This window comes from Micromonospora sp. NPDC051300, assembly GCF_044455315.1.
Classification (GTDB): Bacteria; Actinomycetota; Actinomycetes; order Mycobacteriales; family Micromonosporaceae; genus Micromonospora; species Micromonospora robiginosa.
The window spans coordinates 1-56227 of the sequence record NZ_JBITEP010000035.1 but is presented as its reverse complement, the minus strand read 5'-3'; the positions used below and the strand labels follow the sequence as shown (position 1 = coordinate 56227).

Annotated in this window: 53 protein-coding genes (1 of these 53 cut by a window edge); 29 read left to right on the top strand and 24 right to left on the bottom strand. The window is 74.4% G+C overall.

Features of this window, described 5'->3' with window-relative positions:
- Window positions 1–373, top strand: the final stretch of a protein-coding gene (locus ACIA5A_RS27430) for a LacI family DNA-binding transcriptional regulator (protein WP_396767318.1). The gene continues 683 nt to the left of window position 1, outside the view; only the last 373 of its 1056 coding nucleotides appear in the window; the start codon falls outside the window, past its left edge; it ends in the stop codon at window positions 371–373.
- 30 nt (window positions 374–403) lie between these two features.
- Here ACIA5A_RS27430 and ACIA5A_RS27425 read toward each other — a convergent pair whose 3' ends face one another.
- Window positions 404–1072, bottom strand: a complete 669-nt coding sequence (locus ACIA5A_RS27425) for a lysophospholipid acyltransferase family protein (RefSeq protein ID WP_396767317.1) — start codon at window positions 1070–1072, stop codon at window positions 404–406.
- A gap of 15 nt (window positions 1073–1087) precedes the next feature.
- Window positions 1088–1690, bottom strand: a complete 603-nt coding sequence (locus ACIA5A_RS27420; protein WP_396767316.1) for a TetR/AcrR family transcriptional regulator — start codon at window positions 1688–1690, stop codon at window positions 1088–1090.
- 145 nt (window positions 1691–1835) lie between these two features.
- Between ACIA5A_RS27420 and ACIA5A_RS27415 the strand changes: the two genes are divergently transcribed.
- The gene (locus ACIA5A_RS27415) at window positions 1836–3059 is read left to right on the top strand and encodes a multidrug effflux MFS transporter (protein ID WP_396767315.1); all 1224 of its coding nucleotides are present in this window, start codon (window positions 1836–1838) and stop codon (window positions 3057–3059) included.
- Window positions 3060–3119: 60 nt separating this feature from the next.
- Here ACIA5A_RS27415 and ACIA5A_RS27410 read toward each other — a convergent pair whose 3' ends face one another.
- The 3 genes from ACIA5A_RS27410 to ACIA5A_RS27400 form a co-directional block, all read right to left on the bottom strand.
- Window positions 3120–4706 (bottom strand): beta-1,3-glucanase family protein, encoded by a 1587-nt coding sequence (locus ACIA5A_RS27410; protein WP_396767314.1) that lies wholly within the window; start codon window positions 4704–4706, stop codon window positions 3120–3122.
- Window positions 4707–4773: 67 nt separating this feature from the next.
- Window positions 4774–6831, bottom strand: coding sequence for a glycogen debranching N-terminal domain-containing protein (locus ACIA5A_RS27405; RefSeq protein WP_396767322.1), 2058 nt, complete (start codon window positions 6829–6831; stop codon window positions 4774–4776).
- 5 nt (window positions 6832–6836) lie between these two features.
- The gene (locus ACIA5A_RS27400; protein WP_396767313.1) at window positions 6837–7184 is read right to left on the bottom strand and encodes an SCP2 sterol-binding domain-containing protein; all 348 of its coding nucleotides are present in this window, start codon (window positions 7182–7184) and stop codon (window positions 6837–6839) included.
- A gap of 106 nt (window positions 7185–7290) precedes the next feature.
- Between ACIA5A_RS27400 and ACIA5A_RS27395 the strand changes: the two genes are divergently transcribed.
- Together ACIA5A_RS27395 and manD are read left to right on the top strand one after the other, a co-directional pair.
- Entirely contained in the window at window positions 7291–7461 is a 171-nt protein-coding gene (locus tag ACIA5A_RS27395; protein WP_396767312.1) for a hypothetical protein, read from the top strand.
- Between the two features lie 92 nt (window positions 7462–7553).
- A complete protein-coding gene (manD, locus tag ACIA5A_RS27390) occupies window positions 7554–8762 on the top strand; it encodes a D-mannonate dehydratase ManD (RefSeq protein WP_396767311.1) in 1209 nt (402 codons plus the stop codon).
- A gap of 13 nt (window positions 8763–8775) precedes the next feature.
- Here the strand turns inward: manD and ACIA5A_RS27385 are convergent, their stop codons facing one another.
- The 6 genes from ACIA5A_RS27385 to ACIA5A_RS27360 are packed head-to-tail and all read right to left on the bottom strand — an operon-like array spanning window position 8776 to window position 16629.
- The gene (locus tag ACIA5A_RS27385) at window positions 8776–10872 is read right to left on the bottom strand and encodes an alpha-glucuronidase (protein WP_396767310.1); all 2097 of its coding nucleotides are present in this window, start codon (window positions 10870–10872) and stop codon (window positions 8776–8778) included.
- Entirely contained in the window at window positions 10869–11558 is a 690-nt protein-coding gene (locus ACIA5A_RS27380) for a hypothetical protein (protein ID WP_396767309.1), read from the bottom strand. The genes ACIA5A_RS27385 and ACIA5A_RS27380 overlap by 4 nt, the downstream gene beginning before the upstream one ends.
- Complete coding sequence (locus ACIA5A_RS27375) at window positions 11555–13108, bottom strand: xylan 1,4-beta-xylosidase (protein ID WP_396767308.1); 1554 nt, start codon at window positions 13106–13108, stop codon at window positions 11555–11557. The genes ACIA5A_RS27380 and ACIA5A_RS27375 overlap by 4 nt, the downstream gene beginning before the upstream one ends.
- Window positions 13105–14748, bottom strand: a complete 1644-nt coding sequence (locus ACIA5A_RS27370) for an extracellular solute-binding protein (protein WP_396767307.1) — start codon at window positions 14746–14748, stop codon at window positions 13105–13107. Before ACIA5A_RS27370 ends, ACIA5A_RS27375 begins: the two co-directional genes overlap by 4 nt.
- Before the next feature lie 37 nt (window positions 14749–14785).
- Complete coding sequence (locus tag ACIA5A_RS27365; protein WP_396767306.1) at window positions 14786–15706, bottom strand: carbohydrate ABC transporter permease; 921 nt, start codon at window positions 15704–15706, stop codon at window positions 14786–14788.
- Between the two features lie 2 nt (window positions 15707–15708).
- A complete protein-coding gene (locus ACIA5A_RS27360) occupies window positions 15709–16629 on the bottom strand; it encodes an ABC transporter permease (RefSeq protein WP_396767305.1) in 921 nt (306 codons plus the stop codon).
- Window positions 16630–16697: 68 nt separating this feature from the next.
- Between ACIA5A_RS27360 and ACIA5A_RS27355 the strand changes: the two genes are divergently transcribed.
- Together ACIA5A_RS27355 and ACIA5A_RS27350 are read left to right on the top strand one after the other, a co-directional pair.
- The gene (locus ACIA5A_RS27355; RefSeq protein WP_396767304.1) at window positions 16698–17765 is read left to right on the top strand and encodes an acetylxylan esterase; all 1068 of its coding nucleotides are present in this window, start codon (window positions 16698–16700) and stop codon (window positions 17763–17765) included.
- Window positions 17766–17775: 10 nt separating this feature from the next.
- Window positions 17776–18717, top strand: a complete 942-nt coding sequence (locus ACIA5A_RS27350) for an acyltransferase domain-containing protein (RefSeq protein ID WP_396767303.1) — start codon at window positions 17776–17778, stop codon at window positions 18715–18717.
- A gap of 33 nt (window positions 18718–18750) precedes the next feature.
- Here the strand turns inward: ACIA5A_RS27350 and ACIA5A_RS27345 are convergent, their stop codons facing one another.
- Window positions 18751–19293, bottom strand: coding sequence for an adenylate kinase (locus ACIA5A_RS27345; RefSeq protein WP_396767302.1), 543 nt, complete (start codon window positions 19291–19293; stop codon window positions 18751–18753).
- On the bottom strand, window positions 19293–19634 hold the full coding sequence (locus tag ACIA5A_RS27340) for a GlsB/YeaQ/YmgE family stress response membrane protein (RefSeq protein WP_396767301.1): 342 nt from the start codon (window positions 19632–19634) through the stop codon (window positions 19293–19295). Before ACIA5A_RS27340 ends, ACIA5A_RS27345 begins: the two co-directional genes overlap by 1 nt.
- A gap of 229 nt (window positions 19635–19863) precedes the next feature.
- Here ACIA5A_RS27340 and ACIA5A_RS27335 point away from each other — a divergent pair, with 229 nt between their 5' ends.
- Window positions 19864–20682 (top strand): endonuclease/exonuclease/phosphatase family protein, encoded by an 819-nt coding sequence (locus tag ACIA5A_RS27335; RefSeq protein WP_396767300.1) that lies wholly within the window; start codon window positions 19864–19866, stop codon window positions 20680–20682.
- Between the two features lie 7 nt (window positions 20683–20689).
- Here ACIA5A_RS27335 and ACIA5A_RS27330 read toward each other — a convergent pair whose 3' ends face one another.
- A complete protein-coding gene (locus ACIA5A_RS27330; RefSeq protein ID WP_396767299.1) occupies window positions 20690–21049 on the bottom strand; it encodes an MmcQ/YjbR family DNA-binding protein in 360 nt (119 codons plus the stop codon).
- Window positions 21050–21128: 79 nt separating this feature from the next.
- On the opposite strand from ACIA5A_RS27330, the gene ACIA5A_RS27325 reads away from it, so the two are divergent.
- The 4 genes from ACIA5A_RS27325 to ACIA5A_RS27310 all read left to right on the top strand — a co-directional run bounded on the left by ACIA5A_RS27325 (window position 21129) and on the right by ACIA5A_RS27310 (window position 24595).
- Complete coding sequence (locus tag ACIA5A_RS27325; RefSeq protein ID WP_396767298.1) at window positions 21129–21701, top strand: hypothetical protein; 573 nt, start codon at window positions 21129–21131, stop codon at window positions 21699–21701.
- Between the two features lie 68 nt (window positions 21702–21769).
- Window positions 21770–23038 carry a cytochrome P450 gene (locus ACIA5A_RS27320; RefSeq protein ID WP_396767297.1) on the top strand — a complete coding sequence of 423 codons (1269 nt, stop codon included), beginning with the start codon at window positions 21770–21772 and terminating at the stop codon, window positions 23036–23038.
- Window positions 23039–23078: 40 nt separating this feature from the next.
- Window positions 23079–23339 (top strand): phosphopantetheine-binding protein, encoded by a 261-nt coding sequence (locus ACIA5A_RS27315; RefSeq protein WP_396767296.1) that lies wholly within the window; start codon window positions 23079–23081, stop codon window positions 23337–23339.
- A 14-nt stretch (window positions 23340–23353) separates the two neighbouring features.
- Window positions 23354–24595: a beta-ketoacyl-[acyl-carrier-protein] synthase family protein gene (locus tag ACIA5A_RS27310; protein WP_396767295.1), complete on the top strand. Its 1242-nt coding sequence runs from the start codon at window positions 23354–23356 to the stop codon at window positions 24593–24595.
- An 11-nt stretch (window positions 24596–24606) separates the two neighbouring features.
- Here the strand turns inward: ACIA5A_RS27310 and ACIA5A_RS27305 are convergent, their stop codons facing one another.
- Together ACIA5A_RS27305 and ACIA5A_RS27300 are read right to left on the bottom strand one after the other, a co-directional pair.
- On the bottom strand, window positions 24607–25929 hold the full coding sequence (locus tag ACIA5A_RS27305) for a glycosyltransferase family 2 protein (protein ID WP_396767294.1): 1323 nt from the start codon (window positions 25927–25929) through the stop codon (window positions 24607–24609).
- Between the two features lie 2 nt (window positions 25930–25931).
- The gene (locus ACIA5A_RS27300) at window positions 25932–26888 is read right to left on the bottom strand and encodes a 4'-phosphopantetheinyl transferase family protein (RefSeq protein WP_396767293.1); all 957 of its coding nucleotides are present in this window, start codon (window positions 26886–26888) and stop codon (window positions 25932–25934) included.
- Window positions 26889–26954: 66 nt separating this feature from the next.
- Between ACIA5A_RS27300 and ACIA5A_RS27295 the strand changes: the two genes are divergently transcribed.
- Window positions 26955–28364: a condensation domain-containing protein gene (locus ACIA5A_RS27295; RefSeq protein WP_396767292.1), complete on the top strand. Its 1410-nt coding sequence runs from the start codon at window positions 26955–26957 to the stop codon at window positions 28362–28364.
- Between the two features lie 15 nt (window positions 28365–28379).
- Here ACIA5A_RS27295 and ACIA5A_RS27290 read toward each other — a convergent pair whose 3' ends face one another.
- A complete protein-coding gene (locus ACIA5A_RS27290; RefSeq protein ID WP_396767291.1) occupies window positions 28380–29582 on the bottom strand; it encodes a cytochrome P450 in 1203 nt (400 codons plus the stop codon).
- A gap of 21 nt (window positions 29583–29603) precedes the next feature.
- Window positions 29604–30773 carry a nucleotide disphospho-sugar-binding domain-containing protein gene (locus ACIA5A_RS27285; RefSeq protein ID WP_396767290.1) on the bottom strand — a complete coding sequence of 390 codons (1170 nt, stop codon included), beginning with the start codon at window positions 30771–30773 and terminating at the stop codon, window positions 29604–29606.
- A 155-nt stretch (window positions 30774–30928) separates the two neighbouring features.
- Between ACIA5A_RS27285 and ACIA5A_RS27280 the strand changes: the two genes are divergently transcribed.
- On the top strand, window positions 30929–32101 hold the full coding sequence (locus tag ACIA5A_RS27280) for a cytochrome P450 (RefSeq protein WP_396767289.1): 1173 nt from the start codon (window positions 30929–30931) through the stop codon (window positions 32099–32101).
- 6 nt (window positions 32102–32107) lie between these two features.
- Here ACIA5A_RS27280 and ACIA5A_RS27275 read toward each other — a convergent pair whose 3' ends face one another.
- Window positions 32108–32971, bottom strand: coding sequence for a TauD/TfdA dioxygenase family protein (locus ACIA5A_RS27275; RefSeq protein WP_396767288.1), 864 nt, complete (start codon window positions 32969–32971; stop codon window positions 32108–32110).
- Between the two features lie 162 nt (window positions 32972–33133).
- Here ACIA5A_RS27275 and ACIA5A_RS27270 point away from each other — a divergent pair, with 162 nt between their 5' ends.
- Window positions 33134–34150: a methyltransferase gene (locus ACIA5A_RS27270; protein WP_396767287.1), complete on the top strand. Its 1017-nt coding sequence runs from the start codon at window positions 33134–33136 to the stop codon at window positions 34148–34150.
- Here the strand turns inward: ACIA5A_RS27270 and ACIA5A_RS27265 are convergent.
- Window positions 34119–34580 carry a DUF1801 domain-containing protein gene (locus ACIA5A_RS27265; protein WP_396767286.1) on the bottom strand — a complete coding sequence of 154 codons (462 nt, stop codon included), beginning with the start codon at window positions 34578–34580 and terminating at the stop codon, window positions 34119–34121. The genes ACIA5A_RS27270 and ACIA5A_RS27265 overlap by 32 nt on opposite strands.
- A 218-nt stretch (window positions 34581–34798) precedes the next feature.
- On the opposite strand from ACIA5A_RS27265, the gene ACIA5A_RS27260 reads away from it, so the two are divergent.
- The 7 genes from ACIA5A_RS27260 to ACIA5A_RS27230 all read left to right on the top strand — a co-directional run bounded on the left by ACIA5A_RS27260 (window position 34799) and on the right by ACIA5A_RS27230 (window position 42032).
- Window positions 34799–35818, top strand: coding sequence for a polyprenyl synthetase family protein (locus tag ACIA5A_RS27260; RefSeq protein WP_396767285.1), 1020 nt, complete (start codon window positions 34799–34801; stop codon window positions 35816–35818).
- Entirely contained in the window at window positions 35815–36834 is a 1020-nt protein-coding gene (locus ACIA5A_RS27255; RefSeq protein ID WP_396767284.1) for a UbiA family prenyltransferase, read from the top strand. The genes ACIA5A_RS27260 and ACIA5A_RS27255 overlap by 4 nt, the downstream gene beginning before the upstream one ends.
- Window positions 36831–38531 (top strand): prenyltransferase/squalene oxidase repeat-containing protein, encoded by a 1701-nt coding sequence (locus ACIA5A_RS27250; RefSeq protein WP_396767283.1) that lies wholly within the window; start codon window positions 36831–36833, stop codon window positions 38529–38531. The genes ACIA5A_RS27255 and ACIA5A_RS27250 overlap by 4 nt, the downstream gene beginning before the upstream one ends.
- Window positions 38528–39784, top strand: a complete 1257-nt coding sequence (locus ACIA5A_RS27245) for an FAD-dependent oxidoreductase (RefSeq protein WP_396767282.1) — start codon at window positions 38528–38530, stop codon at window positions 39782–39784. Before ACIA5A_RS27250 ends, ACIA5A_RS27245 begins: the two co-directional genes overlap by 4 nt.
- Before the next feature lie 6 nt (window positions 39785–39790).
- The gene (locus ACIA5A_RS27240) at window positions 39791–40807 is read left to right on the top strand and encodes a histidinol-phosphate transaminase (RefSeq protein ID WP_396767281.1); all 1017 of its coding nucleotides are present in this window, start codon (window positions 39791–39793) and stop codon (window positions 40805–40807) included.
- A 347-nt stretch (window positions 40808–41154) separates the two neighbouring features.
- The gene (locus ACIA5A_RS27235; RefSeq protein WP_396767280.1) at window positions 41155–41364 is read left to right on the top strand and encodes a helix-turn-helix transcriptional regulator; all 210 of its coding nucleotides are present in this window, start codon (window positions 41155–41157) and stop codon (window positions 41362–41364) included.
- Between the two features lie 224 nt (window positions 41365–41588).
- Entirely contained in the window at window positions 41589–42032 is a 444-nt protein-coding gene (locus ACIA5A_RS27230) for an NUDIX domain-containing protein (RefSeq protein WP_396767279.1), read from the top strand.
- A gap of 34 nt (window positions 42033–42066) precedes the next feature.
- On the opposite strand, the gene ACIA5A_RS27225 is transcribed toward ACIA5A_RS27230, so the two are convergent.
- Entirely contained in the window at window positions 42067–42408 is a 342-nt protein-coding gene (locus tag ACIA5A_RS27225; RefSeq protein ID WP_396767278.1) for an MmcQ/YjbR family DNA-binding protein, read from the bottom strand.
- 253 nt (window positions 42409–42661) lie between these two features.
- On the opposite strand from ACIA5A_RS27225, the gene ACIA5A_RS27220 reads away from it, so the two are divergent.
- Window positions 42662–43327 (top strand): hypothetical protein, encoded by a 666-nt coding sequence (locus ACIA5A_RS27220; protein ID WP_396767277.1) that lies wholly within the window; start codon window positions 42662–42664, stop codon window positions 43325–43327.
- 82 nt (window positions 43328–43409) lie between these two features.
- Here ACIA5A_RS27220 and ACIA5A_RS27215 read toward each other — a convergent pair whose 3' ends face one another.
- Together ACIA5A_RS27215 and ACIA5A_RS27210 are read right to left on the bottom strand one after the other, a co-directional pair.
- Window positions 43410–44327, bottom strand: coding sequence for a 2-hydroxy-acid oxidase (locus tag ACIA5A_RS27215; protein ID WP_396767276.1), 918 nt, complete (start codon window positions 44325–44327; stop codon window positions 43410–43412).
- A complete protein-coding gene (locus ACIA5A_RS27210; RefSeq protein ID WP_396767275.1) occupies window positions 44236–45174 on the bottom strand; it encodes a 3-oxoacyl-[acyl-carrier-protein] synthase III C-terminal domain-containing protein in 939 nt (312 codons plus the stop codon). The genes ACIA5A_RS27215 and ACIA5A_RS27210 overlap by 92 nt, the downstream gene beginning before the upstream one ends.
- Before the next feature lie 70 nt (window positions 45175–45244).
- Here ACIA5A_RS27210 and ACIA5A_RS27205 point away from each other — a divergent pair, with 70 nt between their 5' ends.
- From ACIA5A_RS27205 to ACIA5A_RS27180, 6 genes are all read left to right on the top strand, one after another.
- A complete protein-coding gene (locus tag ACIA5A_RS27205) occupies window positions 45245–46420 on the top strand; it encodes a glycosyltransferase (protein WP_396767274.1) in 1176 nt (391 codons plus the stop codon).
- Window positions 46417–47394 (top strand): ATP-binding cassette domain-containing protein, encoded by a 978-nt coding sequence (locus tag ACIA5A_RS27200; protein ID WP_396767273.1) that lies wholly within the window; start codon window positions 46417–46419, stop codon window positions 47392–47394. Before ACIA5A_RS27205 ends, ACIA5A_RS27200 begins: the two co-directional genes overlap by 4 nt.
- 1 nt (window position 47395) lies before the next feature.
- Window positions 47396–48160: an ABC transporter permease gene (locus ACIA5A_RS27195; protein ID WP_396767272.1), complete on the top strand. Its 765-nt coding sequence runs from the start codon at window positions 47396–47398 to the stop codon at window positions 48158–48160.
- 78 nt (window positions 48161–48238) lie between these two features.
- Complete coding sequence (locus tag ACIA5A_RS27190) at window positions 48239–49882, top strand: class I adenylate-forming enzyme family protein (RefSeq protein WP_396767271.1); 1644 nt, start codon at window positions 48239–48241, stop codon at window positions 49880–49882.
- Window positions 49883–49932: 50 nt separating this feature from the next.
- Window positions 49933–50418: a hypothetical protein gene (locus ACIA5A_RS27185; protein ID WP_396767270.1), complete on the top strand. Its 486-nt coding sequence runs from the start codon at window positions 49933–49935 to the stop codon at window positions 50416–50418.
- Window positions 50419–50534: 116 nt separating this feature from the next.
- On the top strand, window positions 50535–52421 hold the full coding sequence (locus tag ACIA5A_RS27180) for a hypothetical protein (protein WP_396767269.1): 1887 nt from the start codon (window positions 50535–50537) through the stop codon (window positions 52419–52421).
- On the opposite strand, the gene ACIA5A_RS27175 is transcribed toward ACIA5A_RS27180, so the two are convergent.
- On the bottom strand, window positions 52385–54466 hold the full coding sequence (locus tag ACIA5A_RS27175) for a hypothetical protein (protein ID WP_396767268.1): 2082 nt from the start codon (window positions 54464–54466) through the stop codon (window positions 52385–52387). The genes ACIA5A_RS27180 and ACIA5A_RS27175 overlap by 37 nt on opposite strands.
- Before the next feature lie 138 nt (window positions 54467–54604).
- Here ACIA5A_RS27175 and ACIA5A_RS27170 point away from each other — a divergent pair, with 138 nt between their 5' ends.
- Window positions 54605–56095: a S8 family serine peptidase gene (locus tag ACIA5A_RS27170; RefSeq protein WP_396767267.1), complete on the top strand. Its 1491-nt coding sequence runs from the start codon at window positions 54605–54607 to the stop codon at window positions 56093–56095.
- The last annotated feature ends 132 nt before the right edge of the window (window positions 56096–56227 follow it).

The window sequence follows — 56227 nt, the reverse complement described above, 5'->3', positions numbered from 1 at the left end:
TGACCTGGTGGAGCGGGCCGACCTGACGGTCGAGGGCGGGCGGGCCGCCGCCCGACGCCTGCTCGGCCGCGCCGACCGCCCCACCGCCGTCTTCGCCACCAACGACCTGCAGGCGATCGGGGTCTACCGGGCCGCGCGGGAACTCGGGCTGCGCATCCCGGCCGAGCTGAGCGTGGTGGGTTTCGACGACCTGCCCGTCGCCGCGCTTGTCGAACCGCCACTGACCACCGTCCACCAGCCGCTGGCCCAGATGGCGGTGGCCGCGACCGAGCTGGCGCTCGCTCTCGGGCGCGGCGACCGGACGTCGACTACAGGTGTGGAGTTGGCGACCACGCTCGCGCTGCGGGCCAGCACCGCCCCGCCGCCACGCTGAGCAGGGTTCCGACCGTCGGCGCCCCGCGGGTCAGGCCGTTGGGCCGGGGTCGTTGTACTCGTCGGCGACCTCCTGGCCGGACAGCTTCTGGATCGCGGTCATGATCTCGTCGGTGACCGCCCGCCGGGCCTGCCCGGCGCTGCCGGCGGTCTGTCGGGCGAAGTGCAGCGGCGTGCCGAACCGCACGGTGACCCGCCCGGGTCGGGGCAGCCGGGCGCCGACGGGTTGGATCCGGTCGGTGCCGAGCACGGCGACCGGGACCACCGGGGCGCCGGAGGCCAGCGCGAGCCAGGCGACCCCGGTGCGGCCGCGGTAGAGCCGACCGTCGCGCGAGCGGCTGCCCTCCGGGTGGATGCCGAACGCGCGCCCGGCGGCCAGGACCTCCCGCGCCAGCTCCAGCGACGCCTGGGCCGACCGGTGCCCCCCGCGACGCACCGGGATGGCGTCGATCGCGGTGAGGCAGGTGCGGGTGAGCCAGCCCTTGGCACCCGGCTGCCGGAAGTATTCGTCCTTGGCCAGGAAGGCCACCGGTCGCGGTGCCAGCAGCGGGATCACCACGCTGTCGAGGAAGGAGATGTGGTTGGCGGCGAGGATCACCGGCCCGTGTCGCGGGACGTTGTCCCGCCCGTCGACCACCGCCCGGAAGGCGAGCCGGCCCAGCGGGGCCAGCACCAGTCGGGTACCGGTCTGCAACAGCACGTGATCCTCCGGGGGTCAGCGGGTGGCGGGTGTCGCGGCGTGCCCGAGATGGGCCTCCAGCGCGGCGCGCAGCAACGGTTCGACGTCGTCGTCGCGCACCACGAGCTGGAGGCTGCCCCACCGCCAGAGCGCGGCGATGCCGTGCAGGTTGGCCCAGAGCGCGCCGGCGACGACAGGTGGCGCGGGCGTGCCGGCCAGGTCGGGCCGGGCCCGCGCGACCAGGTCGACCAGGACGCCGAAGAGCTGGCCGCTGGCGTCCCGCAGCCCGACGCCGTTGCCGCGCAGCAGGTCGTGCCGGAACATCAGCTCGAACATGCCGTGGTGGGTGCGTGCGAAGCGCAGGTAGAGCCGGCCCAGCGCGAGGAGTTGGTGGTGCGGGTCCGCCTCGGCGTCGTCGATCGTCTCGGCGACCTCCCGACCGAGCTGCTGGTAGCCCTCACGCGCGATGGCGGCCAGCAGCGCGAGGTGGGTCGGGAAGTGGCGGCGCGGCGCGCCGTGGGACACGCCGGCCCGACGGGCGATCGCCCGCAGCGTCAGCGCCCCGACGCCCTCACGTTCCAGCAGGTCGACGCCGACGTGGACGAGTCGGGCCCGGAGGGTGCTGTCCGGCTGCGGCATGGACCGTGTCTACCAGGCCGAGTAGACACTGTCTACTCGGTGAGCCGGGTCACCTCTCGCCCGCACGGGAATCAGGCCGGCGGGGCGGGGCCTGAACCACTGTGTGACTGTCACGCTGAAATCCACCTCGACGCCGGGTGACCTGATGACCCGCGGCCAGCGGCTGCGGCTCGTCCTGGTCCTCGGTTCGCTGATCGCGGTGGGCCCCCTGACCATCGACATGTACCTGCCCGCGCTGCCCGCGATCGTCGCGGACTTCGCGACCACCTCGGCGGCGGTCCAGCTCACCCTCACCGGCACGCTCGCCGGGCTCGCCGTCGGCCAACTGCTGATCGGGCCGCTGTCTGACGCGGTCGGGCGGCGTCGCCCGCTGATCGCCGGGCTCGCGTTGCACGTCGTGGCGTCGTCGCTCTGCGTCGTCGCGCCGAACGTGGGCGCGCTCGGCGCGCTGCGGGTGGTCCAGGGCCTCGGCGTCGCCGCCACCGCGGTGGTCGCCATGGCCGTGGTCCGTGACCTGTTCAGCGGCGCGGCGTTCGCCACCCTGCTCTCCCGGCTGCTGCTGGTGATGGGCGCGGCGCCGATCCTCGCCCCGACCCTGGGCGGCGGCGTGCTGCGCTGGACGGACTGGCGGGGCGTGTTCGTCGCCCTCGCCGTCATCGGCGCGCTGCTCGTCGTGGTCGCCTCGATCGGGCTGCCGGAGACCCTCCCGCCGCAGCGTCGCCGGCGGGGTGGTGTCGTCGCGACGATCGCGCTCTACGGGTCGCTGCTGCGCGACCGGGTGTTCGTCGGACTGGTCCTGGTCGCCGGCCTGGCCATGGCGGCGCTGTTCGCGTACGTGGCCGGCTCGTCGTTCGTCCTGCAGCAGAGCTACGGGCTCGACGAGCAGCAGTTCGCGCTGGCGTTCGGGGCCGGCGCGGTGGGCCTGATCGGGGCGACGCAGTACAACGTGCGACTGCTGCGCCGCTACCCGCCGCAGCGGATCCTCGTCGTCGCGCTGGGCGTGGGCACGCTCGCCGGGCTGGCCCTGGTGGGGTTCGCCGCGACGAACGTCGGCGGCCTGCCCGCCCTGCTGGTGTCGCTGTGGGTGGTGCTGGCGGCGGCCGGCCTGGCGATGCCGAACGCCCCGGCGCTGGCGTTGTCCCGCCACGGCGAGGCCGCGGGCACCGCCTCGGCGCTGCTGGGCGCCGTGCAGTTCGGCGTGGGCGCGGTGGCCGCGCCGCTGGTCGGCGTGCTGGGCACCGGGGCGGTGGCGATGGCCCTGGTGGTGGCCGGTGGCCTGGTGGCGGCGTTGGCCGTGCTGCTGGTCGTGGTGCGACCGGCCCGGCTCGCCGACCTGGAACCGGCGCCGGCGGTCGTGGCCGTGCACTGACGACGCGGGGAACGGGGGCCCGGCCGCCGGCCGGGCCCCCGTCGCGTCCCCCGGGGCCGGTCAGCCCCGGCGCCACCGCTGGTTGGGGGTGCCCGAGCAGTCCCAGAGCTGCAGCCGGGCGCCGTCGGCGGTGTTGCGGTCCTTGATGTCGACGCACCTATTGGCCTGGGGATTGACCAGGTCGCCGGCCGCGGTCAGGGTGAACCGCTGGGCCCCGGTGCCGTTGCAGGCGTAGAGCTGGACGGTCGTGCCGTTGGCCGTCGAGCCGCCGTCGACGTCCATGCACTTGCCGTTCTGGCTGCGCAGCGCCGAACCGTCGAACGTCCACCGCTGCGCGGCGGTGTTGTTGCAGGTCCACATCTGCAACGGGGCCCGGTCGACGAAGTTCGAGCTGGGCACGTCCACGCACTTGCCGTTGAGGGCGCTGACGATCGCCGAGGAGGTGCTGGTGGTGCCGCCGCTGAACGGGCTCAGGACGAGCCCGGCGGTGCGGGGATCGCCGTCGTGCACCAGCGACTCGAACGCGCCGACGTCGTCGAAGGCGAACGCGTACGCCTTGCCGTCGGCCATGTTGGCGTGGATCAGCCGGGCGTACTGGTTGGTGGGGGAGTTGCGGTAGAACGCGGCGGCGTCGGCGCTGGGCTGGGTGTCGATCGTGCCCAGCGTGCCCCGGTTCAGCGCGGCGCAGAGCGTCCGCGAGATCGGGCCGACCACCTGGTCGTTCGGCGCGGGCAGGTCGCCGTCGCAGCCCCAGACGCTCGCCGACGAGGGCCGGCGGAACGTGGCGACCACCTGGCCGCTGCCGTTGGTGAAGGTCATCGTGTCGCCGGCGGTACGGCCGAAGTAGCGGACGCCCGGCTGGTCGGTGAAGGGCGCCACGGTCAGCGTCTTCGTGGTGTAGGCGTTCCAGGCGGCGGCGATGTACGAGTCGAGGTAGGTGGCACTGAGCAGCCCGGCGCCCGCCGCCTTGCCCGGGGCGAGCACCCGCAGCACGGTGCCGTCTGACCGGGTCTGGACGGTGCCGGCCCAGCCGGGTTGGGCGCGGATCCCGTCGATCACCGCGGCGCGTCCGTTCGGCACCGGGTCGCCGGTGCGCCGGGTGACGCCGTTCGCGCCGGTCACGGTCACCGCGTGCGGCACGGCGAACATGTCGACCTGCGAGCTGTTGAGCCAGAGGCCCGCGTCGTTGTAGGTGAACTCGCTCCAGTCGAAGAGGACGTCGCGGTTCGCGTCGCCGGCCGCCCACGGGGCGGGCTGCACCAGGCCGTCCGGGGTGAGCAGGAACGTCAGCTTCTGCCCGAGCGCGAAGTAGACCCGGCCGGAGAATCCCCGGGGGAACTGGACGGTGGTGCTGCCGCCGTTGCCGGGACCGGGGATGGAGGCGTCGGGCGCGGGGGCCGGCGGGATCTGGCCGCCGGTCCAGGGCACGAAGGAGCCGGCGGCGGTCACGTAGCCGAGCCGGCCGGTGGCGAGCTGGGTGCCGATGACGTAGAGGTGCACGGCGTCGGCGCGGCCGGTGGTGTTGGTGACGGTGACGGGCAGCAGGGCGGGGCCGATCGCGTGTGCGGGAGCGGCGAGGGGTGGGCCGCTGCCGAGCGCGACGAGCACTGTCGACGCGGCGGCGAGCAGCCGTTTCCGGAGACGCATGGGACACCTCGGGGTGGTGGAGAGCGGAGAGAGCGCTCTCACAGCGTCTGTTCGGAAACAATGTTTGTCAATATGTGGGGGCCGGCGGATTGTCCGGCCGGTGCCTGGCGAACGCGTCCAGGCGACCCCAGCGCCCGGGCACGTCCAACAGGGCGATGCGGTCGAACGCCGCCGGCAGCGCCGGGATCGCGGCCAGGTGGTCCTCGTGCGGATCGAGGCCGAGCAGGGTACGCAGGAACAGCAGCGACGCGCCGCTGGACCAGGCCTGCGGGCTGCCGGCGGTCGGGTAGCGCACCGGGTAGCGGGTGGTCCGCCGGTCGAAGCCGCCGAACGCCTCGGGCAGGCGCCCCTCGAAGTAGGCGGCGGCGGAGATGATGCCCTCGGCGATCCGGCCGGCCTCGTCGGTCAGGCCGTAACGCCGCAGCCCCCAGGCGATGAACGAGTTGTCGAACGGCCACACGGTCCCGGTGTGGTAGCCCAGCGGGTTGTACCGGCTCTGCCCCTCGGCCATCGTGCGCACGCCCCAGCCGGAGAACAACGCCGGACTCATCAGGTGCTCGGCCACCCGGACGGCCCGCTCCGGCGGCACGATCCCGCTCCACAGCAGGTGCCCGATGTTCGAGGTGAGACTGTCCACCGGGGTGCCGTCCGAGTCGAGCGCCACCGCGTACCAGCCGCGGTCCTCCAGCCAGAAGTCGCGGTTGAAGCGCTCGAACAACTCCGCCGCCTCCCGTTCGAGCCGGTCGGCGAAGGCCCCGTCGTGCCAGACCGTGCGCGCCAGCCGGGCCGCGCGGATCTTGGCGTCGTACGCGTACCCCTGGGTCTCGCAGGTCGAGCGGGGGAAGCCCGGCAACCGGCCGTCGGCGTAGGAGATGCTGTCCCAGGAGTCCTTCCAGCACTGGTTGTCCAGGCCGGTGTCGAGGTTGCGCCGCTGGTACGACACGTAACCGGCGCCGGTCAGGTCGGCGTGCCGGTCCATCCAGCCCAGCGCCGCGCGGGCCTCCTGTTCGAGTTCCCGGACCAGCGCGGTGTCACCGCTCCACCGTTCGTACTCGTCGAGCAGCACCACGAACAGCGGGGTGGCGTCGACGGTGCCGTAGTAGGGCGAGTGCGGTTGTTCCTCGAACGCCGCGGACTCGCCGTAACGCAGCTCGTGCAGGATCCGCCCGGGGTCCTCCTCCAGCACGTCGTCGGTCCGCGCGCCCTGCAACGAGGCCAGGATGCGCAACGTCGGCGGCGTCAACGACGGCGTGAACGGCAGGGTCTGCAGGCAGGTGAGCAGGCTGTCCCGGCCGAACAGCGTCATGAACCAGGGCAGACCGGCCGCCGGCACGGTGGCGCCGCCGAGCGAGAGCGGCGCGAAGCGCAGCGCCGCCAGGTCGACCAGGCTGCGCTCGTACACCTGCCGCAGGGTGGCGCTGTCGGTATCCAGGGTCGGCGCGGCGGCCACCCAGTCCCGCACGCTGTCGGGCAGGACGGACGGGTCCGTGCGCAGGGCGCGGGGCCCGTCCCGCAGGTCGACGCCGTCGGGCCGCCACGCGCGCATCTCCGCGCGCAGCTCGACCGACCAGTCGGCGCCGGGCGCCAGCCGGACCGCGAAGCGGACGTCGTCGGGGCCGAAGGTCGCCGGCCGGTCGGCGCTCAGGGCGACCTCGCGGTGGAAGGTGCCGCGCCGGTAACCCAGCCGCAGGCCGTCCGGCGTGACCTCGGTGTACGTCTCACCGGCCTTGGCGCCGACATTGAACTTGATCTCGAAGATGTCGGCGAAGTCGGCCGCCACCTCCAGCCGGACCTCCACCTCGCGCGGCTGGTCGCCGTAGTTGAACACGGTGATCGACTCGGTCAGGTCGGCGTCGATGCGCCGTCGCCTGATGGCCGACACGTCGGCCTGCACGTAGTCCATCTGACCGCCGGGGACCAGGAAGAACGCGGCCTCGAAATACCGGCTGTCGTCCACCGACAGGGCCGTCATCCGCTCGCCGTCGACGGTGAGCACCCACCGCGACAGGTAGCGGGTGTCGGCGGCGAACAGGCCGACCGGGGCGGCCGGCGAGGACTCGATGTCGCCACAGCTGTCCGACACGACGAACGTGCTGCCGTCGATGCAGGAGACCGTGCCCGGCACGTCCTTCATCCGGTGTTCCCGTCCGCCTCCGCCCGGCTCGGGAACAGCCGCCCGATCCGCAGCGCCAGGCCGAGGTCCCCGTCGACCGTGATCTCGCCCCGGGTGATCGCGGCCAACCCGTTCATCCCACCCGTCGCCATCGCCTCGGCGGTCCGCTCGGACGTGGTGATGACCGCCGAGGCGGGCCCGCCGTCGCGGGTGACCCGCAGGTGGCCCCGGTCGATGTCCAGGCGCCACTGTCGGAGGCCGCCGTCGGTGCGGACGTCGATCCGGACACTGCCGCTGACCGTGCCGAGCCGGGCGTCGTACCCGACCGTCGACAACCGGTCGAAGAAGACGTCGGTGGACGTCATCTGCCCTCCTCGCAAGCCGCCACCGGAGCACCGGCGGGTACCCCCTGCGCCGGGACGCTAACCTGCTCGGCGGGCGACGCCGGCGGTGTCGTCGGATAATGACTCGATGACGAACCCCGAACTCGACCCCGAGGTGTATCCGCCGCTCGACCCCCGCGAGGACGTGCCGGACGACCCCGGTGAGCTCCTGCCGGACACGCCGGACGAGCTGCCGGAGGCGCCGGTCGAGCCGATGCCCGACGACGGGGACCCGGGCGGCGTGCCCGAGCCGGCCTGACCCCTCGCTCAGCGGTCCACGACGCCTAGGCATCGGCAAATGCCGATGAATCTGCTGTAATGGACCGCGTGCCGAGCGGCAGGGGAGGCCGGATGCGGATCGTCGACGCCCGGGTGATCGTGACCTGTCCCGGCCGCAACTTCGTGACCCTGAAGGTCGTCACCGACGACGGCGTGACGGGCGTCGGCGACGCCACCCTCAACGGCCGGGAACTGGCCGTCGCGTCCTACCTGCGCGAGCACGTCGTGCCGCTGCTGATCGGACGCGACCCGGCCCGGATCGAGGACACCTGGCAATACCTCTACCAGGGATCCTACTGGCGACGCGGGCCGGTCACGATGAGCGCGATCGCCGCCGTGGACACCGCGCTGTGGGACATCAAGGGCAAGGTCGCCGGGCTGCCGGTCTACCAGCTGCTCGGCGGCCGGTCCCGCGACGGTGTCACCGTGTACGGCCACGCCAACGGCGAGACCGTCGACGAGGTGCTGACCGAGGTCGCCCGCTTCGTCGACCTCGGCTACCGGGCGGTACGCGTGCAGTGCGGCGTGCCCGGCCTGCCGCACACCTACGGCGTCAGCGCCGACAAGATGTTCTACGAGCCCGCCGACGCCGCGCTGCCCACCGAGACGACCTGGTCCACCGAGGCCTACCTGGCGCACGTGCCGACCGTGTTCGCCCGGGTCCGCGACGAGTTCGGCCCCACCCTGCGGCTGCTGCACGACGTGCACCACCGGCTCACCCCGATCGAGGCGGCAAGGCTCGGCAAGAGCCTGGAGCCGTACGCGCTGACCTGGATGGAGGACCCGGTCCCGGCGGACCTGCCGGAGGGATTCCGGCTCATCCGCCGGCACACCACCACCCCGGTCGCCGTGGGCGAGGTCTTCACCAGCATCTTCGACGCCGCGCAACTCATCCGGGAACAGCTCATCGACTACGTCCGCACGACTGTGGTGCACGCCGGCGGGCTCACCCACCTGCGGCGCATCTTCGACCTCGCCGCGCTGCACCACGTCCGCAGCGGCTCGCACGGCGCCACCGACCTGTCCCCGGTCTGCATGGCCGCCGCGCTCCACCTCGACCTCGCCATCCCCAACTTCGGCCTCCAGGAATACATGCGGCACACCGCGCTGACCGACGAGGTGTTCCCGCACGGCTACCACTTCGACGGCGGCTACCTGCACCCCGCCGAGACCCCCGGGCTCGGCGTGGACATCGACGAGGAGGCCGCGGCCCGTCACCCGTACGTGCCGGCCTACCTGCCGGTGAACCGGCTGACCGACGGCACCGTGCACCCCTGGTGAGCGCGCCGGCCGCTCAGTGGATGCGGCGGCCGTGCGCGTCCGGCACCCCGGACTTGCGGAAGAAGTAGGTGTTGACCTGGTCCCGCCACTCCACGGCGCAGCGGAACTGCTCGTCGAGGCGCTCGGCAACCCGCTCGTGCACGGCCGGGTCGAGCGCGCCGGCGAGCGACCGCCACCGCTCCCGCATCGCCGCCACCTCCTCGACGCCGGCGAAGTGCGTGTCGTAGATGTGCTGGATCACCGTGCGGCCGCTGTGCAGCACGTGCCCGTACGGCACGTGGTGGAAGAAGAGCAGCAGCTCGTCCGGGCACCGCCGGCGCGACTCGTACACCTCCGACCACGGCTGCGGGTACTGGCCGGTGAAGCCGGTCCCGGTCGCCCGGGTGCGGTCCACCCCGACGCCGTCGCGATCGGCGAAGTGGTAGGTACCCCACGGCGTGTACTCGTACCCGTCCACGTCCGGCCCGTAGTGGTGCCCCGGCCGCACCATGAATCCGACGCCCAGCGGCGCGGTGTAGCGCTCGTAGGTACGCCAGGACTCGTCCATGATCGCGTGCAGCGTCCGCCGCACCAGCTCCGGGTCGCCGGTGGTGACCGGCAACCAGGTCAGCTCGATCCACTCGTCGAGGACCGCGCCCGGGTCCAGCCGCGGGTCCCAGGCGAGGCGGCCGACGGCGTACAGGTTCGCCTGGGCCAGCGGGTGCCCGGTCCAGAACGGGTCGTCGCCCACGTTGGCCACCGCGACCAGACCACCGCCGGCGGCGACCACGTCGGCGACCGTGGCACCGGCCGGACCCCACGGCGCGAACCCCAACACCTCGCTCCACCACGGGCCGAGATGGCAGACGTGCCGCTGCTGGCCGGTGTACTCCTGGGTCGCCTGCACCTCCAGCGCCAGCCGGGTGGCAGGCATCGCGGCGAGCACCGGCGACACCGGCTCGCGCGGCTGGAAGTCCACCGGCCCGAACTTCACCTGGAGGAGGACGTCGTCCCGGAACCGCCCGTCCAGCGGCGCGAAGTGGTCGTGCGCGGCCCGGGCCCGATCCGTCGACCGGTCCCGCCAGTCCTGCCGGTGGTCGTAGACGAACGCCCGCCAGCGCACCACCCCGCCGTGCGGGGCGAGCGCTCCGGCGAGCAGGTTCGCGCCGTCGGCGTGGTCGCGTCCGTAGGCGAACGGGCCGGGCCGGCCCTCCGAGTCGGCCTTCACCAGATAGCCGCCGAAGTCGGGGATCCGCCGGTAGACCCGCCGGGTGGCCTCCGCCCACCAAACCCGCACCCGGTCGTCGAGCGGGTCCGCGGTGGGCAGGCCGCCGAGCACCACCGGGGCGGCGAAGGTCACCGACAGATGGACCCGGATGCCGTACGGGCGGAGCGCGTCGGCGATCTCGGCCACGTCGCCGAGCCGGTCGGTCAGCAGCCGGGCCTCGGCGTCGTGCACGTTGACGTTGTTCACCGTCACCGCGTTGACGCCGCACGAGGCGAGCAGCCGCCCGTAGTCCCGCAGCCGCTCCGGCTCCCGCCGGGCGGCGCCGTCGCGCCAGAACAGGGAGCCGCCGGCGTAGCCGCGTTCGACCTGGCCCGACACCGGGTGCACGGCCATGTTGTCCCAGTGGTCGAGCATCCGCCGGGCCATCGCCGGTTGGTGCCGCCGGGGCGGCCGGTCGTCGTCGAAGGCCGCCGCGCCGAGCCGGACCACGTGGAACAGCCCGTACAGCAGGCCGGCCGGCGCGTCGGCAAGCACCACCGTCACGCCGTCCACCCGGGCCAGCAGGAACCCCTCCTCGCCCAGCGACCCGTCGCCCGTGCCGTCCACCGCCGGCGTCGCCCCGAGGCGGGCCGCCTCCGCCGCCGCGTTCGCGACCGGACCGGCGGTACGCGACGCCAGCACCAGGTCGGCGTCGACGTCCCAGGGCGGGGAGTGCCACACCCGCCCGCCGTGGCGGGCGCAGGCCCGGGTCACCTCGTCCAGCACGGTGTCGACGAGCGTGCCGTCGCCGTGCACCAGCACGTCCCGGGCGCCCAGGTCCCGGAACGCCGCCGGCGGCAGCCAGGCCGCGTGCCAGGTCGACTCCTCGGCGGTCGGGGCCCGGCCGGTGACCGGAACGCTCATGGGGTGAACTCCGTCCGGATGGTGTCGATCATCGGGTCGGCGATCCGCAGCAGCGCCATCACCAGCAGCGCGGCCAGCAGGGCGAGCACCGCCTCGGAGAAGGCCGCGGTGACGCCGGCGGCGGCGGTCAGCAGCACGGCGTTGCCGAGTGCGACGCCGGGCCGGCGGACCAGGAAGTACACGGCCAGCCGGACCACGTCGCGGGTGCGGAAGGTGAACAGCGAGACGATGACCAGGGCGTTGGTCCCGACCAGCAGCACTCCGGCCGCGACCAGCACCAGCGGCGCCGCCCACCAGCCGGCGACGCCCGCGGCGCCCAGGTGGGCCAGGTTCACCGCGACGACGGTGAGCCACAGCAGCGTCGGCGCCCAGACGCGCAGCACGCCCGCCAGGTTGGCCCGGTAGGCCCGGCGGAACCGGACGGCGGGCCGCAGGTCGGTCAGGTCCGGGGGCTGGTGGCGCAGGGTGTGCAGCGCGGCCGACACGGCCGGGCCGACCGGCAGCAGCGCGACCGCGACCAGCGGCAGGTTGCTGGCGTCGCGGTCGAGCAGCACCAGCGCGACCAGGCCGGGCAGCACACCGAGCAGCAGCCACAGCTCCACGGTGAGCAGCGTGTGGACTCCGGCGGCGGCCCGCGACAACGGCCCGTCGCCGAACTCCCGCGGCCGGCCGGCCCTGTCGCTCACGGTCGTGCCTCGGGCGCCGGGTCGGCCCGCCGCACGCCGGGCTGGTCGAGCAGGCGGTCGTCCCACCACGGCGGCGTCTCGTCCACCACCGGGGTCAGCTCGGCCACTGTCACCTCGTGCCGGGCGAGCGTGAGGTCGACGTCGACCCGCCCGCCGGTGACCGGCAGCGCCCGGTGGGTCCGGGCCGGTTCGGTCGCCTCCCGCAACGCGTCGAGCTGCCCCGGGCGGGGCGAGTGCGGGCTGCCCATCTCCCGCCAGGCCGCCCAGACGTTGCCGGCGTCCTCGCTCACCGACCGGCGGAGCAGGAACGCCGACGCGGTGCCCGGCCGGCCGACCGGGACCGACAGCGCCACGGTGTGCGGCCCGGTCGCCGGCTCCCGTCCGGTGACGTCCACCGGCGCCCAGGCCAGCACCGCGACCCGGCCGTCGGGGTGGCGGGTGACGAGATGGTCGGGCCCGCGCGCGAGCACCTCGGCGCCGAGCCGGGCCATGAACGCGTACAGGTGGTAGGTGGGTTTCTTGAGCTGCCGGTGGGTGAGCAGGCCGAAGCCGCCGTGCAGCGGCGCGGTGGGCACGCCCTGCTCCTCGAACACGTCGCAGAAGGTCCAGTACGAGAACGAGTCGACCAGGTCCCCGCCGCCGGCCAGCACCGGCGCCAGGTAGGCGGCGTGGAACGCGGTGTCGTGGATCGGGTTGTCCGGCCGGTACGAGGAATTGAACTCGGTGATGTGCACCGGCAGGTCGGCCAGCGCGGTGCCGGCCAGGTGGCGGCGGGGCGCGGCGAACTGCGCCAGCAGCTCCGCCGCCGGGGCGAGGGCCTGCCGGGTGCCGAACGGCACGTGCCGTGCCGGGCCGGAGGTGTAGGCGTGCCGGCTGACGAAGTCGACCGGCACGTCGTGCGCGGTGACGAACTCGGCGAACGGTTCCCACCACCCGTCGGCGCCGGGGGAGAGGGCCGGCCCGCCGACCTGAAGCGTCGCGTCGACGTCCTTCACCGCGTGCGCGGACACCTCGTACAGGCGGTGGTAGGCGTCCTGGTCGGCGTCCGGCCAGAACTCGGTCAGGTTGGGCTCGTTCCACACCTCGATCGGCCAGCCGCGCACCTCGTCGAGGCCGTACCTGTCGACCAGGTGGGCCACCGTGGCCCGGACCAGATCGCCCCACTCGCGCGGCGAGCGCGGCGGCGTCACGTTGCCCCGCCACCAGAACACCGTCTGCTCGCCCGAGGCGAGCGTCGAGGGCATGAAGCCCAGTTCCACGAACGGCCGGACGCCCAGGTCGAGGTAGGCGTCGACGACCTGGTCGACGTACGTGAAGGCGTGCCGCACCCGCCGCTCGCCCCGCCACTCGTAGGGCCGGTGCACGCCGACGCCGTCGCTGAGCAGTCCGTGCCCGCGGATGTGCCGGAAGCCGATCTCCCGCTGCGCCAGCGCCAGCGAGTCCTGGTAGTCGCGCCGCAGCGCCAGGTCGAACCGGCCGGTGCCCACGCAGGCACGCCAGGCGTCGGTCAGCCGGCCGGTGGGCCGGTCGGGAACGATGAGGCGCATCATCCGTGGTTCTTGCGGTACCGCTCGTACGCCTTGTTGACCAGGTCGGTGTACGCCTCGGCGTTCTTGGCCTTCAGCTCCGCGACGTAGGCGTTCCACTCGCTCAGCGGGCGCTGGCCGAGGGCGAACTTCAGCGTGTTCTGGGTGACGTGGTCCTTCAGCGCGGTCGCCCAGAGCGTGGTCTGTTCCTGCTCGGAGTCACTGAGCGGCGCGGGCGGCGGGGTCACCCAGGGCGCGGCCCTGCGCCCGTTCATCTCCTTCTGGAACTCCAACTCCTCGGGGGAGAAGAACGACTGCACCAGGTCGAGCTTGCCGCCGTAGGCGAAGACGCCGTTGGCAAAACCGAAGTCCTTCTGCAGGTGCTTGGTCCCCTTGGGGTTGAGCCCGACGATGTCGACGTCGGGCGTGGGCACGCGCCGGCCCGAGGCGTCCCGGGTGAAGGTGAAGCCCTCGACGCCCCACTTGGCGAACTCCTGGCCGGCGTCGGAGTACCAGAGCCAGTCGACGAACTGCATCATGGCCACGAAGTGCTTGCCGTCGCGCGCCTTGCTGGAGATCATCACGCCGTTCTCCAGCCGGCTGGCCGGGTTCACCGCGCCGGCCGGGCCGATCGGGAACAGGATCTTCTTCAGTCGGGCGTTCGGGTTGATCTTCGCGATGTCCGGGCGGTAGTCGTTGACCAGGGTCTGCGCGTTCGTGCTGATCACGAACGACTTGCCGTTGGCGAGCTTCTGCCGGGCCTGGTCGTCGGTCTGGGTGAACGTCTCCGGGTCCAGCAGCCCCTCGGCGACCAGCTTGTGCAGGAACTCCACCACCTGCCGGTACTTGTCCGACGCGCCGGTGAAGACGTACCTCTGCGCGCCGTCGTCCCAGCTCGTGGCGTGGTAGTTCCAGCCGGCGCCCGGCAACCCGTGCGCCTGGGCGAGCATGTTCAGCAGGTTGCCGGCCGGGTTGGGCTTGCCGAACCGGTCGGAGAACGGGTGCACGTCCGGGTGGGCCGCCCGCATCGCGGTGAGCATCGCGTGCACCTCGTCCCAGGTGGTCGGGGACGGGATCCGCAACTGCTCCAGCACGTCGGTGCGGACCGCTAGCGTGTATTCCTGCCAGGGCTTCTCGTGCAGGCCGGGCAGGAGGTAGAACTTGCCGTCCTCCTGCCGCAGCGTGTCCAGCTCAGGCTGGAGGTTCCACCGCTGGAGCTTCTCCTTCAGGTGCGGCATCAGGTCGAGGTAGTCGCTGACCGGCAGGACGGCGCCGGAGGAGACGTACTGGTTCTCCTGCGGGTGGTAGGTCTTCGGGATGATCAGCGGGGCGTCGCCGGAGCCGACGAGCACGCTGCGCTTCTGCTCGTAGTCGCTGAGCGGCACCGCCACCGGGTCCAGCTTGACGTTGGTCCGCCGGGCCAGTTCGCTCCAGAACAGCCACTCCGGCTTGAGCGGATAGTTCGGGTGGTTGTTGTAGAGGATCGAGAAGCTGACCGGTTCGGTGGCGGTGAACTGGTCGCCGACGCCGTACTTCTCCATCGCGCCGGCGCGGTTGCGGTCGAGATCCTTCTTGTCGGCCGGGTCGTCGCCGCAGCCGGCCAGGGAGGCGACGGCGGCCGCGCCGGTGGCGATCAGCACCTGGCGCCGGGACAGCTGGACCATGGTGTTCCCTTCGGTGGTGGGTGGGTCGCGGGCGCGGCTATCCCTTCACGGCGCCGAGCATGATTCCGGAGACGAAGTAGCGCTGGATGAAGGGATAGACCGCGAGGATCGGCAGGACGGTGAGCACGATGGTCACGGACTGGATGGTGGCGGCGGACTGTACGACGTCGTTCGCGCTGCCGAGGCCGCCGCCGGTCTGCGTGGCGTCGGTCGCGCCGGCGAGGAGGTTGCGCAGGTAGACGGTCACCGGGAGCAGGTCCTGGCGGTCCATGTAGAGGAACGCGGCGAACCAGGAGTTCCAGAACGAGACGGCGTAGAAGAGCACCATGGTGGCCACCATCGCCTTGGACAGCGGCAGCACGATCCGCAGCAGCGTGCCGTACGTGTCCAGGCCGTCGACCGCGGCGGCCTCCTCCAACTCGACCGGCAGGCTCTCGAAGAACGCCTTCATGACCAGCAGGTTGAACACGTTTATCGCGTTGGGCAGCGCGATCGCCCACACCGTGTTCTTCAGCCCCAGGCTGGTGACCAGCACGTAGTTGGGGATCAGGCCACCGGTGAAGAACATGGTGAACACGGCGACGCCGACAAGCGCGGTCCGGCCCCGCAGGTGCCGCTTCGACAACACGTACGCGTAGCAGGTGGTCAGCACGACGGAGACGAGCGTGGCGACCACCGTGTAGACGACGGTGTTGCGGTAGCTGACCCAGAACGCCGGATCCGAGGTCACCACCCGGTAGGCGGTCAGGTTGAACCCGCGCGGGACGAGGTTGACCCGGCCCGCGACGATTGCCGCGTTGTCGCTGAGCGAACGCGCGACGATGGTGAGGAACGGGTACACCGTCACCACCACGACGCCGGTCAGCACGACGGCGTTGACCGCCTGGAAGATCCGGTGACCCCGGGTGGGTCGGGGGCCGCGCGGCCGGGACGCCCGCCCCCGTGCACGGGCGTCCACGCTCACCACAGGCTCGTCCCCACCGCGCGCCGCGAGATCGCGTTGGCCGACAGCACGAGTGTCAGCCCGATCACGGCCTCGAACAGGCCGATCGCGGCGGCGTAGCTGAGGTTCCCGGAGACGATGCCCACCCGGAAGAGGTAGGTCGAGATCACGTCCGCGGTGGGATAGGTGAGGGGGTTGTAGAGCAGCAGGATCTTCTCGAAGCCGACCGCCATGAACGTGCCGATGTTGAGGATCAGCAGCGTCATCATGGTCGGCCGGATCCCGGGCAGCGTGACGTGCCAGGTCTGCCGCCACCGGCTCGCGCCGTCGATGCGGGCCGCCTCGTAGAGGTCGCCGTCGACGGTGGTGAGCGCGGCGAGGTAGAGGATGGTGCCCCAGCCGACGGTCTGCCAGACCTCGGACGAGACGTAGATGGTCCGGAACCAGCCGGCCTGTTGCAGGAACGGGACCGGCTCGGCGCCGACGGCGCGCAGGAACTGGTTGACCGTGCCGTCCACGGACAGCAACTGCATGACCATGGCGGCCACGATCACGATGGACAGGAAGTGCGGCAGGTAGGACACCGACTGGACGAACCGCTTGACGGAACGGCTGCGTACCTCGTTGAGCAGCAACGCGAGCACGATCGGCAGCGGGAAGCAGAACAGCAGCGTGAGCGCGCCGAGCACGAGCGTGTTGGTGAACACGCTCCAGAACGTGGGGTCGGTGAGGAACAACCGGAAGTATCGGAGCCCGGTCCAGTACTCGCCGAAGAGGCTGCCGCCGGGCTGGAAGCGCCGGAACGCGATCACGTTGCCGAGCATCGGCAGGTAGCGGAACGTCAGGAAGAACAGCAGGGGCAGGACGGCGAGCGAGTAGAGCTGCCAGTCCCGGCGCAGGGCCCGCCGCCACGGCGGCCGGCCGGTTACGGTCACCACGCGCACCCTCCTGTCCGGAGCGTGCGACCGAAAACTTCCGGTAATGCCCCGTAAGCTTTTCGGAATTTATGGGTATCGTTCTCTTCGTGTCAAGGGAATCGACCGACCTCACTGTCGAACGGCTCCGTCGATACGCGCCGAGCGTCATCGAACCCGCCGACTTCGACAGGTTCTGGCGCGCCACCCGCACCGCCGCCACGCGCGACCCGGTCCTGGTCGACGTCCGGTTGGAGCCCACCGACCTGCGACTTGTCGACGTGTGGGACGTGACGTTCGCCGGCTTCGACGGTGAGCCGGTCCGGGCCTGGTACACCCGCCCCGCCGGCGTGTCCACGCCGCTGCCGGCGGTGGTGGAATACCCCGGCTACGGCCGCGGCCGGGGCCTGCCGGGCGAGCGGCTGACCTGGCCGGTGGCCGGCTACGCCCACCTGCTGGTGGACAACCGGGGCCAGGGCGGGCTGCACGGCCGCGGCGACACCCCCGACCCGCACGACGCGCCCGGCGGACCCGGCCCCGCCACCCGCGGCATCCTCGCCCCGGACACCTACCACTACCGCCGCCTGATCACCGACGCGGTCCGCGCCGTCGACGCGGCCCGCGCGCTGCCCGGCGTGGACCCGACAGGCGTCGCCGCGGTGGGCAACAGCCAGGGCGGCGGGCTCGCGCTCGCGGTGGCCGGCCTCGTCGACGACCTCGCCGCGCTGCTGGTCACCGCGCCGTTCCTGTGCGACGTGCAGCGGGGCATCGAACTCACCGAGGCGTCCCCGTACGGCGAGATCGCCCGCTACCTGGCGGTGCACCGCGAGGCCGAGGAAGCGGTCCGGCACACCCTGTCGTACGTCGACGGGGTCACCTTCGCCCGTCGGGCCACCGCGCCCGCGCACTTCGGGCTCGGCCTGCGGGACGAGGTCTGCCCGCCGAGCACCGGCTTCGCCGCCTACAACCAGTACGGCGCCGCCACCGGCGACGGGTCGACCGCGCCGGCACGGGAGATGCACACCTACCCGTTCAACGGGCACGAGGGCGGCGAGGCCGTGCACGTACGGCGGCAACTGCGCTGGCTCGCCGCGGTGCTCCCGTCCACCGCCGCATCACGCGACGGGAGCGGGCTGCGGGGACGGCCGGCCCGTCGGTAGGGTCGTCCGCGTGGATCTGGCCGACACCGCCGCCCGGCTCGGGGTGCCCGTCGACGAGGTCGAGCGCGTGCACCGGCTCGCCGGCGACCGGCCGTCGGCGCCGCTGCCCGATCTCGCCGACGCGCCCGCGATCCTCGGCCGGCTCGCCGTCCCCCCGGACGACGCCGCCGAGATCCTGGCCGGCTGGCCCGTGCCCGACTCCCCGCTGTGGACCCCGGAGCTGCGCTGGCTGCTCGACCGCTCCGTCGCGCTGGTCCGCGCCGACCTCGGCGGGCACGACTGGCTGCCACCCGGGCCGGCGCTGCCGCGCGAGCGCGGCCCCGCCTGGCGACACCTCTACGGCTACGCCTACCTCGCCCTGGTCGACGTGGTGCGGGCATACCACCGCGACCACGGCATCGACGACGAGGTGTCCTGGACGACCCTCGCCGACCTGGGCCGCAACCTCGCGGTCGACAGGCGGATGCGCGGCGAGGGCTGGCCGGTCATGCAGAGCTGGCTGACGCTGCACGCGCGCGGCGGCGTCTACGAGCTGGGCCGCCTGCAGCACCAGCGCGGCGAGACCATCGGCCTGCACGTCCCCGAGTCCGGGCCGCTGACCCCGGAGGCGGTCGACGCCTCGCTCGACGCGGCCCGCAAGTTCTTCCCGCGCCACTTCCCCGACGAGCCCCACACCGAGTTCTCCTGCGGCTCCTGGCTGCTCGACCCGCAACTGCGCGACCACCTCCCCGAGGACGCCAACATCGTCCGGTTCCAGCGCCGCTTCACGCTGGAGCCCTACCAGGAGCCGGAGGGGATCGACGCCGACGTCGAGGTGCGCCGGTTCGTGTTCCGGGACCTCAGCACGCCGCTGGAGCGGCTGCCCCGGCGCACCGCGCTCCAGCGCGCCGTCGTCGACCACCTCGCGGCCGGCCGGCACTGGCAGTGGCGCGTCGGCCGCTTCCCGATCTAGCCGGTCCACCTGTCGGGGCGACCCGACGGGCGTCTACGCCTTCGGCAGCGACGACGGCAGGTCGGCCAGCCAGCGGTCCAACTCCGCCGGGGTGCCGAACAGCAGCACCGGCGGCCCGGTCGGGTCGGCCCGCCAGGCGCGCATCCGCCCCCGGGCCCGGCCGAACGCGCCGGCGTGCCAGACGAGGATCGAGTCGCGGGAGAGCACGCTGCGCAGCGACTCCCGGTTGCCGTTGCAGATCTCCTCCCCGCTGGCCAGCCGCCCGGCGGTACGTCGCAGCAGCCGCCGGAAGGAGAGCCCGCGCGGATAGTCGAGGCCGACGACCAGGTCGGCGCGGGCCAGCACCACGTCCCGCCAGCCGTGGTAGGCCCCGTCCAGGATCCACCGGTCCCGCCGGCAGATCGCCTCGATCCGGCTGCGCTGCTCGGCCACCGGCACCTCCACCCAGCCCGGCAGCCACAGCAGGTCGTCGACCGGGAACCACGGCAGCCCGAGCCGGTCGGCCAGCTTCGCGGCCAGCGTCGACTTGCCGGCGCCGTACACCCCGTAGACGAGGATGCGGGCCGGTGCGGTCATCAGCTCCGGGCCTTGCCGCGGGTGCTCCGCCGGCGGGCCTCGTCGTCACCGCCGGCCAGCCGGGTGAAGGTGAGCATGTTCGCCAGCGCGACCCCGACCACCGCGAAGCCGACCTGGAGCCCGAGCACGATCCAGTCCCACCGCAGCACCCACAGCCGCACCGGCGCGTCGTCGGCGATGCCGACCCAACGGGCGACCACGGTGCCGAGCACCGCCGCGCCGACGCCGATGAGGAACGTCGCGAAGACGCCGATCCGCTGCCGGCCGGGCAACACCAGCCGGCCGAGCAGACCGATGAGGGCGCCGATGAGCACCGCGCCCAGATAACCACTCACGAGCATTTGTCGTCACTCCCTCCCCGGGTGCCGGCAATCATGCCCACCGCGCGCACCTTCGGAAACACCGACCGTCGGAGCGTTCCGGCCGTCGGGCGCGAGCGGGTCGACCCGCCGGGGTCGGCCGGCGCTAGGATCACGGCCACCCCGCCGACGATCCCACCCCGCCGGAGCCCCGCTGTCCGCGCAGTCGACCACCCGCCCCGCCCGGCACGTCCGCCGGGCGCTGGCCGTCGTGTTCCTGCTGGTCGTGGCCGGGATACCGGCCGGCTCGTCGCCGGCCGGCGGCACCGGGCCGGGCACGCTGCGGGTGCTCCAGATGAACCTCTGCAACAGCGGGCGGGCCGGCTGCTGGACCGGCCGCGCGGTGCCGCGGGCCGCCGGGGTGATCGCCGCCGAGGTGCCCGACGTGGTCACGCTCAACGAGGTCTGCCGCGACGACGTGGACACCCTGCGACGCGCGCTCGCCGCCGTCCACCCGGGCAGCCGGATCGACGCCGCGTTCCAGGCCGCCGGCGACCGCCCCAGCGGCGCCGCGACCCGGTGCGTCAACGGCCAGCCGTACGGGATCGGGCTGCTGGCCCGTCTCGACGCTGGCGGCGACCGGCCCGAGGTGCACCGGGGCACCTATCCGGCGCAGGACCTCGCGGACCCCGAGGAGCGGGTCTGGCTCTGCCTGCACGCCGTCGCCGTGCTGCACGCCTGCACCACCCACCTGGCGAACACCGACGGCGCCGTCGCGCTGGCCCAGTGCGGGCAGTTGGTGGGCGCGGTGGTGCCGGCCGTCCGGCGCGCCGCAGGGTACGCGCCGACCGTGCTCGGCGGCGACCTCAACCTGCGGGCCGGCGGCGTGCCCGACGTGCGCTCGTGCGTGCCGCCGGACTACCGGCGGATCGACGACGGCGCGCGGCAACAGATCATCGCGACGAGCGACGTCACGATCTGCTGCCGGCGCGCGCTGGACATGGCCGGCTCGACCGACCACCCCGCGCTGCTGGCCACCCTGACGGTCGGCGGCGGCGCGCCGGCCGGCGGCTCGACGACCGCCCGCTGAGCGCGCCCTACGGCAGGCGGGCCACAAGCGTGGCCGGCGCCACCGCGCGGTACGCGTCCTGGAGGACCTCGGCCAGCTCGGCGTCGTCGATCCCGGTGTCGAGGCGGACGCCGACCCAGCCGCGACCCCCGACGTAGGGCGGGCGGAAGTAGGTGCGCGGGTCCGCCGCGACCAGCTCGGCGGCCGTGCCGGTCGGCGCGGCGCACCACAGGTGCGGGAACTCGTCCTGGTGGTGGCCGTCGGGCCAGATGGTGGCGAACGACTTCTTCCCCCGCACGAACCAGGTCGGTGTGCCGTGGCTGAGCCGCTCGCTGACCTCGGGCAGCGCCAGGCAGGCCCGCCGGATGCTCTCCACCATGTCGGACATCGATCCACCGTACGACAACCGACGGTGGGTCGATGGCACGCGCGTCCTACCCTGCGGGTCGGAATCTCTGGAGGTGCGCATGCCGCGACCGAGGCGGGCCGTGCCGCTGCTGACCCTGGCGGCGGTCCTGACCGTGGTCCGCACGCTGCTGACCGAGGAGAGCCGACCCGATCCGCGCGCGTTCCGGCGCTACGAGCCGCCGGGGGAGCTGAGCCGCGCCGAACGCGACTACCTGGACTGGGCGCAGGGTCACATCGCCTGGGTCGTGCGCACGGCTCGGGTCCGGGCGATCCGGCATCGGTGCCTGGCGTTCACGTCCGGGCTGTCGGCGCTCGCGGTCCCGTTGGCGCTCGCGGTCGCGGCACCGGCCTGGGTGCCGGCGGTGCTGGGGTTCGTGGCCGCCGCCGGGCAGCTCGGGCAGCAGCTCCTGCGGGACTGGGAGCAGTCGCTGCTCGGGCACCAGGAGGCGGTCCGGCTGCAGAAGGCGCTGCGCGTGTTCCACAGCGAGTCGGACGGGCCGCTTCCCGCCGCCGAGCTGACCCGCCGGTTCCGCGCCTTCCGCGACGCGTTCGAGGCGACCAAGGAGGAGTACGGCGGCCAGCTCCTCGCCGTCCGGGGCAAGGAGCCACCGCCGGTGACCGCCACGCCGTGAGCCCGTGGACACATCGGTCGCGGTGAGTCTATGGTCGCCGCACGCCGACGCGCCACGAGGAGCGGCCCATGGGTGACTCCATCTCCCTCGACGACCTGCTCGGCGCGCGGGTGCGGCGCGACCCGTACCCGTTCTACGCCCGGCTGCACGCGATGGGGGAGGCGGTCGCGCTGCGGCCGGCCGAGCCGCACGCCCTGGTCGTGCACGGCTGGGCGGCGGTCAACCAGGTGCTGCGCGACCCGGTCTTCCGGGTGCTCGGCGCCGACCACCTCGACCGGGCCGGGGTGCGCTGGCGCGCGCACCCGGCGATCCGGATCCTCCAGACGTCCATGCTCAACGCCGCGCCCGGCGACCACCAGCGGATCCGCCGGCTGTTCAGCCAGGCGTTGACCCCGCACCGGGTCACCGCGCTGGAACCGGCGATCGTGCGGATCGCCGACGGCCTGCTGGACCGGCTCGCCGCGGTGGGCGCGGGCGGTCGCCCGGTCGAGTTCATGGCGGCGTTCGCGCTCACCCTGCCCAGCGACGTCGTCGGCGAGCTGCTGGGCGTGCCGGAGCGGGACCGGCACTGGTTCCCGGCCCGCGTCCGCGCGTTCGACGCGGTGCTGGAGATCGGCCGCCGCTCGATGCGGGAGGTGCGGGCCGCGAACGAGGCGGCGACGGAGCTGACCGCGTACTTCACCGGGTTGCTGGCCGAGCGCCGGGCGCGCCCGCGCGCGGACCTGGTGTCGGCGTTGGCCCGGATCCGGGACCGCGACCCCGACCAGCTCTCCGCCGACGAGCTGCTGGCCAACCTGATCATCATGTACAACGCCGGGTTCCGGACCACCGCGAACCTGCTCGGCAACGGTCTGGTCCTGCTCCTGGCCCGCCCCGACGCGCTGGCCGCGCTGCGCGCCGACCCGTCGCTCGCCGCGTCCTACGTCGAGGAGATCCTCCGGTACGAGCCGCCCGTGCACTTCGCGGTCCGCTACGCCGCCGAGGACACCGAGGTCGCCGGCCTGCCGGTGCCGGCGGGCCGCTCGGTGGTGGTGCTGACCGGCGCCGCCAACCGGGATCCGCGCCGCTTTCCCGACCCGGACGTCTTCGATCCGTCCCGGGTGGACAACCGGCACCTGGCGTTCAGCGCCGGGCCGCACCACTGCTTCGGGGCGGCGCTGGCCCGCGCGGAGGGCCGACTGGTCCTGCCCCGCGTGCTGGAGCGCTTCCCGGCGCTGGCGCTCGCCGCCGAGCCCGGCGAGCGACGCGCGCTCATGCTGCGCGGCTACGACCACCTGGCGGTCCGGCTGACCGCCCCGCACCGGCCGATCGGCGCCTTGCCAAACCATGCCGATTGAGTAAGGTCGATGTCACGCTGGGGAAAGGACCCGACCGGCCATGACCGATGAGATCCGCGCGTTCCTTCTCGCCGCCCTGACCGAGATGAAGTACGACGTCGAGGACGTCGACGACGACACCGTCTTCGGCCCGGCCGGACTCGACGTGGACTCCCTCGGCCTGGCCGAGCTGGCGGTCCGGGTGGAGGACCGGTTCGGGGTGGCGTTCGACGACGACGAGGCGGAGATGCTCGCCATGATGACCCTCGACGAGTTCTCCCACACGGTGGCGCAACGCATCCAACCGGCGTCCGCGCGCTGACCGGCGCGCCGGCCGTGCGGGAGCGCGTGACGGTCACCGGCATCGGGCTGGTCGGCCCCGTCGGCGCGACCGCCGCCGAGGTGTTCGACGCGGTGTGCGACGGCCGCTCCGGGCTGTCCCGGCCACCGCCCGGGCACCCGGTCGACGGCGTGGTCGACGTCGCGGCGTTCGCCCCGGCGATCGACCCGGCCACCGTGCTGCCGGGCCCGGAGTCGCGCGTGGTGGACCGCTCGATCGTGATGGCGCTGCGCGCCGCCGCGGACGCGCTGGCCGACGCCGGCCTGCGGATCGGCCAGGACGTCGACCCCTACCGGGTGGCCGTCGTCGTCTCCGGCGTCGGCGGCCTGTCCACCCTGGCCGACCAGGTCCTGCAACGCGCCCGGCGGGGCCGGTTCGGGGTCAGCCCGTACATGCTGCCCGGCACGCTGCCGAACATGGGCGCGGCGCGCATCGCCATCACCCACGGCATCCGCGGCTACACCTCGTCGATCGGCACGGCGTGCGCGGCCGGCGCCCAGTCGGTCGGTGAGGGGCTGCGCATCCTGCGCGCCGGCGAGGCCGACGTCGTGGTCGCCGGCTGCGCCGAGGCGCCGCTGTTCCCGGCGTTCGTCGACGCGTTCGGCAACGCGCGGGCGCTGGCCCGCAACTGGGCCGACCCGACCGCCGCGAGCCGGCCGTTCGACCGTCGCCGCAACGGACTCGTGCTCGGCGAGGGCGCCGGCGTCCTGGTGCTGGAACGCGCCGCGCACGCCGCCGCGCGCGGCGTCCGCCGGCACGCCGACGTGCTCGGCTGGGGCGCGACGAACGACGCGTACCATCCGACCACGCCGCGCCCGGACGGCGCCGGCGCGGCCCACTGCATGCGGATGGCGGTCCGCGACGCCGGCCTGGGGCTCGACGACATCGGCTACGTCAACGCGCACGGCACCAGCACCCGGGCCGGCGACGCGGCCGAGCTGGCCGCGCTGCACGACGTCTTCGGCGCGCACCCGCCGCCGCTCAGCTCGACCAAGGGCGTCACCGGCCACATGCTCGGCGTCTCCGGCGTGATCGAGGCGGCCATCGGCGTCGAGGCGCTGCGGCGCGGCCTGCTGCCGCCCACCCACAACCTCGACGACCCGGACCCGGGCGGCGACGTCGACCACATCCGCAAACAGGCCCGCGCGGTGGCGGTGGACGCGGTGCTGTCCAACTCGTTCGGCTTCGGCGGCCACAATGTGAGCCTCGTGCTGGGGCACCCGGCGTCGGTCGGCTGACCCCGCCCGGCTCAGCGCACCGTGACGACCGTCGCGGTGTCGTGCGCCGCGACCGTGACGGCGAAGTGCGGGTCCAGCATGTCGACCAGGTAGTCCAGGTCCGCGACGAGCGGCACCGGCAGCAACGTCCGCTGGTCGAGGTCGGTGCGGCTGGCGACCAGCTCGATCCGGTCGGCCTTGAGCAGCCCCCGGGTCAGGAACGCCGGCAGGTCGTCGGGGAGCAGGCACCGCCACAGGTCGACGTTGACGATCAGGTCCAGCGCGCCGGTGCGGAACTGCTGCAGGACGGTGCCGAGCAGGTGCGAGTTCGTCTCGCCGGGCGGGGCCGCGTGGTCGAAGGTGTGCGAGCCGGCGCCCAGCTCCAGCGCGGACACCCCGTTGCCGACGACCAGGGCCCGGCTGGTGGCCAGCTCGGCGCGCAGCGCCGCGGGCAGCGCGGCCGGCCGACCCAGCCCGCCCCGCCGGTACGCGTCGATCGCGTCGCCGTAGAGCCGGATGCGGCCCAGGTGCCGGCCGAACGTGTTTATCGCGTACAGCACCTCGACGTCGTAGCGCAGGTGCTTGCGCAGCAGGTATTTCATGTTGTCCATCGACGCCAGGCCGTTGGTGGTCCGGCGGAAGTGCGGCAGGTGGTAGGAGAACGCGTCCACGTCCAGCCGGAACAGCTCGGGCGGCGCGCCGTGCAGGTGGAAGACCCGGTAGAAGAAGTCCAGATCCTCGAAGCCCCACTTGACCATGGCCTCGTCGAAGCCGCCGACCCGCCGGAACGACTCGTGGTCGACCGAGGCGTTGTGGGTCAACCCGAGGACCCAGGGCGCGCGCGGGAAGTCCCGCATCCGCTGCGGGAGGGCGGTGTCCTCCAGGCGCGGGTCGCCGCGCTCGGCGTCGAGCATCGCCGGATCGATCGGCTCGCCGCGGCGCAGCGCGTCCGCGCCGGCCCAGTCCAGGTCGTAGCGCTGCCCGAGCAGCACCCCGGGCCGCCCGCCGCGCCCGGCGTGGAAGTCGCGGTGCCGCTCCAGCAGCCGGGGATGCGCCACCGTGTCGGCGTCCAGGAACATCAGCGTTTCCGCGCGGGCCCGGGCCGCCGCCGCGTTGCGGTTGGCGCTGCGCCCGCGGTTGCGCTCGCTGCGGACGCAGGTGACGGCCAGTCGGTCGGCGTACCTCTGCGCGACCGGGGCCAGCGAGACCGCCGAGCCGTCGTCGCCGACGATCACCTCGAAGTCGTCAGGCGGCAGGGTCTGGCGGGTGAGCGAGTGCAACGTCGCGTCGAGCGCCGCGCCGTTCTCGTGCGCCGGCACCACCACGCTCAGGCCCGGCCGGCCCTGAGTCGGCATGGTCAGCGCGGGGTGGAGTTGGCGACGATGTGGTCCGCCAGGTCGCCGAGGGTGGTCATCCGGTCCTCGTCCAGATCCTCCACGTCGATCTGGATCTCCAGCTCGTCCTCCAGCTCCAGCAGCAGCTCCAGCGCGAGCGAGGAGCTGAGCCCCAGCTCGTCCATCAACTGGGTGCCTTCGGTGACCGGGGCGTCCGGCCGGAGCATCCGTTCCAGCAACGCGGTCAGGCTCTTGACGACCTCGTCGCGCCCAGGCTCCACCATGGACTCATCACAGCAAAGGACATCGGCGAGTGTCAACGGGTAGAACGCGACCGCGTACGGGGCGTCACCGGCGCGGGCCACCGCCACCCGGTAACCGGCGGGCGTCGGCACGTCGACGAGGCGGATCCGGCCGGGCGGCTCGACACACTCCACGACGTCACCCGCGTGCACCGGCACGGCCAGGTTGGGCCAGAGCCGGCCCCCGGCGCACTTGACCGCCGCCTCCTTGCGGACCCAGAGCCGGGTGCACCGCTCCGCCCGCTGTGCGGCGTCGGCCCCACCGGCGACGTGCCGCGCCTCCCGCGGATGGAAGAAGCGCTCCGCCAGGGACACCGGGTCGCGCCCCGGCGGGAGGTGCTGGACGTCCACCCCGACCGGGCGGCCCGCGCCGAGCGCCACCGCGACGAGATCGCCGGAGTAGGACAGGCTGGTGTGCAGCCCGGCGTGCGCTCCGGTCAGCGCCGGCCTGCCGTAGCGGCCCGGGCGCCAGACGAGGGCCCGCGGCGGCACGCCCGCCGCCCGGCCGGCGAGGACGCGCAGCGCGCCGTGCGCGACAGTGAACCGGTCCCGCAGCGTTGCGCTGCGGAGCGCCCCGGCGCGGGCGCGTTCGCTCGCGTCGAGCACCGCGTGGCAGCGGGCCAGCTCCGCCGGGGAGACCCCGGCCGACACCACCCAGACCCGCACGGTGTCCCGCATGCACGGCAGCCTAACGGCCCCGGAAGGACGTTGACACACGCCGATGCGCATTGCTCTGATAGGCCGGTGTTGGCGCAGACGGCCCAGGTGCGGGTCCCCGTTCCGTTCGCCGGGCCGGGCGCCGGCACCGCGCCCCTGACCTGGGGGCAGAAGGCGATCCTGCGGGACATGCGGGAGACCGGCTGGACGCACAACGTCAGCGGCGCGCACCCGATGCCGGCCGGCGTCACCGTCGAGCAGGTGGCCGCGGAACTGGCCGACCTGATGGGCCGGCACCCGGCCCTGCGGATGCGCCTCGGGCACGACGAGCGGGGCGAACCGTGCCAGGTCGTCGCGGCCACCGGCGAGACGGCCCTCGACGTGGTCGACGTCCCCGACGACGCCGACCCGGCCGACGTGGCGGCGTTCGCCTACCAGCTCGGCCACGCCCGCCTGCTGGCCCCCTACGACCTCCACCGGGACTGGTCGGTGCGGATGGCGGTGGTCCGGCACCGGGGCGCGCTGGTGCACCGGGTGCTGACGTTCGACCACCTCGTGGTGGACGGCACCGCCACGTCGCTGGTCCTGGCCGACCTCGGGCTTGCCACGCCGGCGCTCCGCCCGACCCGGGACCCGCGCACCGTGCAACTCCTCGACCTCGGTCGGCGGGAGGCGACGCCGCCGCTGCGCGCGGTGAGCGACCGAGCCGTCCGCCACTGGGCGTCGCACCTGCGGGCCGTCCCGCCGCTGACGTTCGGCGAACCCACCCCCGGTGGCGGCCGGCGGGGCCACCGCTACTGGCACGGCCGGTTCGGTTCGCCGGCGGCGTACCTGGCGGTGCGGGCCATCGCCCGGCGGACCCGCACCGACACCTCGCGCGTGCTGCTCGCGGTCATCGCCGTCGCGATCGGCCGGGCCACCGGCGTCACCCCGCTCACCGCGAAGCTCATCGTGGGCAACCGGTTCCGGCCCGGCTTCGCCGAGGCGATCGCCCCGCTCAGCCAGAACGGCGTGCTGACCGTGGACACCGCCGACACCACGGTGGACGAGGTGGTCGCCCGCGCCCGCCGGGCCTCGATGACGGCCGGCATGTACGCCTACTACGACCCGGCGCAGCTTCAGGAATGCGAGGCGCGGTGGGACGCCGAACGCGGGTATCCGGCCCGGGTGAGCTGCCGGATCAACGACCGGCGGGTGACCACCCGGACGGCGGCGGCGGACGGCGTCCGGGACGAGGAGGTGACCCCGGAGGCGATCCGGCGGCGGGCGGCCGAGACGTTCCTGGTCTGGGACGGCCCCCTGGACCACCTGCCCGAGCAGGCGTTCATCACCGTCGAGGACCATCCGGACACGGTGCTGCTCCAGGTCATCTTCGACTTCGCGAGCTTCACCGAGGCGCAGGCCGAGGGGGTGCTGCGCGGCGTCGAGGAGGTGGCCGTGGAGGCGGCCTTCGACGCCGCCGCGCCGACCCGGGTCACGCCCGGGTCGGTCGGCTGACCGGCGCCCCGCCGCTCACCTGTCGTCCCAGGTCACCGGCAACGACTCCAGGCTGCGGACCACCAGGCCCGGGCGGAACCGCAGCGCCGACTCGTCGACCGCGAGCCGCAGGCCGGGCAGACGGCGCAGCAGGGCGCCCAGCGCCTCCTGCAACTCCATCCGCGCCAGCGCCGCGCCGAGGCAGTGGTGCGGGCCCGCGCCGAACGCCAGGTGCGGGTTGTGCGTACGGTCCAGGTCGAGCGAGTCGGCGTCGGGGAACACCGTCGCGTCCCGGTTGGCCGAGGCGATCGCCGGCATCACCGCCGAACCGGCCGGCAGGCGTACGCCGCCCAGCTCCACCTCCTCGGTGGTGACCCGGGGCAGCAGCACCCCGTTGTCGCCGAGCTGGATGAAGCGGGACAGCTCCTCGACCGCACGGGCGACCGCGACCGGGTCGTCGCCGCGCAGCCCGGCCAGTTGCTCCGGGTGCCGGGCCAGCACGAGCAGGAACAGGTTGAGCTGGTTGGTGGTGGTCTCGTGACCGCCCACGAAGATGCCGGCGGTGACCGAGACCAGCTCCCGCTCGGTCAGGTCGTCGTGCTCGTCCCAGGCGGCGATGAGCGCGCTCATCAGGTCGTCACCGGGGTGCCGGCGGCGCTCGTCGATCATCTCCCGGAACGCGTCGAGCGCGGCCAGCGGGGCCGCCGGGTCGGCGTCCCAGTCGCCGACAAGCGCGTCGGACCACTGCCGGACCCGCTCCCGGTCCTGGTCGGGGATGCCGAACAGCCTGCTGATCACGACGAGCGGCAGCGGCGCGGACAGATGGGTGATCAGGTCGGCCGGGCGGCCGGCCGCCTCCATCCGGTCGATCATCGCGGCCACCAGCGCCGCCACCGTGGGCCGCAGTTCCTCCACCCGCCGCACGGTGAACGCGTGCGACACCGCGCGGCGCATCAGGGTGTGCCGGGGCGGGTCCATGCCGATCAGCGAGTCCTCGGCGAGCGACCCCAGCTCGCGGGTCGGCCGGTCGGGACCGGCCGCCGCCGCCCGGCTGAACCGGTGGTCGGTGAAGACCCGGCGGACGTCGGCGTGCCGGGTGGCGAGGTAGGCCGAGCCCCCGTCGGGCAGCTCGACCCGGGCCACCGGGCAGGTCTCGCGCAGCCGCGTGTAGTCCGGCGACGGGTGGTAGATCGTGGGAGCCGGCGCGAGCGGGTACGGGACGGGTGGCTGCTGCGTCATCTGCGACTCCTTCGCGGACGGTCAGGTCGGGATGCGTGCGGCGAGCGCGGCCAGCGCCGGCACCACCTCGGCGGGGCTGGGCAGCGCGTGGATCCGGTCGCGCATCAGCGCCGCGGCGGCCCGGGCCGGTCCGTCGCCGACGAGGTCGCCTACCGCGTCGCGCAGCGTCGGCCCGTCCGCCCGCTCGGGCGCCAGCCAGGTGCCGGCGCCGGTGGCCGCCAGCCGTTCGGCGTTGAAGTGCTGGTCGCTCACCTGCGGCAGGACCAGTTGCGGCACGCCGTGGACGAGCGCGGTCATGGTGGTGCCGGCGCCGCCCTGCTGCACGATCGCGGCGCACGTCGGTAGCACCAGGCGCAGCGCCAGCGGCGCGTCGGCCAGCCGGACGTTGGCCGGCAACGCGTCCAGCCCTCGCCGCTGGCGGGGCTCGACCACCACGACGACCTCCACGTCCAGCTCGGCGACCGACCGGACGACCCGGGACAGGTCGAGGCGATCGTCCAGCCCGACGCCGGCCATCATGGTGCCGGCCGTGACGCAGACCCGGGGCCGCGCCGCCGGGCCGCGCAGCCAGGCCGGCAGCACGGCCGCGCCGTTGTACGGCACGAAGCGCACCGGCCGGGCGGGGCCGGCCAGCGGCACCTGCATCGGTGGCGGCGCCGGGTCGAGCGTCAGGTCGCCGTGCAACGCCACGTCGGTGGCGGCGAGCCCGAACCGGGCGGCGAGCGGCCCGATCACCGACTCCGGGTCCAGGCGCAGCGTCACCGAGGAGTCCGGCCCCCAGAGGTTGAGCACCCCGGGCACGCCCAGCGCGGCGGCGGCCACCGGCGCGGCCAGGTTGAACGGCTCCCAGACCAGCAGGTCCGGCCGCCACTGCCGGCCGTAGGCGACAAGCTCGTCGAGGAGGGCGTCGGCGAAGCGGACCACGCCGCCGTCGGCGGTGATCGCCGGTTCGAGCGCGCCCGCCGCCGTGGCGTCCGGCCGGTCCAGGTCGCCCACCGCGCCGATCCGGCCGGAGAACGCCTCGGCGAAGTCGACGTCCGCGCCGAGCGGCACGGCGGCGAGCCCGGCGGTGCTGATCGGCGCGACCATCGACGGGTGGCTGGCCACCCGCACCTCGTGCCCGGCGGCCTGCAACGCCCAGCCCAGCGGAACCAGGCCGTAGAAATGCGACCGCCAACCCCAGGTGGACATCAGAATGCGTAAGGCCGCCGTCAAATCCCACCAATCCGCGCACGAAAGGGCAGTCCCGGAACACAGATGTTAGGCGACGGACGTCGGTGCGCGGAAGGTCGCCGACACCGTCAATAGATATTGACGACCGGCAAACCGTGGTGGAGTCTTGACCGGTGCCGGCCAATACCGGGCTGCGACCCTATCCGTTCGAACCGTTCACCGGCGACCTGCCACCCGAGCTGCTCGACATGGTCGTCACCGAGCCGATCAGCAAGGTGCGGCTGCCCGACGGGCGGGCGGCCTGGCTCGTGCTCAGCTACGAGCACTGCTGCACCGTCCTGGCCGACCCCCGGTTCTCCCGGCTCCCGCTCGGCGGGACCACCACGCCCGGCGCCGGCGGCCCCCGCGAGTTGAACATGGACGGTCCGGCGCACGCGGCGGTCCGCCGGGTGGCCGGCCGCGCGTTCACCGCCCGCCGCATCGACACGTTCCGCCCCCGGGTACGCCGGCTGGTGGACGAGCTGGTCGACGAGATGCTCGCCGGTCCCCGCCCGGCCGACGTGGTGGCCGGGCTGGTGGCGCCGCTGCCGGTGTTCGTGGTCTGCGACGTGCTCGGCGTCCCGGCCGGCGACCGCCCCCGCTTCTACGACTGGATCGCCGGCCTCAACTCGGTCACCGCGTACGGCTCGGCCGGCGCCGCCGACGCGCAGGCGCAACTGCGTGCCTACCTGGCCGGGCAACTGGCGCGCAAGCGGGCCGAACCCGGCGACGACCTGCTCTCCGCGTGGGTTCGCGGCCAGGACGCGCACGAGCTCGTCGACGCCGAGCTGGTCGAGCTGGCCATGGGCGTGCTGCTCGGTGGGCTGGAGATCAACGCGACGAGCGCCGGCCTGCGCGCCCTGTTCCAGCACCCGGAGCAGTTGGCGAAGCTGCGCGCGGCCCCGGAGAAGCTCGCCGCGGCCACCGACGAGATCCTCCGCTACACGTCGGTGAGCAGCATGTTCCGCGTCCAGGTGGTGCGCGAGGACCTCACCCTCGGCGGCGTCGCGATGCGCGCCGGTGACTGCGTGATGGCGATCCCGTGGGCCGGCAACCGCGACCCCCGGCACTTCCCCGAGCCCAACACGTTCGACATCGACCGGACGCCGAGCGTGCCGCACCTGACCTTCGGCTTCGGGCCGCACTTCTGCCTCGGCACCGCGCTGGGCCGGATGCAGGTGGAGCTGTCCCTGGGCGCGCTGCTGGGCCGGATGCCGGGGCTGGCGCCGGCTGTGCCGCTCGAGGAGATCCCGTGGCGGCACGACCGGATGAACGGCGGGATCGCCTCGTTCCCGGTCACCTGGTGACCGCGGTCAGTAGCTCTCCACCGCGTTGACCCGGTCCGGCCAGTAGCGCTCGCCCGGCGCCGGCGCGTAGTGCGCCCACCGGGGCGGGTCGCCGGTCGGGTGGTCGCCGAGCACGGTGATGCGCTGCCCGCGCCGGACGCCGTCGTAGTCGTTGATCGCGTAGTGCTGGGTGACCCGGTTGTCCCACACCGCGACGTCGCCGACCCGCCAGCGGTAGCGGCAGGTGAACTGCGGGCTCTCGGAGAACCGGAACAGGTGCTCCAGCAACGCGTCGCTCTCGGTGCGGGTCAGCTGGGGGATGTGCGAGGTGAAGAGCCGGTTGACGTACAGCGAGCGGCGTCCGGTCTCCGGGTGCACGCGCACCACCGGATGCTCGGCGCGGCTGGTGAACTCGGTGCCGATCCGGATGACGTGGATCGCGGTCAGCCCGTCGACCAGGTCGCGCAGCGGCGCGGAGAGCGCCTCGTAGACCCGGCACTGGTTGGTCCACATGGTGTCGCCGCCGACCTCGGGCAACTCGGTCAGGTGCAGGATGGACGCGATAGGCGGGCTCTGGTGGAACGTCATGTCGGTGTGCCAGACGTCCACCTTCCCGCCGTCGGTCGAGTCGATGACGACGATCTCCGGATGCCCGTCCAGCCGGGGCAGGTAGGGGTGCAGCTCGACCTCGCCGAAGCGGCGGCCGAACGCCACGTGCGCCTCGGGCGTCAGCCCCGCCTGACCGGCGACGAACACCACCTGGCGCTTCAGCAGCAGGTCGTGGATGAGCGCGAAACCGTCGTCGGTCAACGTGTTGAGGTCGATGCCGTGGACCTCGGCACCCAGGGCGCCCGCGACGAGCCGGACGTCTGCGGCGGTGGAAGTGGTCATCGATGGTCCTCCCGGTCTGCACGCGGCGCCCCGTCCGCGCATTCTTCCACGTTCGTGAATGTCCTCACCAGCGTTGTCGTTGACGCGCCCACCGGCGGCTTGGGATCATTCGCTGCGCCGGCGGGCGGTCGCCTCCCGGCCGGCGCGCGGGGGAGGACGCTGGTGGCGATCGACGGGGACGACGCGGGCGCGCGCCTGGACCGGCTCACCGACCTGGCGACCCCGTTCGCGGTGCGCACCGCGGTGACGTTGCGGGTGCCGGACCGGATCGCGGCCGGCGTCACCGGCCTCGCCGAGCTGGCCGAGGCGTGCGACGTCGATCCGGCCGCGCTGGGTCGCCTGCTGCGCCACCTGACCCACCGGGACGTCTTCGTCGAGCCGTCGCCGGACGTGTTCGCGCTGACCGACGTCGGCGAACTGCTCTGCGACCGCGACGGCGGCGGGCGCGGCGCCGACCTGGACCTCGGTGGTCTCGGCGCGCGGATGGACCTGGCCTGGGCCGGGCTGCCGCACGCGATCCGCACCGGCGACCCCGGCTACGGCGCGGTGCACGGGCGCGACTTCTGGGCCGACCTGGACGCCCACCCGGAGCGCCGCGCCTACTTCGACGCGTTGATGCTCAGCCAGCAGCGGTTCACCGCGCCGCAGGTGACCGCGCTCTACCCCTGGGCCGAGGTGGCGCACGTCGTCGACGTCGGCGGCGGCGCCGGCGGGCTGCTGCGGGAGGTGCTGGGCGCGCACCCGCACCTGCGCGGCACGCTCGTCGACCGCGCCGAGCCGGTGGCGACCGCCGCCCGGACGTTCGCCGCGCACGGTCTCACCGATCGGGCCGAGACCGTGGTCGGCGACTTCTTCGCCCCGCTGCCGGCCGGCGGCGACGTCTACGTCGTGTCGCGCGCGCTGACCGACTGGAGCGACACGCACGCGACGGCGATCCTGCGGCGCTGCGCCGAGGCGGCCGGCGACGCCGGGCGGGTGCTGGTCGTCGAGGTGCTGCCGACCGTGCCGCACGTGCCGCACCTGTCCGCGTACGACCTGCGGATGCTGGTGCTGGTCGGTGGCCGGGAACGGAGTGTGGCCGAGCACGCCGCGCTGGCCGCCGCCGCCGGCCTGGCGCCCCGGCGCACCTTCACCGGCACGGACGGGCTCACCCTGATGGAGTTCGCGGCCGCGCGCTGATCCCGCCGGGCCCCTGTGCCCGGTCGGCGCCCCGGCGCTCCCGGACGGACGCGTCGACAAGCTCCCGCAGGACGCTCTCGTCGACCGCGTCGAGCCGGGTCAGGTAGAGGCACGCCTTCGCCGTCCGGTGCGGGCCGAGCCGGGCGAGCGTCGCGGCGTGTCGGTCGGCGTAGTCACCCGCCAGGTAGAGCACGAGATGCTGCTTGCGCGGCGAGAAGCCGACCAGGAAGAAGTCGCCGGTCGGGCCGCGATGGCTGCCGAAGCCCACGATGCTCGCGCCCCACAGGACCGGCGCCTCGCCGGAGACCTCCTGGAGGACGACCCGGAGTCGCCGCGCGTCGGCCCGCCGTCGGTCGTCGGGGACCGTCGCCAGGAAGTCGTCGACACTCGTGTCGACCGGCACGGTCACCGGCTGCTTCGCTCGCGTCATGCGGTCATGGTGCCAGCCGGGTCCGACAACCGGCGGGGGCCGACCTGCGGCGGAAAGGCTCATTTGACTGAGCATCGGCCAATTTGCCGAAGAATATCGTCATCGCATTGGTCAGCACCCATGAATTGGTGCATTTATCAATGGTTGTTCGCGGGAGTTCCGGCCGGTAACGTCTCGCGTGGCGACTAGCCGATCCCTGGCGAAAGGGTCGACGCGTCATGACGGTTGCTGGCTTCACGCGATATCCGCACTTCATCGACGACCTCGCCCGAAGCGAATCGGGACGGCTGCTGCACGCCGAACTCGGCCGCCGCTGGCCGGAGACGACCGACCCGCTCGACGCGATCGCCCGGTACGCGCTGATGCCACCCGGCAAGCTGCTCCGGCCGATGATGACGCTGCACGCGGCGGAGGCGGTCGGCGGCTCACCCCGAGACGTGCTCGCCGCCGCGCTCGGCACGGAATACCTGCACGTCGCGACGCTCGTGCACGACGACATCATCGACGCCGACACGCTGCGCCGCGGCCGCCCCGCCGTCCCGGTGGCGTTCGGCATACCGGGCGCCATCGTCGGCGGAGACCACCTCATCTTCACCGCGTTCCGGGCCATCGCCGACGCCGGCGCCGGCGTGCCGCCCGGCCACGTGGTCGCCGCGCTCGGCGCGCTGGCCGAGGCGGGGCAGGACCTGTGCCGGGGCCAGTCGATCGAGGCGGGACTCGTCGGCGACCTGGACGCCGGCGCCCGGTGGTACCCGGAGATGATCCGCCTCAAGACCGGGTCGCTGTTCCGCGCGGTCTGCCAGATCGGCGCGCTGCTCGGCGGCGCCGAACCGGCAGTGGCGTCCGCGCTCGCCCGCTACGGCGAACACCTCGGCGTCGCGTTCCAGATCCGCGACGACCTGCTCTCCTACGTCGCCACGCCGGAACAGACCGGGAAACCGGCGACGAGCGACCTCCACAACGGCCGGCCGACGCTGCCGCTGCTGCTGGCGTACGACGCGGCCACCGACACCGACCGGGTCGAGCTGATGGCCGTGCTGCACCGGCGTGGCGCCGGGCCCGGCGACGTCGAGTGGGTGGGCGCGCTGCTCCACGAGGTCGACGCGGTCGCGGCGGCCCACCGGCGGATGGTGGCGCACGCCGAGCGCGCCCGGTCCGAACTGGCCGTGCTCACCCCCTCGCCGAGCGCGGACGTGCTGGCCGGCATCGCGGGCTGGATGACGAGCGAGACGGCGTGAGTGCCGCCCGGGCACTGCGGGCGCACCTGGAGACCTGGCGGCCCTACACCCTCTGGTACGTGGGCCTGGTCGGCCTGGGCGGCGCGGCGGTGGCCGCCGGCCCCCACCATCCGTGGCGGCTCCTGGCGGCCTGGGCCGCGCCCACCGTCGGCTGGCTCGGCGGCCACTACCTCGGTGACTGGTTCGACCGGGAGCTGGACGCCGGCAGCAAACCGCACCGGCCGATCCCGTCCGACCGGCTGCGCGCGCGGACGGCGGTGGCCTGCGGCTGCGCCTGCTTCGGCGTGCTCGCCGTGCTGGCGGTGGCGGGCGGCTGGGGCACCACGGCGGCGGCGCTGCTGGCCGGCGTCGGCATCGTCGCCTACAGCCGCTGGCTCAAGGCGCGCGGGATCGCCGGGAACCTCGTCCGGGGCGCGCTCGGCGCGGTCGCGCTGCTCTATGGCGCGCTCGCCGTGGGGGTCCCGTCGTCGGCGTGGCCGGTCCTGCTGGCGCTGACCGTCGCGTTCTGGGCGCACGACGCGATGTCCAACCTGGTCGGGGCGCTGCGCGACATCGACGGCGACCGCGCGGGCGGATACGCGACGCTGCCGGTCCGCCGGGGCGTACCGTTCGCGCTCCGGACCGTCGTGACGCTGCACGCCGTCACGATCGGCGCCGCGCTCACCGCCGGCCTGCTGGCCGGACCCGAGACGCGCCCCGCCTACCTGGCGACGTTGCTGGTGGTCGCGGTCGCCGGCGTCGTCGCGCTCGCGCCGCTCGTCACCCGCCGCGCCGGGATGCCGGTCGTGGTGGCGCTGCGCGCCCACTCCGTCCTGGTCGTCGAGCGGGTGGTGCTGGCCTCGGCGGTGGTCGGACTCGGCCTCGGCGTCGTCGTGCAGCTCGCGCTCGCGCTGCCGATGGTCGCGCTGACATGGTGGGCGCAGCGCGGGATGCGGGACCGCCACGAACTCGGCCCGGCGGGCGCGGGCCTGGCCCTGGCCACCCACCGTCGAGTGCCCCTGGAGGACGCGCCATGACCGCTGTGACCGCCGAGGCCGTCGAGAAGGCGATCACCGCCGGCGCCGAGGCGCTGCTGCGCCGACGGCGTACCGACGGTGTCTTCGGCGACGACCCGCCGGCCTCGGTGCTCGGCACCGCGGGCGCGGTGGCCGCCCTGCACGCCGCCGACCCGGCCGGCAGCGCCGACCTGGTCGACGCCGGCGTCCGATGGCTGCTGGGCCAGCAGCACGACGACGGCGGCTGGGGTGGCGTGGTGGGCGCGGAGAGCGAGGTCGTACCCACCGCCGTCGCGGTCGCCGCGCTCGCGCTCGCCGCGCCCGACACCGGCGCCGACGCGATCGTCGCCGGCCGGGCGAAGCTGGCCGCCATGGGCGGCGTCGACACGGTCACCGACCGGGCCATCGCGCTGCTGTGCCGCCAACTCCTCACCATGGCCGGGCTGACCGCCGAGGCCGGCCCGCTGCGCCGGCTGCCCCTGGAGATCGTCCTGTTCGACCGGGTCCGCCGCCGTCGCCTGTCGTTCCGCACCACCCCGTTCGTCGGTCTCGCCCTGATGCAGGCCGATCTGCTGCCCGCCGGGCGGCTGCGCCGCGCCACGCTGCGCCGGGCCCGACCGGTGGCGGTACGGCTGCTGCGCTCCGTCTACGACCACGAGGAGCGCACCGGCGCGCTCAGCGAGGACCCGTGGCCCGCCGCGCTGGTGCTGCTCGGCCTGGCCCGCAGCGGGGAGGCCCCCGACATCGCCGCCGCCGTGGTCGGCTGGCTGCGCCGGGCGGTCCGACCCGACGGCGCGTGGGACGCCGTGACCAACCTGGACCTGACCCGGTCCGGCTACGCGGTGACCGGCCTGATCGCCGCCGGGTACGCCGCCGACCCGCGGCTGCGCGCCACCCGCGACTTCTTCCACGCCACCCAGAAACCTGCCGCGTTTGAGGTGCTGGACGTGCCGCCGGGCGGCTGGAGCTACTCCAACGTGGGCGGGTGGCCGGTGACGCTGGAGTCCGCCGAGATCCTGTCCGCGCTCGCCGGCTACCCGGACGCGGACGCCGACCCGGTCCTGCGTACCGGCCTGGACTGGCTGGTCGGCCGGCAGGACAGCCGCGGCTCGTGGAGCCTGTGGGTCCGCGACACCCAGCTCGCCAACGACGGCCCGTGCCCGGCCATCACCAGCCAGGCGATCCTCGCCCTGCACGACGCCGGCCGGCCCGACGACCACCCGGCGATCGCGCGGGCCGCGGCCTGGCTGCTCACCCGGGCCGCACCGGACGGCACGTTCGAGAACCTGTGGTACCGGGACCACACCTCCGGCACCGCGGTGGTGGTGGCGGCGCTGTCGCGGGTCGGGCACGCCCGGCACGACGTGGTCCGCCGGGCGGCCCGGTGGCTGCGCGACACCCAGCTACCCGACGGCTCGTGGGGGCCGGGCGAGGGCGCCGCCGGCTCGGTCGAGGAAACCGCCTGGGCCGTGCAGGGGCTGCTCGCCACCGGCGATCCGGAGTCCCGAGCGGCCACCGACCGGGGCGTCGCCTGGCTGGTGGCCGCCGCCGGACCGGACGGCGGGTGGCCGGCCGCCCGGGTGTGCAACTACATCCGCCACCACATGCGCTACCCCAACGCGGTGATCACCCAGGCGCTCGCGCTGCGGGCGCTCGGCGAGCACCGCCGCGCCGCCGCCGGCCGCCCCGACGTCGCCCCCGGGGCGGTGGCCCGGTGACCGCCGACGTGGTGGTGGTGGGCGCCGGCGCGGGTGGCCTGGCGAGCGCCCGCGCGCTCGGCGCGCTCGGGCTGCGCGTGCGCGTGCTCGACCGGCAACGCACGCCCGCCTCGATCGCCAAGGGTGAGATCCTGCAACCCGAGACGGTCCGCATCCTCGACGCCTGGGGCACGCTCGATGCGCTGCGGGCCACCGGCGCGCGCCCGGTCGGGCGGCTCGCCATCCGGGACCCGTCCGGCGAGCCGCTGCTCTGCCTGGACTACGCCGGCCTGCCCGGCGCGTACCGGGAGATCCTCTGCGCCGACTACGGCGACCTGCGCGCCGTGCTCGCCGACGGGCTGCCGGCCACGGTGGAGCTGAGCTGGGGCCGGCGGGTGACCGGCCTGCTGCGCGACGACGACGGGCGGGTCACCGGCGTCCGGGTCACCGGCGACGGTGGTGAGCAGGACGTGCCGGCGGCGCTGGTGGTGGCCGCCGACGGGATGTCCTCGCCGCTGCGCCGGGCGGCCGGTGTCGCGGTCGAGCGCCGCGAGTACCCGCACGGCCTGGTCGCGTTCGACGTGGCCGGCGCAGACGTCGCGGACGAGGTGACCGCCTACCGCACCGGGCGGGGCCTGTGCCTGGTCTACCCGCTGCCCGGCGGACGGTGCCGCCTCTACGTGCAGGTGACGCCGGACGAGTTCCGGGGCCGGGCCGACCTGGGCCCGTGGTGCGACCGGCTGCTCGCCGACGTGCCGGCGATCCGGCCGCTCGGGCCGGCCGTCCGGGCCAGCCTGCACCGCCGCCAACTCCTCGCGGTCTACCGGCTGCGTGCCGCCCGCCTGACCGTGCCCGGACTCGCCCTGGTCGGCGAGGCCGCCCACGCGGTGCACCCGATGGCGGCGCAGGGCGTCAACAGCTCCCTCGGCGACGCCGAGACGCTCGCGGCCACGCTGGCCGCCGAGGGCGGCGCGCCGGCACCCGACGCGGTGGACCGCGCGCTGCGGGCGTTCGAGGCCGCACGCCGGCCCCGCCTCGACCACGTCGCCACCGTCAGCCACAACGCCTCCCGCATGATCACCAGCGTCACCGGGCTGCCGAAGCTGCTCGGCGGGCGGATGATGCGCCGCACCGCCGCCAACCCCCGGCTGCTCGGCCTCACCGCCGGCAACCTCTCCGGCACCGACGTGCGACCGCTCTCGCTCGTCGACCGGCTGCACCAGCTCGGGCTGCTCACCGACCGGCACGCCCACACCGCCCTGTCAGGGAAGTGAGCCACCATGACCCGTGCCACCGTTGCCGCCCCGGCCGACCTGTCGATGAACGAGACGCCCTACCCGCCGCTGCCCAGCATCCGGCGGATCGTCACCGACGGGGCCGCCGCCCTCCAGCGCTATCCGGACCGCACCGCGTCGGCCCTGGTGTCCGCGCTCACCGCACGACTCGGCGTGGGACCGGAGGCGATACTGGTCGGACCCGGATCGGCCGGCCTGTGCCAGCACCTGGTGCAGTCGCTCGGACCCCGCCCGGAGGTCGTGCACGCGGCGCTGTCGTTCGAGGGCTACCCGCTGATCGTCGCCAACGCGGGCGCTCGCGCGGTGCCGGTGCCGATGGACGGGTACGACCACGACCTGCCCGCGATGGCGGACGCGGTCACCGAGCAGACCCGGTGCGTCCTGCTGTGCAACCCGAACAACCCGACCGGGGCGGCGCTGCGCCGCGACGAGGTGCGGGCGTTCCTCGACCGGATCCCGGCCGACGTGCCGGTGATCGTGGACGAGGCGTACCGGGAGTTCGTCACCGACCCGGACGCGCCGGACGGGATGGAGCTGTACCGGGCCTACGACAACGTCTGCGTGCTGCGCACGTTCTCCAAGGCGTACGGGCTGGCCGCGCTGCGGATCGGCTACGCGGTGGTGCCGCCCCGGCTGACCCGGGCGGCGGCGCTGACCGGCGCGGTGTTCTTCCCGAACGCGCTCGCCCAGGCCGCCGCCGTGGCCAGCCTGTCGCCGGACGTGACACCGGAGCTGACCCGCCGTTGCACGGAACTGGTGGCGGCCCGGACCCGCCTGGTCGGCGCGCTGCGCGGGCTCGGGGTGACCGTGGCGCCGAGCGAGGCGAACTTCGTGTGGCTGCCGCTGGGGGAGCGGGCGATGTCGTTCGCCGACGGGGCCCGGGCCGCCGGGATCCTGGTGATGGCGCTGCCCGGTGCCGGGGTGCGGATCACGGTCGGCTCGGACGAGGCGAACGACCGGCTCCTCGCGTTCGTCCGGGCCGCGCTCGCCGAAGGGTTCTGACTCAGCGCTCACTCCGGACGGTGCCCGCCAGCCGCCGTGCCCGGAGGCGCTCCCGCGCCCAGCCCAGGGACGGGCATTCGCCTGACCTGTCCAGGCACCGACGGCAGTAGCCCAAGATCCAGTGTCGCCGGATGATCTGTTTCGCCAGCTCCGGCACCCATTCCGACCGTGGTGCTTCTCTCTCGACCATCCGCTGTCTCCCGAGACGGGCAGATCCAGGCGCCGAACCCCGTTCAGGTACCTGGACCGCTCACCGGACGTGCTCCCATCAGCCTCCCCTGTAACGTGCACACCGTCAAGGTTGGAAGTTGCAACGTGTGCACGAGTCACGTGCATACGGTCACGGGGTGAGGCTCGTGGCGCTCTCCGATGTCGCGGACATGCTTGGCGGCGTGTCGCGCACGCGGGCGACCGAGATCACCAATCGGTCGACATTCCCGGACCCCATCGACACCGTGGCGAGCGGCAAGGTGCGGGTGTGGGATCGCGCCGACGTCGAGGCGTGGATCAAGCGGTACCGGCCGAACCAGCGAGGCGGGGACGAGGAGCAGCCCTGACCTCACCGTCGCGGGTCGCGTACGCGGTCGGCGCACCGGTGTGTACCGAGTGCGGGCCGGCTTTCATCTAGACGCGGGTGCTGTCCCCCCGGCCTCAACTTCGCCGCAGAAAGGCCTACCTCACCCGTCGGCAACGATCGCACGCGAGGAAGTGCCACCGGCCGTCACCTGAGCCACCCCCCTGCGCCGCGGAGCCTGTCGTATCCCCGTGCTCCAATCCCCGCATGCATCTCGTGGTCACCGGCGCACTCGTGGAGAACGGCGCGGTTCTGCTCGTGCACCGCAGCCCGACCCGCCGGGCCTATCCGGATCTCTGGGATCTGCCCGGCGGGCACGTCGACCCGGGCGAGTCTGAGCTGCAGGCGCTCGCACGTGAGATGCACGAGGAACTCGGTGTCCGGATCGTGGCGGAGTCCTCGTCACGGTTGGGCGACCTGCGCATCGGCAGCGGCGAGAACGCCGTGCACCTGTGCGTCTGGCACGTCGGAGACTGGGTCGGTTCACCGACCAACTGCGCGCCCGACGAGCACGACGACATGGCGTGGGTCGGGATCCACGAGATCGGCGACCTTCCCCTGGTGCATGGTGACCTGCCGGCACTGGTGCGCGCTCTGGCCGGCCCCGGCCGGTCGCGTCGTCGCGACGGGACACCGACGGCCGCGCCGTGAGTCCGGTGGCGTCCTCCGACGGGGACAGCGCCGGTCAACCGCCGAGGCGTTGCCGGGCGAGGAACTTGGGCACGACCATGCGCCACGCCTCCGTCACCAGCTCGGTCATGTGGCCGTGGTCGAGGCGGGCGAGGTGGCAGCACACCCAGTTGAAGCTTTGGTCGGAGGCACCGGGCAGGAAGAACAGGTCCGGGTCGCCGGCGATGAGCCCGTCGCGCTCCTCCTTCGGATGGCCGAAGCCCATCGTCGTCTCGTCGCGGGAGAACGCCACAAACACGATGGCGCCGACCCGGAACTTCACGCGGTCCCGGATGACGTGCTCACTGCTGCGCGGCAGCGTCCGCGCCAGCGCGCGGACGTCGGCTACGGTCACCATGCTCCGACCGTACGCATGAGGTACGTCATCATGGGCTGCTGACGTTCCCGGTCCGGCCCGGGTCGTCACCGCCGCCCGTCGTGACGGCGGGTGGCGTGGTTGGAGACGTCCGAGTTCGGCTGTCTCCGCCTGACCCAGGAGCCGATCCTTCCGATGCTCACGGCAGCGCTCGCCGGGTGATGCCGGAGACAAATCCCGCCGAGGGGCGCGGTATCGTCCCGTCAATGTGTTGATCTCGGTGAGGGAGTCGTGCATGTCCAGCGCCGTCGGCAGGAGGGCGGCCCGGGCGGTGGCGTCGGTGATCGCCTGCGGCGCGGTGCTCGGCTGCTCCTCCCCGCCCGGCCGACAGTCGACTGAGCCTGCCCCGTCCACGTCGGCGCGGCCCTCCGGCTCGGCGTCGGCGCAGGCCTCGGCGAGTCCGTCCGCGCCGTGGGCACGCCTGGAACTGCCGATGCGGTTGGGCACGCGCTCCCAGTTCTTCTACCGCCCGCTGCTGTTCGCGGCGGGGGAGAACACCGATCAGCTCGCTCGGCTGGTCCGGCAGCCGCGCGACTCGGCCGCGCAGGTCTACAACGGTGAGACCGACGCCGACTATGCGGTGATGGTGAGCGCGGTGGCCGGCTCCGTACGAGACGAGGATGCGACGCTGGACGGACTCTTCAAGCTGCTTCCCCGGCTGCGCGACATACGGACGGTGGAGCCGGGACCCCTGGGGGGTGAGGCTCGCTGCGGTGCCGGCCGCAATGGCGACTATCACGTCACGATGTGCGCGTGGGCCGATCGGGCGAGCGTCGGCACGGTCACCTTCCTCAGCCCGAAGAAGCGCCCGAACACTCGTGGGAAGGAGTTCGTGGAGATCCGGAGCCTGCTGGAGATCCCTGGCTCCGGGCCCGACCCCCGACCGGTCCGACGCAGCTAGACCGGCGGGGGTTCAACCGCCCTGGGCGGATCCGGTCGATTGATCTCATTGCCCATCGGGCCGGTCGTGGTCGGCCCCGCCGTCACCCGTGGGCCAGATTGACCAGGCACAGATAGCGCAGGTCGGGCTCGTAGTCGGCGACCAGCACCGCGCGTGGCTGCCTCGGGTCGTCGCCGAGCAGGTCCGGCAGCGCCCACCACACCCCGGTGGACGGCTGCCCCGGCGGCACCACCGTCACCGGGCTCGCCCCGAGCGCGCTCCCGACCGCGGCGAGCCCCGCGCCCAGCACCACCGCCACGTCCGGCGTCCCGGCGCCGAGCGCGCGCAACTCCTTCGCCGCCATCGCGGCCACGTCGTCCGGCCCGACGTCCGCGTGCTGCCGCACCGCCGTCACCCGCGCGCCGCCGTCGGCCTGGCCGTCGCCGAGCAGCAGCGCCACGGCCCGGTGCCGCTCCGGCGCGGCAACCCCCGGGTCGTACGGCAGGACGGCCTGCTCGACGACGAGCAGCAGGGTCCGGCGGTACGCCGAGGCGCCGGCGATGCGTAACCCGGTGAACGCCGCCGCCGAGCCCTGGTCGCAGAGCGCGAACGACGTCGGCGTGCCGGGGCAGACGTGACTGAGGTAGGTGGCGGTGGCCCGCCCGGGCAGCGCGTCGTGCACGGCGTACGCCAGCACCAGCAGGTCCACCGGCTCGTCGTCGGGCACCAGCGTGGGAATCAGCGACGCGGCCATCTCGCCGTAGGACTGGCCGTGCGCGGTCGGGTCGAACCGCAGGCCGTACGGGCGGGTCAGGTCGGTCAGGTACTCGTCGGCGCGGGCCCGCGTCGCCGGGTCGGCGAGCAGTTCCGCCGCGCCGGTGAACTCCCGACGCGCGGCCCGGATGAGGTGCAGCAGGACGCCTCCCAGGTCAGTGCTCGAACACCATGGCGGCGAACGTCGCCCCGTCGCCGGCGCCCACCGCCGCGACGAGGTAGCGGTCGCCCGGGCGCAACAGGTCACGCTCGCGCGCGGTGCGGTAGTTGACGAACGCGTCCGCGCAGAAGACGTGCCCCGTCTCGGTGACGTTGTCTAGCAGCACCTTGTCGAGCGGGAGGCCGATCAGCTTGCCCAGCCGCTTCCAGGTCAGCAGGTTGACGTTGTGCGGCAGCACCAGTCGCAGGTCGGCCAGCCCGATCGCGGCGTCCTTGAGCGCCCGGTCGATGACCTCGGCCAGCGCCGGGCGGTACTCGCGCTGGAACCGGGCCGGCGACGCGCCGCCGGCCACGTCGAACTCGCCGCGCTGCGCGCACGCGTAGGAGAGCATCCGGTCCCGGCCGCCGTGCGCGCTGACCAGGCAGGCCGACGCGCCCTCGCTGAACACCGACGTCTCCGGGATGAACTGGGCGTCGCGGGTGAACGCCTTCTCCCCGGTGAGCACCAGCGCGAGCGGCTCGCCGTCCGGCCCGGGCGGCTCGGCGGCCAGCAACCGCCCGGCCACGTCGACCGCGGCCAGCGCGCCGGCGCAGGACTGCTGGGTCAGCGTGAACGCGAGCGCGTGGCCCAACCCCAGCGTCCGGCACACGTCGTGCAGCGGGTTGGCGGGATAGGGCGCCACGACCGGGAAGGCGCGGGCGTGGAGCACGAACCGCACCCGGTGCGCCACGCCGGGCAGCGTGGTGAGGCCGCTCGCCGCGTGCCGCAGCAGGTCGGGCAGGGACAGGGCGGGGTCGCGGCGCACCTCGGTGAGCCCGTGGAACCGCCGGAACAGCCGGATCTGCATCTCGGTCAGGCGCAGCGGCGCGGCCAGCGCCTCGATCGGCACCCGGCGGCTCGGCAGGAACACCGAGACGGCGTCGAGCGCCGTCACCCGCACACCGTCACCAACTGATCACACCAACGACGCCGGTGGATGTCAACGCGCGTGGCATCATATCGACGTGGCTCGGTTCCTCTTCGTGGTGCTGCCGGTGGTGTCGCACCTGTCCGCGCCGCTCGCCGTCGGTCAGGCGCTGGAGGCCGCCGGACACGAGGTGGCCTGGTGCGGGCCCCGCAGCGACCTGCGGCCGCTGATCGGGCCGGACGCCACGCTCTACCCGACCGGCAAGCGGCACTACCGGCCGGACGCCGCGTCCGGGATGGACTCGGTGCGCAGCCTCTGGGAGGGGCACGTGCTGCCGGCCAACCGGTTCATCCGCGACGCCGCCGAGCGGGCGGTCGCCGAATACCGCCCCGACGTGGTGGTGGCCGACCAGTACGCGCTGGCCGGCGCGCTGGCCGCGCACCGCCACCGGGTGCGCTGGGCGACGCTCTGCGTGGGCGTGCTGGAGCTGACCCCGCCGACCGGGGAGATGCCCGGCTTCGACGACTACGTGCGCGCGCAGGTGGCCCGGGTGTGGGCGATGACCGACCTGCCCGTCGACCCGACGCTCGACCTGCGCTTCTCGCCGTACCTCGTGATCGGGCTGACCACGGCGGCGCTGACCGGACCGGCGGCCCTGCCGCCGCGGTGCGTGCTGACCGGGCCGGCGCTGGGCCGGCGGCCGAACGCGCCCGCCTTCGACTGGGACGCCTGGGATCCGGCCCGCCGGCACGTGCTGGTCACCGTCGGCACGATGGCCGAGCACCTGGCGAGCGACTTCTACCGGCGGATCACGGCCGCCACCGCGCCGCTGGCCGACCGGGTCCAGGTGATCCTCACCGCCCCGCCGGGCCTGGTGCCCGACCCGCCCGCGCACGTGCTCGTCGCGCCCCGGGTGCCGGTGCTGGAGCTGATGCCCCGGCTGGACGCGGTCGTCTCGCACGGCGGGCTGGGCACGGTCTCCGAGGCGCTGGCCCACGGCGTACCGGTGGTGGTGGCGCCGATCCGCCACGACCACCCGACCGTGGCCCGGCAGGTGACGCGGGCCGGGGCCGGTCTCGCCGTCTCCTTCCACGAGGCCACCCCGGCGGAGCTGACCTCGGCGCTGGCGGCCGTCCTCGACGACCCGGCCCACCGCGAGGGCGCGCGCCGGGTGGCCGCGTCGTTCGCCGCGGCCGGCGGCGCCCGGGCCGCCGCCGACCACCTCGCCGCGCTTGCCGTGCCGGCGTCGCCGTCGCACCAGGAGGTCCGATGATCGAGGCCAGCGGCCTGCGCAAGTCGTTCCGGGTGGGCCGTGGTCGCGGCGCGAGCACGGTCGAGGCGGTACGCGGCGTCGACTTCGCGGTGCGGCGCGGCGAGATCGTCGGCTTCCTCGGCCCCAACGGCGCGGGCAAGTCCACCACCCTGAAGATGCTCGCCACGCTGCTCAAGCCCAGCGGGGGCGCGGCGACGATCGCGGGCGTCGACCTGTTGCGCTCACCCGCCGAGGTGCGCCGGCGGATCGGGTTCGTGGCGCAGGCCAGCGGCACCTACGACGACTCCACCGCCCGCCGGGATCTGGTGCTCCAGGCCCGGATGCACGGCCTGGCGAAGAGCGTGGCGCAGGAGCTGGCGGTGGCGGCGATCCGCGCGTTCCAGCTCGACGACTTCGCCGACCGGAAGATCCGGACGTACTCCGGCGGGCAGCGCCGGCGGCTCGACGTCGCGCTCGGCGTCATCCACTCGCCGCGGGTCATGTTCCTGGACGAGCCCACCGCCGGGCTCGACCCGCCCAGCCGGGCCCGGATGTGGCAGGAGGTCCGGCGGTTGCGCGACGAGGGCATGACGATCTTCCTCACCACGCACTACCTGGACGAGGCGGACAGCCTCTGCGACCGGGTCTCGATCATCGACGCCGGCCGGATCGTCGCCGAGGGCACCCCGTCGGACCTCAAGCGGGAGATCTCCGGCGACGTGGTCACCGTCGACTTCGCCGCGCCCGACCTGCTCGACGCCGGCGGCGGCGACCTGCCGGCCGCGACGAAGCTGCTGGCCGAGGCGCCCTACGTGCGCGCGGCGGAGCCGGTCGACGGCGTCCTGCGGCTGTACGTCGACGGCGCCGCCACCGCCATCCCGCAGATCATGCGAGCGCTCTACGACCGGGGCATCGAGCCCGGCGCGATCGAGGCCCGCAGGCCCAGCCTCGACGACGTGTTCCTGGCCAAGACCGGCCGCTCGCTGGAGGAGTGACGTGAAGCTCGTCCGTGACACCTGGCTGATCTTCCAGCAGGAGGCCGGCCTGATGGTGCGCAACCCGGTGATGGTCGCGTTCAGCCTGGCCCAGCCGATCACCTACCTCGTCCTCTTCGCCCCGTTCCTCAAGGTGGTGATGGTCGACCGGGGCGCCTCCAGCTACGCCGACGCCTACCGCATCTACGTGCCCGGCCTGTTCGTGGCGATGGGCCTGTTCGGTGGCCTGTTCGCCGGTTACGGGCTGCTCGGCGCGTTGCGCGCGGGCATCATCGACAGGTGCCGGGTGACCCCGGTCAGCCGCACCGCGCTGCTGCTCGGCCGGGCCCTGATGCACGTGTGCCTCAACGTGGTGCAGGCCGTCGTGGTCACGCTCGTGGCGCTGCCGTTCGGCCTGCGCGTGCACCTGGCCAACCTGCTCGTCTCGTACGCGCTGCTGGGCGTGATGGTGCTGCTGAGCACGTCCATCTCGTACGACATCGCGTTGCTGGTGCGCAACGAGAACAGCCTCGGCGTGCTGGTGAACACCGTCGGGCAGCCGATCTCGCTGCTCGCCGGCGTGCTCATCCCGCTGGTGCTCGCGCCGATGTGGATCCAGCGGGTCGCGCTGTGGAACCCGTTCGCCTGGGCGACCGACGGCATGCGGGCGCTGTTCGCCGGCCAGATCGTGCAGACCGTGGTGTGGCAGGGCGCGCTCATCATGGTCGGGTTGGCCGCCGCCAGCCTCCTCTGGTCGTCGCACCTGTTCAACCGCGAGGTCTCCTGACCGTCCGTACATCGACCATTGTCTCCGCGTGGCCGGCGCTCTAGCCTGATCGTGCGGGCGAGGTGAGGGGGCGAGGCGTTGGGTGCCGACAACTTCCGGGCGACCCTGGCGGCGGATGCGGAACTGGGCGCGGGCAACGTGCTGCCGCGGCTGGCCGCGCACGGCGCCGACATGCACGCGCCCCGGGTGACGTTCGACGTCGACGTGGACGACATCCCCGCCTGGACCCCGCTGTCACTGGCGACCCTCACCGACCGGGTCGCCGCCCGGGCGGCCTGGTTCGCCGCGCGCGGCGTCGGCCGGCGCGACCCGGTCGCGGTCTACGTGACCTCCGCGCCGGACGTCTTTCTCAACTTCCTCGCCCTCACCTGGCTCGGCGCGATCCCGGCGCTGATGAACGGCAACATGCCGATCGAGCTGGCCGCCGAGTTCGTCAGGCGGCTGCGCGGCGTCGGCGTGGTGCTCGACGCCGACCACGCCGCGCTGCGCCAGCACGACCTCGGCGTGCCGGTCCTCGGCGACGCGGCCGAGACCGGCACCGGCGACCCCGCGCAGGCGCCGCCGCACCACCGTCACCACCCCGAGGACCCGGTGGTCGTCACGCACTCCTCGGGCACCACCCGGGTGCCCGCCGCGATCGTGCACTCGCACCACGGCCTGTTCGCCGCGATCCGCGCGGTCCGGCTCACCGAGTCCCGGCCGTACGGGGAGGTGCGCGAGCTGTCCGCGCTGCCGGCTGCGCACGCCGCCGGCATCATCACGCTCAACCAGGCGCTCTGCAACGGCTACCAGTTGCTCTGCCTGTCCGCGCAGGGCGGCCCGTTCGCCCGCAGCGCCCAGACGATCCTCGACGCCATCGAGCGGTGGCGCCCGACCGGGGTGTTCGGCTTCGCGGTGACCTGGTCCGAGCTGGCCCGCGTCGACCTGAGCACCCGCGACCTCAGCTCGGTGCGCAACTGGTTCAACACCGGCGACTGCGCGCACGAGTCGCACGTGCGCCGGCTGGTCGCCGTCGGCAGCCACCCCGCCTGGACCCGCGACGGCCTGGTCGACGTGCCGGGTTCCAAGTTCGTCGACATGCTCGGTTCCACCGAGATGGGCCACGGCGCGTTCCGGATCACCCACCGCCTCGGCAGCGACCGCTACGACCGCTGCGTCGGCAAGCCGTACCCGTTCGCCCGGATCGCCCTGCTCGACGTGACCACCGGCGAGGAGGTCCCGGACGGGCAGGTCGGGCACGTCGGGCTGAAGTCGCCGACGCTGGCGCTCGGCTACTGGAACGACTCGGTCACCACCTGGCGCACCCGCCTCGACGGGTGGTACCTGACCGGTGACCTGATGTACCGCGACGAGGCCGGCGACTACCACCACGTGGACCGGGCCAGCGACGCGGTCGACCTGGGCGACGGCGCCTGGCTCTACACCGCGCTGTCCGAGGAGCGCATCCTCACGCACTGCCCGGACGTGCGGGACTGCACCGTCGTCGCGGCCACCGCCGAGGACGGCGCGACGGTCACCGACGTGCTGCTGCTGCTCGCCGACGACGCCGACGCCACACAGGACCGCACCGACCTGGTCCGCGCGGCGCTGGGCCCGGCGGTGGCCGCCACGCTGCGCCGGGTGGTGACCGTGCCGGACGACGACGTGGTGACCGGACCCACCGGCAAAGTCCGCAAGTTCCTGATGCGTCAACGCCTGCTGGCCGGCGCCGGCCGACCCTGACCGGATTCCCGATCCGTCGGGGGTGCGCGGCCGTGCCAGAATCGGCAGCCGTGTCCTACCTCCCCGCGCAGCCGTACCCGCCCATGCCCGGCGGCGTCTCGCCGTTCGTCGCGTACCCCCACCCGATCGCGCCGCCGCCCGGCTACGCGGTGCTCGTCGTCTCGGTGAACCGGGGGCCCTACCTGGTGCCCGTGCCGACGACCAGCCGTTTCAAGATCGACAAGCAGCAGGTGCCGATCCCCGGCGAGGGCACCTGGCACATCGCGGTGCCACCGGGGCCGCACGACGTCCGCTACACCGACTTCCTGGGCGTACCAATCGTCACCACCGCGGTGATGGTCCAGCCGGGCGCCGCGCACCACCTGTCGTTCCGCTTCGGCGGCTGGCGCAACCGGGTACACGACGGGTACGGCACCGACGTGACACGCTTCGGCCTGTGGTCGAACTACAGCATCATGCTCGTCTCGCTCGCCGTCATCGTGCCGCTCTGCTGCGGCGGGCTCGCGGCGATCGGCGTCTTCTCCACCTCCCCGTGACGCGGGCCGGCCGGGCCGCCGCGCGATCTGGCCGCGATCACCGTTGAACCGCCGGCGGTCCGGTCCGTAGTGAGCCGGACGGCAGGATGGCGGTGCACAGACAGGGAGGGCGACGCGTGCGGATGCGGCGGGCCGTACAGGCGGTGCTGGTGCTGGTCGGGATCTGGCTGGCGCCCGGCGCTCCGGCGCACGCCGCGCCGGCGGAGACCGGCCGCTACTACGTGGTCGGGCCGCCGGTGGACGGGCAGCGGGAATACCTGTACGCGATCGCGTTGCGCACGCTCGGCAACGGCAACCGCTACCGGGAGATCGTCGACCTGAACACCGGCCGGGCCCAGCCCGACGGCGAGACGTTCACCGACGGGCTGACGCTGAACCCGGGCTGGGTGCTCGTCCTGCCCCGCGACGCCAAGGGCCAGGGCGTCCGCATCGGCCCGCTGCCCCGCGTCCGGGCCCGCGCCACCCCGCCGGCGACCCGTCCGCCCGCGCCGGCACGGCCCACACCCGTCCGCACCACCGCCGCGCCGACCCCGGCGCGGTCGTCCACCCCGGCGCGGTCACCCGCCACCGCCGGGGCGGCGGCCCGGCCTCCGGCCACCACCGAGGTCGCCGCGCCGCCGCGGCGGGACCGGGCGACCGGCGGCGGAATCGACCCGCTGGTGATCCGGTTCGGCGCGGGCGGGCTGTCGGTGCTGCTCGCGGTGGTGGCGATCGTGCTGCTGCGCCCGGGCCGCTCCGGTCGCGCGCCGGCCGTGGCGGGCGACGACGGACCGTGGCCGCCGCACCGGCACCACACGCCCGCGCCGGGCGACGCCGCGAGGACCGGTGCGGAGGGCGACGCCGGGCCGCCGGCCGCCCGGCCGGACACCGGCTCGCCCGTGCCGGCCCCGGAACCGACCGCGACCGTACCGACGTCGTCCGCGACCGCGCGGGCGGAGCCGAAGCCGCCCACCACAGGTGTCCCGACGCCGACCACGACCGCGCTGGCCGAGCCGACACCGCCCGCGCCCGGCGTGGGGAAGCCGCCCTCGTCGTCGGCCGCGGGTGCCGCGCCCACGGTCCCGTCCGCCGGGACCCCCGTCTCCCCGCAGGTCTCCACGCCCGCCCCGAACACGCCCGCCGCCCCGGCCACGCCCGCCGGCCCGACCACGTCCGCCGCCCCGGCCACGCCCGCCGGCCCGGCCGAGTCGACCACGCCCGCCGGCTCGGCCGGGACGCCGGGCGGGTCGACGCCGGCCACCCGCACCGCGGCGTCCACCTCGGCCACCGGGTCGGCGGCATCCGGGTCAGCCACGTCCGTCGCACCCGGGTCGGCGGCCGGGCCCGGCTCGGCCACGGCGTCCAGGCCGGACCCGGCGCGCTCCGCGGTGACCGGGCCGACGCCGTCGACAGCGGCCCTCGACGGAGCGGACGGTGGCGCCGCGCCGGACGAGCCGCGCCCCACGCTGCCGGCCGAGGACGACGCGCCGTACCTCACCGCCGAGCTGGACACCGACGTCGGCCGGGCCCGGGTCCGGCTGGTCGGGGTGGCGGCCGGGCGCGGCGCGCCGCCGTACGCCTGGTTGGGTCCGGGGGAGACGGCCCCGCCGGCGGTGCTGCCGCTGGTGCTGGGACGCCGCGGTCCGTGGCGGCTGCACGTGGATCTCGCCCGGGTGCCGGACGTGTTCACGCTCGTCGGCCCGGTGGCGCTCTGCGGCCGGGCCGCGGTGAACCTGGCCGGGGAACTGACCGCCGCCGGGGTCGGCGTGGCGGTCGTGGGGGAGACGCCCGGCGGTGAGCTGCCGGCCGGCTGCCGCCGGCTGCCCGACCTGCCCGATCCGCCCGGGCCGGGCGGGGACCTGCCCGAACCGTCCGTGGTGTTCGTCGAGGGCCCGCCGCCGGCCGGCGCGCGCGGCCTGGCCGCCGCCACCGCCGGCCGGTGCGTGCCGGTGGTGCTCGGTCCGGTCCCGGCCGGCCGCTGGTCGCTTCAGCTCGACGCGGACGGGGCGGGCGGCGGGGACTGAACGCCGCGCAGCACCACCGGCAGCGGACCCGCCGCCACCCCGGGCACGGCCTCCCAGACCCCGTCCCGCGCCCGGTGCACCCGGTCCACCTCCACCCGGTCGTAGGAGCGGCTGGTGAGGATCAGGTCGATGCCGGCCTGCCGCAGCCGTTCCGCCCGGCCCCGAGCCAGCGGCAGGGCGGCGAGGGCGTCGGCGGTGGTCTCGACGTCGACCGTGCGGCCGCGCGGCACCCGGACCTCCACGAGCAGGCGACCGGCGCGCGCCGCCGGACGCCGCCGGGTCAGCGGCAGCCAACCCGCCGCGAGGCCGCGGGACCGCGCCGGCAGCAGCGCGTACGCCCGGCGGGTGCCGTGCGCCGGCCACCGGGTGACGTCGTGCGGCAGCCCGCCGCCCGACGCGCCCGCCGGCGCGGACCGGATCCGCAGCGGACCGCCGTCGAGCACGTCCACGGCCCGGAGCCCGCCGTCGTCGGTGGCCCGGAACCCGTCCCGCACCCGGGCCCGGTCCAACCGGCCGGCCGGCAGCAGGTAGGTGTCCGGCGCGCCGAGCAGGTACTGCAGGCGCGCCGGGACGTGGGAGCGCAGCACCTGCACCGGGATCGCGCCGCCCGGGGAGACCCGGACGCGCAGCAGGTCGGCCCGGTGCGGCGCGGAGCGCGGGTCGAGGTGGGCGACCAGGAACAGCTCCGCGCTGGGTACGCCGTCCGCCGCGGCCCGCTCCAGGTCGCCGGTGACCGGCACGAACGCCTCGAAGGTGGTGACGTTCACCTGCTGGCCGGGACGCAGCCACGGTGGACCGTAGCGGTCCGCGCGGCGGTTCTCGGCGGCCAGCGTGGGGCGCGCCGAGGGCGCCGGCCGGACCGATGCGTGCCCGTCCGACCCCGGCCCGTCCGGCGCGGTGCCGTCCGGTCCGGTGCCGCCCGATCCGGGTCCGTCCGAGCCGGCGTGGTCGGCGGGGGCGTCGCCGGTCGCCACGATGCGGGGCCGCGGCTCGCGGGGCACCAGCAGGCCGTCGGGCGTCGCGTCGACGGCCGGCGGGCCTGCGGCGTACCTCGGTCGGTGGGCCTGCCACGGCGCCACGCCGCCGGCCGCGTCGAGCGCGCGCAGGTCGCGGCGGTCGCCGAGCAGTTCCGCCCGGCCACCCGGCGGCGGCGTCCAGACCGTGGCGCCTGTCGTCTCGGCCAGCTCGGCGGCCTGGGCGACCAGCTTCGCCTGCTCGTCCGGTTCGGACGGCCAGGTGAGCCACAGCCGCAGGTCGGCGCCGTAGAGCGGCAGTTCGCCGAGCAGCGCGGCCAGGTGCCCGGCGTCGCGGACCTGCTGGGTGCCGCTGTAGTCGCCGATCAGGAAACCGCCGGCGCGAACCGTCACGGAGACCGTGACCAGCTCGGACCCGGTGGCGCCGAGCCGGTGGGCGGTGGCCCGGCGGGCCACGAAGTCCGCCCGGGTGGCCAACGCCACACCGGTGGCCAGGGGCAGGTTGACCACCCCGGTGCGGGGGCGGACCAGACCGTCCTCCATGGCGAACCAGCCGGGCAGCGGAGTCGCCAGGTCGGGCGGTTGCAGCACCAGCCAGTCCATCGGCTGGCGGGTGACCCGGTCCAGCGGCAGCGCGTGCAACGGGCCGCCGTCGCCCTCGGGCGCACGGCCGGGCAGCACCTGCCGGATGTCCGCGCCGTCCGGGCTGACCAGCACGTCGTGCCCCAGCAGGCCGGCCACCTCGGTGAACAGGTCGGCGTGCCGGGCGCCGTCGTCGGCGAGGATCCGGACGTCGTCCGCGACGTCCCCGCTGCGGCGCACCAGCTCCGCCACGGCGGGCGCGTCCAGCGGGCGCTCCGGGTCGCTCGGCAGCGCCGGCCGCCCGCGGGGCCCGCACACCAGCCACAGGTCGAGCAGGCCGGGCACCCGCCGGTGCCGGCGCGGGTCGAACCTGCGGGTGCTCGGCACCCGGTCGATGCCCCGGCCGCCCACGGCCCGTACCAGGTCTGTCACCGCCGTCCCCGCCTTCGTTCCGCCGACGCCCCACCGCCGGCCGAAGCTGCTCGACATCGAGGGCCGGTACCCTCGGCGGTCTCCATGACGGACGCCATGGAAATCTGGTTCAGATTGATTTGAACGAAGTCGGCGCAGATCCGCAATAGACGGTGACGGCCGTACGGTGGGCCGCGGTGACGGAAGGGGACCCCGGTGCTGGCGAAGCACTCCATCCTTGCTCGACTGCTCGTGGTGGTGATGGTCGGCTGCGCGTTCCTGGCCGCACCACGTCCCTCGGTCGCCGGGTCCGCGCCGGACACCGAGCCCTACGTGAAGTACTACCAGGTGACGGCGCGCTACCAGGGGCAGCCGGAGAACCTCACCGAGATCGCCCGACGCTTTCTCGGCAGCGGCGAGCGGTCCGCGGAGATCTACCAGCTCAACACCGGCCGGGTGCAGCCTGACGGGGCCCGGTTGACCGATCCGGCCGTGCTGCGGGCCGGGTGGTACCTGGTGCTGCCGTGGGACGCGGCCGGCGAGGGCGTCGAGTACGGACAGTTGCCGGCCCCCCGCCGGCCGTCGGCCCGCCCCACCCCGTCCGGCCCGCCGGCCCCACGGCCGGACGCCAGCCCGACACCCGGTGGGGCGGTCACCCCGTCCGGCTCGCCCACCGGCTCGCCGACCGGTTCCGCGCCGGCGGTGAAATGCACCGCCAAGACCGCGTCCAGCGGCCGGTCGGAGTGGGCGCAGCTCCGCATGGCGGCGGACAGCGCGTGGACCCTGACCAGGGGCAACGGGGTGAAGGTCGCGGTCGTGGACACCGGTGTCGACGCCGGGCTCCAACAGCTCAGCGGGCGGGTCGCGGTGGGCGCGGACGTCACCGTCGGCAACGGGCGGGGCGACGAGGACTGCCTCGGCTCCGGTACGGCGATGGCCGGCATCATCGCCGCCGACGACAGCGTCGACGGCAGCCCGGTGGGGCTGGCCCCGGACGCGACGATCGTGCCGGTGCGGATGGTCCGCTCCTCCGGCGACGCCCGCCCGGCCGACGCCGCCACGGCCGTCGAGGTGGCGGTCAGCACCGGCGCCCAGGTGGTGGCGCTCGGCTCCCGCGTCGACCTGGCCGACCCGGCGGTGGCGGCCGCGCTGGCCACCGCGCTGGAGCACGACGTGCTGGTGGTGGCCGGCGCGCCGGTCAAGCCCACCACGCTCCCGTCGCCGCGCGGCGGTTCCGGCGGCGGCGCGCTGGTGCTCACCGGCGGCGTCGGGGCCGGCGGCCAGCTCGCGGAGAAGTACCTCGACGGTTCGGTCGAGGTGGTCGCGCCCGGCATCGAGGTGGCCACCCTGGGCGTGGGCCGGGGCAAGGTGGTCGGCAACACCGGCACCGAGCTCGCGGTGGCGTTCGTCGCCGGGGAGGCCGCGTTGATCCGGGCGGTCGAGCCGGGGCTCACCGCCGGCCAGGTCGAGGAGCGGATCCGGGGCACCGCCGACCCGGTCGGCGGGCAGGTGGCCGAGGGGGACGCGCGGTACGGCGCCGGCATGATCAACCCGGCCGCCGCGGTCGCGCCGTCGGTCGAGGGCCCGGCCGCGGCCGCCGTGCAGGCGGGCCGGGGCGGCGGCACGCTCGTCGCCGTGCTCCTGGGCTTCGCGGTGCTGTTCGGCGCGGGTGGCTTCCTGGTCTACCGGATGCGCCGCCGCACCTGAGGGTGTAAGGAGGGGCCCCCGGTTAACCCCCCGCGGGTGGCAAGGGGGGCCGGGGGACACCCGGGGGGCGGGCCCCGGGCCCCCGGCGGCGGCGGGGGGAGCCCCCCGGGCGCCCCGGTCCCCGCGGCGGCC

Coding starts and splice junctions, on each gene's coding strand:
- ACIA5A_RS27420 (WP_396767316.1), bottom strand. CDS start 1,690: ATGCCGCAGCCGGACAGCACCCTCCGGGCCCGACTCGTCCACGTCGGC.
- ACIA5A_RS27415 (WP_396767315.1), top strand. CDS start 1,836: ATGACCCGCGGCCAGCGGCTGCGGCTCGTCCTGGTCCTCGGTTCGCTG.
- ACIA5A_RS27410 (WP_396767314.1), bottom strand. CDS start 4,706: ATGCGTCTCCGGAAACGGCTGCTCGCCGCCGCGTCGACAGTGCTCGTC.
- ACIA5A_RS27400 (WP_396767313.1), bottom strand. CDS start 7,184: ATGACGTCCACCGACGTCTTCTTCGACCGGTTGTCGACGGTCGGGTAC.
- ACIA5A_RS27395 (WP_396767312.1), top strand. CDS start 7,291: ATGACGAACCCCGAACTCGACCCCGAGGTGTATCCGCCGCTCGACCCC.
- manD (WP_396767311.1), top strand. CDS start 7,554: ATGCGGATCGTCGACGCCCGGGTGATCGTGACCTGTCCCGGCCGCAAC.
- ACIA5A_RS27385 (WP_396767310.1), bottom strand. CDS start 10,872: ATGAGCGTTCCGGTCACCGGCCGGGCCCCGACCGCCGAGGAGTCGACC.
- ACIA5A_RS27375 (WP_396767308.1), bottom strand. CDS start 13,108: ATGATGCGCCTCATCGTTCCCGACCGGCCCACCGGCCGGCTGACCGAC.
- ACIA5A_RS27370 (WP_396767307.1), bottom strand. CDS start 14,748: ATGGTCCAGCTGTCCCGGCGCCAGGTGCTGATCGCCACCGGCGCGGCC.
- ACIA5A_RS27355 (WP_396767304.1), top strand. CDS start 16,698: ATGGGTATCGTTCTCTTCGTGTCAAGGGAATCGACCGACCTCACTGTC.
- ACIA5A_RS27345 (WP_396767302.1), bottom strand. CDS start 19,293: ATGACCGCACCGGCCCGCATCCTCGTCTACGGGGTGTACGGCGCCGGC.
- ACIA5A_RS27340 (WP_396767301.1), bottom strand. CDS start 19,634: ATGCTCGTGAGTGGTTATCTGGGCGCGGTGCTCATCGGCGCCCTCATC.
- ACIA5A_RS27330 (WP_396767299.1), bottom strand. CDS start 21,049: ATGTCCGACATGGTGGAGAGCATCCGGCGGGCCTGCCTGGCGCTGCCC.
- ACIA5A_RS27325 (WP_396767298.1), top strand. CDS start 21,129: ATGCCGCGACCGAGGCGGGCCGTGCCGCTGCTGACCCTGGCGGCGGTC.
- ACIA5A_RS27320 (WP_396767297.1), top strand. CDS start 21,770: ATGGGTGACTCCATCTCCCTCGACGACCTGCTCGGCGCGCGGGTGCGG.
- ACIA5A_RS27315 (WP_396767296.1), top strand. CDS start 23,079: ATGACCGATGAGATCCGCGCGTTCCTTCTCGCCGCCCTGACCGAGATG.
- ACIA5A_RS27305 (WP_396767294.1), bottom strand. CDS start 25,929: ATGCCGACTCAGGGCCGGCCGGGCCTGAGCGTGGTGGTGCCGGCGCAC.
- ACIA5A_RS27300 (WP_396767293.1), bottom strand. CDS start 26,888: ATGCGGGACACCGTGCGGGTCTGGGTGGTGTCGGCCGGGGTCTCCCCG.
- ACIA5A_RS27290 (WP_396767291.1), bottom strand. CDS start 29,582: ATGACGCAGCAGCCACCCGTCCCGTACCCGCTCGCGCCGGCTCCCACG.
- ACIA5A_RS27285 (WP_396767290.1), bottom strand. CDS start 30,773: ATGTCCACCTGGGGTTGGCGGTCGCATTTCTACGGCCTGGTTCCGCTG.
- ACIA5A_RS27275 (WP_396767288.1), bottom strand. CDS start 32,971: ATGACCACTTCCACCGCCGCAGACGTCCGGCTCGTCGCGGGCGCCCTG.
- ACIA5A_RS27265 (WP_396767286.1), bottom strand. CDS start 34,580: ATGACGCGAGCGAAGCAGCCGGTGACCGTGCCGGTCGACACGAGTGTC.
- ACIA5A_RS27260 (WP_396767285.1), top strand. CDS start 34,799: ATGACGGTTGCTGGCTTCACGCGATATCCGCACTTCATCGACGACCTC.
- ACIA5A_RS27250 (WP_396767283.1), top strand. CDS start 36,831: ATGACCGCTGTGACCGCCGAGGCCGTCGAGAAGGCGATCACCGCCGGC.
- ACIA5A_RS27240 (WP_396767281.1), top strand. CDS start 39,791: ATGACCCGTGCCACCGTTGCCGCCCCGGCCGACCTGTCGATGAACGAG.
- ACIA5A_RS27230 (WP_396767279.1), top strand. CDS start 41,589: ATGCATCTCGTGGTCACCGGCGCACTCGTGGAGAACGGCGCGGTTCTG.
- ACIA5A_RS27225 (WP_396767278.1), bottom strand. CDS start 42,408: ATGGTGACCGTAGCCGACGTCCGCGCGCTGGCGCGGACGCTGCCGCGC.
- ACIA5A_RS27220 (WP_396767277.1), top strand. CDS start 42,662: ATGTCCAGCGCCGTCGGCAGGAGGGCGGCCCGGGCGGTGGCGTCGGTG.
- ACIA5A_RS27200 (WP_396767273.1), top strand. CDS start 46,417: ATGATCGAGGCCAGCGGCCTGCGCAAGTCGTTCCGGGTGGGCCGTGGT.
- ACIA5A_RS27175 (WP_396767268.1), bottom strand. CDS start 54,466: ATGTCGAGCAGCTTCGGCCGGCGGTGGGGCGTCGGCGGAACGAAGGCG.